This window comes from Chryseobacterium piscicola (genome assembly GCF_900156685.1).
GTDB lineage: Bacteria > Bacteroidota > Bacteroidia > Flavobacteriales > Weeksellaceae > Chryseobacterium > Chryseobacterium piscicola.
Genome location: NZ_FTOJ01000007.1, coordinates 115,344 through 173,014, shown reverse-complemented (window position 1 = coordinate 173,014; position 57,671 = coordinate 115,344). Strand labels below are relative to the sequence as shown.

Sequence of the window (57,671 nt, the reverse complement as noted above, 5' to 3'; positions counted from 1 at the left end):
AATACATTTAATGCGGAATGAATGAATGGAGAAACAGAAACGTTGTTTTCTCTTGTTGCCATAGAACGCATATAAACTCTTGGATCATTGATCGCATTCATACGAATTCTATCTCCCAACAAAGCTCCTCCGGTTTTCTTTTTTGAAGGGTCAATAGAGATGATCGCAATTTTTTTATCGGTATTGGAACGCAGGAAACGTCTTACCAATTCGTCTGTTAAAGAAGATTTTCCGGCTCCACCTGTGCCTGTGATACCGATAATCGGGATGTTTAAGTCTTTTGATTTTTCGTCAATGGCTTTTACCAATTCTGGTTTTTCTTCGGAGAAGTTTTCAACAGCAGAAATGATTTTAGCAATACTTGTAGAATTGTCGAAACTTATTGAATCTAAATCTTCTACAGTTATCTCTTTTCCTGTTGCGAAGTCTGATCTTTTTACCAAATCGTCGATCATTCCCTGAAGACCAAGTTCACGGCCGTCGTCTGGAGAATAGATTCTGTCTATTCCGTAAGACATAATATCTTCGATTTCTTCAGGCAGGATTACACCGCCACCGCCGCCAAAAATTTTGATTTGCGGAGAGTTTTTCTCTCTTAAAAGGTCATAGATATATTTAAAATATTCGTTGTGACCGCCTTGATAAGAAGTCAGTGCAATTGCATTGGCATCTTCCTGAATGGCTGTGTTTACAACTTCTTCAGCAGATTTGTCGTGACCAAGGTGGATGACTTCGCATCCTGTTCCCTGAATGACACGACGCATAATATTGATGGCCGCATCGTGCCCGTCGAATAACGAAGCTGCGGTTACAATTCTTACTTTGTTTGTAGGTGTATATTTTTGGGTTTCCATATTGATTGTAGAAAATTTCTAAGTTTCAAATATAACAATTTAATAAAAATTAGTTTAAAAACTATATTTATTTGATTTTCAGTTATTTGTTTGTGTTTTTCAAATTAAAGATTCACTTAAAGATTGATATTTGATTGATAACAGTTCAGATTGTTTGGTTTAAAATTTAATCTTTAAAAAAAACTTTAATTTTGCACTATTATATATTATATGAAAAAAGCATTATTATATTTTGCATTAGGAACAATAGTTAGTTTTGTAATTAATTATTTATTTGTAGACAGTTCTCATCCCGTTTTGCAGGTGTATTATGCTACTGCTTTCGGTTTTGCATGGGGTTTGGCATATTATCTTGATACATCAGAAATTACTTTAATTAAAAAAATGAGTTTCTCTTTTCTTGCTATGGTACTGTTGGTTGCAATTGGAACATTGTTGTTTAATCTTGAGTTGGCAATTCCGTCAATTTTAAAATTCTCTACAGTGTTTGTTGCCTACTATATGATAGCCAGTTTCAGAAAGAGCAAATCTTTGCGGAAGTAAAGTTTTGATTCTGAATACAAAAGATATTTTTTATACATTTTGAATATTATTTTTATGCTAAAGAAAATTTATGTACCTTTGCGCACCCTTACGGGGAAAATTATGTTTAATCTTTAACTAAAACGTGTGAATACATTAAGTTACAAAACTGTTTCAGCGAACAAAGCTACTGCAAATAAAGAATGGGTTGTAGTAGACGCTGAAGGACAGCCGTTAGGAAGACTAGCTTCTACGGTTGCAAAGATTTTGAGAGGTAAGCACAAAACAAACTTTACACCTCACGTAGATTGTGGTGATAATGTTATTGTTTTGAATGCTGGTAAAGTTACCCTTTCAGGAAATAAGTGGAACGATAAGACTTACATCTGGCATACAGGTTATCCTGGTGGTCAGAAGTCTATGACAGCTCTTGAACTTCAGAAGAAAGATTCTTTAAAAGTATTGGAAAAATCTGTAAAAGGTATGCTTCCAAAAAACAGATTAGGATCTGCATTGCTTAAAAACCTTTATTTATATGAAGGAACTGAGCATAAGCATGAAGCTCAACAGCCAAAAACAATTAATGTTAACGAATTTAAATAATTAATTATGTCTATAGTTCACAAAATCGGAAGAAGAAAAACTTCTGTAGCTAGAGTTTATGTAAAACCAGGTTCTGGTGTTATTACAGTAAACGGTAAAGAGGCTGCAACTTATTTCTCTACAGACGTGATGGTTTATAAACTAAACCAGCCGTTCATCCTTTCTGAAACTGTTGGTCAGTATGACGTTACCGTAAATGTTTTCGGTGGTGGTAATACAGGTCAGGCAGAAGCTATCAGATTAGGTATTTCAAGAGCTCTATGCGAAATCAATGCTGAATTCAGATTAGCTTTAAAGCCAGCTGGTTTACTTACAAGAGACGCAAGAATGGTGGAAAGAAAGAAACCAGGTCAGAAAAAAGCAAGAAAGAGATTCCAATTCTCAAAACGTTAAGAATTGCTATAAGCTTAAAGCAATATGCAATAAGCTTTTTGAAAAACTTATTAAATTTTTTTATCTGCTTGAAAGCTTAAAGCTTACTGCCTAAAGCCCAAAGCAAAAATTGCCCGTTACGTTTAGCATCCAAACGCTTCTCCCATCTAAAGAATGCGTTGATTGTTTAAAAAGCGGAAAGTAAACTAACAAAAAACAAAAACATGGCAAAAGCAAATGTAAAAGACCTTCTAGAGGCTGGCGTACACTTCGGTCACATGACCAGAAAGTGGAATCCAAATATGGCTCCGTACATTTTTATGGAGAAAAACGGTATTCACATTGTAGACTTACATAAAACAGCTGTTAAATTGGATGAAGCGTGCAGCGCTTTAGAAAAATTAACTTCTGCAGGTAAAAAAGTTCTTTTCGTAGCTACTAAGAAGCAAGCGAAAGAGGTGGTTGCTAAGCACGCTGCTGAACTTAATATGCCTTATATTACTGAAAGATGGCCGGGTGGTATGTTGACAAATTTTGTTACTATCAGAAAGGCGGTAAAGAAAATGAACCATATCGACAAAATGAAAAAAGACGGTACGTTCGAAACTTTATCTAAAAAAGAAAGATTACAGGTAGACAGACAAAGAGCTAACTTAGAGAAAAACTTAGGTTCTATCTCAGACATGGTGCGTCTTCCTTCTGCAATCTTCGTTGTAGATATCATGAGAGAACATATCGCTGTAACTGAAGCTAAGAAATTAGGTATTCCAGTTTTCGGTATTGTTGATACAAACTCTGACCCAAGAAAAGTAGACTTCGTTATCCCAGGAAACGATGATGCTTCTAAATCTATCGATATGATCTTGAGCGTAGTTTCAGAATCTATCAAAGAAGGTCAAACTCAGAGAAAAGCTGATAAAGAAAAATCTAAAGAAGAAGGTGAAGTAGTTTCTGCTGATAAAGATGCAGACTTCGACGCTGAATAATTGAAGATTATCTTTAAAATATTAAAACCGCAGATTTTTAATTTGCGGTTTTTTTTATTGGCTAAATTTCAATTTAAAATGTCTTTTTCAACAAAATCTGTTTTTTGAAAAAAATATTATACTCAGTTCGAAATCGTGATAGAATATGATGAACTCACAAGCTTGGTCTTCTGATACAACGCATTACAAACCATTCCAGAAAGATTGTATTTTTGATTTTTCGGAACCATAGTACTTCCTATCTTACCTGCCGGAATAGGAATTTTTTTGAAAAAATTTGGTCCACTTACCGTTAAAACCATATTACAGACCGATTTGTTTTCCACACTGATGGATGTATTAGGATTTCCATCCGCACCATTCAGTAGGTCTTCCAAAACTTTTGCAGTTTCAGGTTTGTAGGTCTTTATGAGTTGCTCAAATTCTGTTTCAGTCTGCTTTATGACAACAGGTGAGGTTGGTCTTGAAGGATTTGTCCTTACTGTTTTCTGTACAGAATGCCTTTTTTCACATCCTACCATTAAAACTAAAATAAATACCGTAAATATTTTCTTCATTGAATTGAATAAAGATTTAAAGCTAAAAAATAATCTATTTTACAACGTTTTTAATGCGAAATAATAATCTTTTTGGTCAGCTCATCAGAACTGCTTTTTACTCTCAGCATATAAGTTCCTTCAGGGATTGACGATACATTAATCTCCAAACGGTTTGAAACCACGTGTTCCGATTTTTGAATGATAATTCTTCCGCTCCTATCTAAAATCTGATAGCTTACATCGGTTTGCCTTCCTTTTTCAAAATCTACATACACAAACTGATTTGCAGGAATTGGATAAACTTTAACCCCGTTTTCGGATTTTATTTCATTGGTTGCCAGAGTTGCACAGACAGCATCTGCTTTTTGGGTATCTTTAATAATATTTACTTTTTGAGTCCCCGTTACATAATAATCCAGCTCTGAAGTTACCATTAAACTTGTGCTTGCACCCAGCCAGTCTTGCAGGAGTGATGCAAAGATTTGTCGGTAGTCGTATCTTCTTTGGTTTTGATTGTAATAATAGCTTGTTGTATTCGTGAAAATGGGATGGTCACCCAAAATTCCTGCCGCCGCGCCGTTTCCGATAACGAAAAATGGTGCAAGGTCACCGTGATCTGTTCCTGTACTCGCATTTTCTCTTACCTGTCTTCCAAATTCACTGAAGGTAACGGTCATTACTTTATCAGCAAATCCTAATTGCTGAATATCTGCCTGAAATGCCGCCACAGAGTTGGCGATATCACCTAAAAGATTGGCATGTGTTCCCAAATGTGTACTTCCGGCTTGTACTTGGCTTACATGAGTATCAAATCCACTGATGTTCACTTGGAAAATTTTTGTCTTACTTCCGCCCTGAATCATTCTTGCAACAGTTTTTAGCTGTTTGCCTAAAGAAGAATTTGGATAGGTTGTGGAAGAATTCACGCCTGTGTTGAAAACTGACATTACACGATTGTAGTAAGTGTCCATACTTGTTGCCACACCTCTTATGTAAGTTAAAAGATCTTGATATTCGGAATTTAATAAGTTTAAATTAGCAAACATTGAATTTTGAAAACCTGTAAGATTGTATTCAATGTTTTTCTCTGTTGTATGCTCATAAAACAAACAAGGATTAAGATTTCCCATCTGTATCGCCAGCGGATCCGGACTTAAAGTAGTGGGATTTCCGGCAAGACCAGGATACAATGCTCCCAGATATTTTCCAAAAATTCCGTCAAGAAGATCGGAACTTGTAGAACCGTCTTTTCCTGAAAACATCAAATTCTCTGATCTGAAATGAGAATAATTTGGATTTGGATAACCCACACCATTCATCAACAATAGTTTTCCGGAATCATAAAGGTCTTTAAAGCCTGTCATAGAAGGGTTTAAACCAACCAGTTTTCCTGAAGAAACCGTACTGTCTAAAGGAATATAGCTTCCTGTTCCTGTATTATTAATTTTAATACTCGGTCTTAAAGCAGCATAGGTACCGTATTGGCTTATCGGAATTACGGTATTTAAACCATCGTTGGCTCCGGCAAGTCTTAAGATGACCAAAACCCGGTCGTTTACTGCATCACAATTCAATTGTAAATCCAAAAACTGATTCATGAACCTTGAAGGCATTCCGTTAAGATAAAAAGGAGTTCCTACGCCTGCGAGAGAAACTAATTTTAAAAAATCTTTTCTGTTCATAATCTTAAATTATTTGGAATTCTGGGGATTTAATAATTGCTTTCACAAGTCTGTCGATTGGGATTTTTACGTTCGTTGCAATTCCCGTATTAATGTAATTATTCCATTCATTAAGCCAATTTATACTGCTTAGATTGTTCAAGAAAATAGTTTTGAAATAGATATATCGTTCGCCATCAGGTACTTCTACAAACATCATTTGCAGAAACTCTGTTACCAGAATGTCTGCATTCCCTGGGTTTGAAAAATAACCACTGTCTTTTACGAAAGCGGCATTGTTTAATTTAAAATTAAATCCATTATACGTAAGACCATTAATTAAATAGTCGATTGTATTGGTGTATCTTATCCTAAGCGATGATGTCGTAATCCAGTTTTTATCATAATTTGGGCTGCTTGAATATCCAGAATATCCATTAACCGATTGTGGACTGAAAATCGGCATTCCTGCATTGGTGGAATATGTATTTACCACATTCATCATACTGTGTATAGCAGATGGATTTGCAGAGTAAGATGGCATTTGTAGGTTTAATAATGAAAACATATGGAGATAAAGCTCAACAGGATTTCTTACCAAACTTCCGATGATTTTATCTCCAATGATGGCCTCTTCTTCGTCATAGAAATGTTTGCTTTTCAACAATGTTGTAAGTGTGGGTAAAATATTGTAATTATCTGCTTTCAAGGCAATTGCAAGGGGAGCTATAATTCCTGTTTCTATTTCTGGAGTAATCTCTCTTCCCACAAAATAGCGATATATTTTACGGCAGTAGGCTTTTGCTGTCTCATCCTGATTGAAAATCATATTAATGAAATTCTGAAGCTCATCTTTTATGGTTGTTTCATTAGTTCCTCCTGCTATGATTTGACCTCCAAAAGCTCCTGTAAAGGTTTTGCTTCCGGTGTCATGTTTATTCACTTTTACTTCACCTTTTGGGAGGTTGGTAATAGGATCTAGGGAGGTAAGCCTTGCTGTTTTGTCTAAATGGATAGTTGAGGTAAGGGAAAATCCGGTTAGTACTCTTGCAGCCTGCTGTACATCTGTTTCTGTATAATTGGTGTAATTTCCTGTGGCAATTTGTGGTCCTTTTAAAATCGTAAATAGTTCCAGAAATTCCCTTGCATAGTTTTGGTTCGGGCTTGTGTTTTGATTGACATTATTATTTAAATAAATCAACATTCTCGGATTTTGTGTTATTCTTACAGCCAAATCTTTTAAACTTCCATTAACGTGAAATCTCAGAAGTTCTTTATAATCATAATTTGTCCAGAAAGATGTGTCGTCATCTGTTACAAAGAGGAGGTGCAGAAAAAAAGCAATTTTATGTTGAGCTGAAGAGTCTCTCATTGCGCTGTATAACCACCAGTAAAGATCATTCCTCACACTGTTTACAGTAGCTTGAGTGTCTGTAATAATAGGATTTGAGGCCGTAGGAACAATGGTTTCGCCCACGTTATTTAAAGGAGATGGCGGATTTGGAGCCGTGAATGTGAACAACGTTGTTATCGCTTCCAGAGGAGTTTTTGTTGAAAATTCTACAATTTTTTCTTTTGTTACATTGTAGGTGGTACGTCTCAAAAGATGGTACGCATTAGAAAATCCTAAGATGTTGGTTTTGGGACTAAGGCTGGGCATGGTTGTGTGTATTTTTAGTCAAATGTATGATTTTATTAAATTTAAATTAAAAAAAATTTAATTATCATGTTTAAATGACAAAAAACAGGAGTGTAAACCCTTTTGTAATAAGCGTTCTGAAAGATTGAAAATTTTACTTATTTTTTTTCTTTGGTAAAACTTTTTTTGTAGTTTTCTTTTTGTCGTTTACTATAGGATTGATGTCTTTTGTGACCTCTTTATTTATTACATTTTCGGGATTACCGAGAATGATAACAATGCTTTTATTAAAGTTTTTCTCACTTTTATAAGATACATCACATAAACTGCCAGACAATGTATAGTTATCCTTTTCAAGCACTATAGAATTTTCACTTTTTGCAGGAACGGCGAGATTGTAGAATCTTTTACCAGAAATTTCTAAAATCATGTTGCAATCTGAATTGTTTTTTAGCAACAATATAGCTTCATTACTATTAATATCTTGATTGAAAATGGCGTTGAGAAGTTTCGTGGTTTTTTCCTTATGTCTCTCGGGTGTTTCTGCTAAGAGTTTTTTAAACAGCGCTTCAGATTCAGCTGGGTTTTTCCGGAAAGCAGATTTTGAAGGCATTTCGAGAATGATGGGCCTTGCTGCCATTGGTTTTGCATCTTTCCTTCCTTTAGTCCATTCTGCATTTTTCAAAGCAATAACGCGTTGCTTCAGAATCTTTTTTTTAGGATCTTCGGGATGAGCTTTTGAAATATATTCTTCAATCTCACTAATATTTGTACTGTTAAGAATGTTTGCCGCATGCTCGTTTGCAGTACAAGAAAAAATAAGGAGACTGAAGAAAAGTAGGGGGAATAAGTTTTTCTTCATCAGTTTTGTGTGTTTTATTTTATTCTAAATTTTATGTAGGTAATTGTTTTGCCTTTTGCAGAAAACAATTCCTCATAATAGGTTTTAATGTCTCTTAAATGAGGTGTATTTGGATCAAACTCTGCAGCTCCGTATATATCGTGATGTGCACTGATGATCTCGTGGCCTGCACCTTGAAGGTACCCTAAGGTATAGCCATGCAAAAACTCCGAATCTGTTTTCAGGTGGATAATTCCTCCAGGCTTCAAGAATTTTTTGTAACGCTCTAGGAAATCTGGGTGGGTGAGTCTATGTTTGGTACGTCGGTATTTTATCTGTGGGTCTGGGAAGGTAATCCAAATTTCATCCACTTCATTTTCTGCAAAATAATGATCTACCAACTCAATTTGACTTCTTAGGAAACCAACGTTCCCCATTCCGTTATCTACGGCTTCTTTGGCACCAAACCAAAATCTCGCTCCTTTAATATCAATTCCAATGAAATTTTTGTCGGTAAAAGTTTTAGCCAAGCCTACAGTATATTCTCCTTTTCCACAACCTAGCTCTAGTACAATAGGATTTTCATTTTTAAAGAAATCTTTATTCCAGTTTCCTTTTAAGGGAAAGCTGTTCAGAGCCTCTTCTCTCGTTGGTTGTACTACATTTGGAAGTATCTTGTTTTCTGCAAATCTTGCTAACTTATTTTTGCCCATATTCATTTTCAAAGGTGCAAAAGTACAAAAAAAGACATAGCAAGAGTCTCTTTTGGTTGATATTAAGAATTTAAAATATTTATTTTGAACTTCCCAAAGCTACCATGATTGGTTTTTGAATTGTTTTTTGTGATGCATATTGAGCTCCACAAACGATACTTGTGAAGAGATAGTTTCCTTTTGCAACCACTACAGAATTATCGTCGTGAGCAGGAACAGCAAGTCTGTATTTTGTAGTTCCTATGCCCTCAATTCTTACAATAATGTTGCAGTCTGATTTATTTTCTATCATTACAATAGCATCCTTTGAATTCGGATCATTATCAAATAATGAGTTTAAGATTTTTACAGTTTTATCTTTATGCTCAGTAGAGCTTACTCCCATTAGCATATTAAATTCATCTGCTTCAGTATCTGCAATTACTGGGGATTTTGCATTGGTTGGGGTAGCATTTACGTAAACGTTTTGGCGGTTGCTTTTGGTGTAATTTACGGGTACTTTATTGGTAGCCAAAATTGCACGATATTTTGCAATCTGTTTATCTTTAATCTTTTGGTTGAATTCGTCAAAACTTATTTTTGTGGAAGGTTTTCTTTTGAGTATTGCCAAGTCTTCCTGAATTTCTTTTACACGCTTATCGTTTGGGTCTGCAGCACTTCTTATGTATTCTTTCATCATATCCATTAACCGTGGTTTTAAGATCACTCTTTTGGGGTCATCTGGATGTGCATCACGCAGAAATGCATTGATTTCGTATATGCTTTTACTTTTCAGAATATTGCTGTAGTCTTTTCCTTTTTTTTGGGCCGAAAATCCTGCAAAGGATAATGTTAAAAGAAAAATTATAATTTTTTTCATGTATTGTATGATTTATTTCTTCAAATTTTTGTCAAAAATAATTGTTTTAAAAGTAGCAGGTTTGTGATAATTTAGGACGTTTCTAATCTTAAATTTTTTATCAATATTCTGTTACATTGGTTTTTAGTTTTGATTTAAAGTTTCATCAGTTTTAGTTGTTTTGATTTCTAAAATTTAAGAATGTTAAAATTTAGATTATGTCTTTTTTTTAATTTTTAACGATATCTTGTAAATTAGAGTTTTTAAGTCTTCTCTGATAGATTGGTAGATACTTTTCGACGGGCATTTTTACGGCATCAAAATTTCCAGTTTGCACATAAACTTCTATGTTTTCTGAAGTATAAACAAATTGCAGGAAATTATCAATCAAGCTTTCTGGGATTTTAAGTCTTGTAAAATAATCTGTACCCAATACATTCTTAATTTGCGATATCGAAGAATTCATTCTTTCATACGCCACATACCGCTGTTTTTTCTTTCTCTCTCCGGAAAGAACATCAAAAATACTTTCTATGCTAAAGGTAAGTCCGCCATCTCTGAAACCAGCTACCGGAAGTACAGGAGAAGAGCCGTCGCCTTTTGGCTCAGGAAGACCAATGACCTTTTTCAGTGCATAAGCTTTGTCTTCTTTTCGAATAGAGTTCACATCAAATCTAAGATTTCCTGTTGGGCGAAATCGGTTGATAACCACTTCTTGTATATCGTAATATGCAATAACAAGCTCAACAAGATTGTTTCCTGAGAGCATATTTTGAGTAATTTTTATGTCTTTTCTTTCGGTAACAATACTTGTGAATCTTATGATGTCTCCTTGGTCTGCATCGAGCTGAAAATTACCATTGTAATTGGCAAGAACAGTTTTCATTGTCTTGAGATTGGTAACATACACTTGGTTAAGATACATTTGAGAATTGTCTCTCAGGAATACTTGGCCAGAATAGAGTTGTGCATTGATTTGAGCGATAAAACCCAAAAACAAAAGAGTAATAAGCTTCTTCATATGATGTTGCAAAATTACACAACATTATATTTGTTTTTTGTTTTTTAAATTGCAAAAACGGGTTAAAGTTATATTAAACTTCTTCTCAATTTGTTAATTATTGTTATTAAAAAAGATTTACTTGTCCCAAAGGCTATTGTTGCGATTTTTTACAAGAAGCCAGCTTGTATATTTTACATTGATTATTTTATTTTCAGTCCAAGAAATAAAATACCAATAGGTAGCTGTAGAAACGTGTCTTCCTTTCATCATGCCATCCCAAGTAAATTTATTTTGGGGTGTACCACGAAATTGCTCTGCACCATACCTGTCAAAAATTCTAAATTCGAGATTATCTTTAGTCATCAATGCAGAATAATCTATCACATCATTCAACCCGTCATCATTTGGAGTAATTGTATTGATGAGATTGATGATAACAAAAGGTTGTTTTATAATTTCACATTTTTTAGAATCTCTTACATAGATAATGTTGTTGCCTGTAGGTACGTTATTGAAAATGTTTGAGGCTTGCCAATTGAAACCATCTAAAGAATATTCATAAGCTGGAGTTCCGCCGCTTACGCCTATCGTAACAGTAGTTCCGTTGATATCTATAGAAGAGAAAATTGGGCTTGGAGCTTCTGTTACGGTTACAAACTGTCTGTATGTACAGCCATCAAAAGTAAGGTCTACCCAATAATTTCCAGCAGGCACATTGCTTATGGTTTGTGTGGTTGCTCCTGTACTCCAATTGTAAGAAGTGAAGCCGGTGCCCGCATCTAATGTAGTGGTAGTTTTCGGACAGATAAATTGATTGATTAAAACATCAGATTTTTTCGGAATTTTAATAGTAATGGTTAAATTGGCTACAGCAGGGCAAAGTCCAATCTTTTCAAATCTTAGGTAGAACGTTTGTGTACCTGTAAGATTAATTGGATTGTTTAGTGCATTCACTTTATTATTAGCATTCGCTTGGCTTCCGTGAAACGTTACAGTTACTCCAGGATCTGTAGTAAATTGGGAGACAAAATTGTTTAGATTCACTATTTTTACACCGTCTGTATCGTCATCACAAAAACTCGTTATGAGAGAAGTAGTAGAAAGAGGAACTTTATTACCAAATGAAAATACAATACTTTTTACAGCATAAGGGCATCCATCAGGAGAATCTACTCTTACATAAATTGTCGTCGTCGTTGTATAGCTCCAGTTATTTGGAAGTGTATTATTATTGCCCATGTTGGCGTCGCTAATACTGGCGTAATACCTTACATTGTTAACGAAATAACCAGAATTTATTAGAACAAAAGGAGTAATGTTGGCAAGAACAACATCGATTACTCCATCTAGATTGTCATCACAAAATATGCCTGCATATTGAGTAAATTCAATCTCCGGAAATAGGTTGAGTGTAATTTGTGCTATTCCTTTACAACCCGTTGTATTTTTAATTAAAGCGTAAACAATTGTGCCATTGTTGGCTGTATAAGCAGTAGTTCCGGTAATCTGAGCAGATAAGTTTTCATTTTGCGCATCAGCAAAATTGGTAAAATAGTTAATCGTTATATTACTGCTGGTGCTTATATTGGCTTGCGTAAGATTATAAGTGCCTTGTCCATTTATTTTACACGCATTTAAAGTAGCATTCGTAAAAGCAAAAGCTGGTATGTTGATGCTAACAGTAACCGTTTCGCAATCCGGAAAGTTGGCGTCATTTCCGCAGAAAGTATAAGAAAAAGTGTCAATTCCTGCAGTTCCTGGTGAAGTAACTGTATATGTAATTACTCCTGTTGTGGCATTTACGGTTGCTGTACCTAATGTTGGTGCACTTGTGATAGTTACTGTAGAAGGAACAGGGGTTTGTGTAGAGTTGGAAAATGCAGGTGTAAATGTTTTTGTTGAACAAATGTCATGGCTTTCGCTAGTCAGTTTAGTACAATTCTGTATTGCTATTGGCAAAGAAACGAGAGGTGCACAGCTTCCCATAGTTACCGAAACAGTGTAGTTTCCTGATTGTATAGGAGTATAGGAAGTTCCTGTTGCACCAGGTATTATAGCTCCATTTCTATACCATTGGTAAGTATCATAGATGATAGGGTCTACGGTAAGCACAACGCCTGGGATACAAGTTCCTGTTTTTAGAATGACAGGTTGTGTGGGAAAACCCGCGAAAAAACCACCATAACCTACCGCATCACTTCCTGCAGTGATTCCTGCTGTAATTGCTTTTGTAGATACAACAGTAATGTTGCCTGTTACATTGGGTATTCCATAGGTGACCCAATTGCTAGTTCCGGTCATCGTAAATGGGCCTGTTCCTGCTGGCGGTTGAAGTCCATTTACAGTTACCACCGCATCTCTTTCTGTCACTAAGTTTAATTTTGTAGGAATATTTAGAATGCCTGAAGGATTTACATTGGTATGAACAAAGTTTTCATTGATGAAACCTAGTTCATTAATTTGCTTTGGAAGATAGCAGTTCAACGCCGGAATAAAATTTAGACCTCCAGTGGCAACCTCATCTGTTGTTGAGGAGTTTCCTGCCAACATTTGATAAACGTAGGCGTTTTTGGTTGTTTTTAAATATAAATTATAATGCCCCGAACCCTGCAAGATATATTTTGTACTTGGAACTACAAAATACTGCCCTATATTGAGAGTTGCTAGTGGCAAACCTTCAGCATTTACATAAATTTGAGTATTATTTTCCGTGGCTATTACCAATGCTCCTTCCATATTTGAGCCAATGCTTCCGTTTCCTTTTACAAGAGCAAACTCACTTCCTAAACGGTTTACAGGAACAGACTGATCCATTAAAATGTCTGAACTTAAAGGAATATTTCCTGCGTATTGACCGTTGAAATTTCCGTTGGTAACGTTCACTGGCTTGTTGGCTTGTATTTTGGCACCGATAAAACCGTCCCAATTTCCTGCAATAGTTCCGTTTCCGTCGAGTATATAAGATTGGCCTTTATTTAAAGTAAAACTTAGTGTAGGATTGGTAAGTCCGGTAGTGCCATTAGAAAACTGAACAGTATTTTTGTAACCAGAAATAGTAACGGTTGTGTTGTCTTCTGTTGCCAAGACGCTGGTCATAAAATTGAGAATACCGTTGCTTACACTGATTGGTGCATTGGCGGCATGAAATGTTAATCCAGTAGAAGGTATTCCTTTTGATGTAATAATTTCGCCATGATTAAAAACAGAAAATCTTAAATTGGCATAAAAAGGAAAATCCGCTTTTAGATACAACCCTTTTGTGGTAGTGGTGAAAAGATCGGTTTGAAGTGTGGTAATGATATAATCTCTTAAAACATCAAATTTTTGAGGATTGTTTTTACTAATGTTTATGGTTCCAATTACGGTGTTGTTACTGTATATTGTTACTTGAAATGGTGTAGTTCTATTAGTAGAAAGGTACAATGTCTGGTAAGGATTGGGATTTCCGGTACGATCAACCATAGGAGCAAACCAATGTTCGCGGTCGAGCTGTGCAAGCGAAACGGAATATATAAAGATTAAAAGAAAAAAAGATAAAATTTTCTTCATCGGTACTATGGTTTCTACAAATTTAATAATTAATTTACATTAAATCCTTAAATAAAATAAAAAACCACAGCCATAATGACTGTGGTTTTGAATTATTGATGATAATAATAATTATTCTCTGTTTTTAACTAAAATCCAACCGCTATATTTTATTGGAGTTTTTTGAGCGTTTGGCTCATTCCAATTGATATGGTACCAATAGGTTCCTGTAACTACTTTTTTCTCAAAGAACTTACCGTCCCATTTATAGTCATTAAACTTATCTCCTTTGAAGATCTTGTTGCCATATCTATCATAAATTACAAAAGTAAGATTGTCTTTGTATTTCAGCTCGCTGTAATCAATTACATCATTTATGTTGTCTCCATTTGGTGTAATTGCATTGATGAGGTTTGGAACTGTAATTTCCACTGAAACTGGTGTACAGTTATAAGCATCTTTTACATAGAATGTATGTTGTCCTCTAGAAAGTCCTGTGAATACATTAGAGTCTTGCCATATTGTAACTCCGTCAACTGCATATTTGTAAGGAGCTGTTCCTCCGCTTACCATTACCGTTGCCGTATTATTAGAAATTTCAATTGAAGTAATGGTAGGAGTTATTGCTTTTTTAATACTAACAAATTGCTTTACAGAACATCCATTATCTTTTAACATTACCCAATAATCTCCAACGGGTAATCCTGTTACGGCTTGCGTAGTTGCACCTGTGCTCCATAAGTAAGATTGGTAACCAGGGCCGGCGTCTAAGCCTGTTCTGGCATCAATACAAATGAATTTATCTACCAATAAAGGTGATCTCTTTGGTGGGGTAACCTTTAAAGTAATCTTGGCAATTGCATAACAACCCAAATCACTGTAAACTCTTACGTAAACAATAGCATTTGCAGAAATGTAATGGTCTAAAGCGGTTACAATTTCATTAGTTCCATTGCTTGCATCTACAAATGTAGGGTAGAATTTTTTGGTTATTGGTGTTTGATTGCTTACTACAGCACTAGGAAGATTGAAGTCTCCTTGTGTTTCATTGTTTTCTATAAAACATACTGTTAAAGTAGCATCATTTACTACAGGAGCAGGATAGAAATCTAATGTGATTTTTGCAGTACCAATACAACCTTCATTTGTAGTAACTCTTACATAAACGAATCCTGCACCAGAGAAATAGTTCGTAGGATTTGTAATTTCGTTTGTGCCAGCAGTAAGGTCTGCCAGCGTGGGATAAAATTTCTTAACGACTGGGCTGTAACTGGTAACATTAGCAGTTGTTAAATCAAAAAATCCGTTTCCTGAGTATTGACAAGTTTTAATTGTTCTATCTGTTAATATAAATGGTACGACATTTAGATTTAATGTAATTTTTTCACAATCAACAAACTCTGGTGCATTACCACAGAATTGATAGGTGAATGTATCTGCTCCCAAATATCCTGTTGTAGGAATATATGTAATTGTTCCGTTACTTGGGTTAATCGTTACAATGCCGTGCGAAGGCTGAGTGATAATAGTAACAGTACTTGGAACAGGCGTTTGCGTAGACGAAGTAAATGCAGGGATGATTACTTTGGATGCACAAACGTTAATTGATTGTGTGGTATTTTGAAGACATGTAAATACTTTATATACAGCAGTGGTAAGTGGTGTACATGTTCCCATTGTAACTTTTACAGTGTAATTTCCTGCAACAAGTGGGGTATATGTATTTGAAACGGCACCAGGAATGGCAACATTATTTAAAAACCATTGATATGTATCGTATCCATCATTTACTTCTAATATAATTCCAGGGATACAGTCACCTGTTTGCTTTGCAATAGCAGGAACAGAATTAAACCCCGCGAAGTAACCACCATATCCAGCTGTACTATATCCACCGTTAATACCGGCTGTAACTGCTTTGTTTGAAATTACCGTAAGATTGCCTGAAACATTAGGAACGGCATACGTCACCCAATTGGCGTTACCAGTTAGCGGAAAAGGCCCTTCTGCTGCACTAGGGGAAGCTCCATTTACAGTTACTATAGCACCCGCTTCGGTAATAATATTTAATTTTAAAGTAACTGTAGAAGAAATATTTGGCATTTGGTTTACGAAACCAATTTCATCAATTTTTCTAGGCAAAAAACAGTTGAGCGGTGGTATATAATTAAAACCACAAGTAGCATTACTGTCGTCAACGGCCACCAGTTGGTATAGGTAGACGTTTTTTGAAGTAGAAACCAGCATATTGTAATGTCCACTTGTTCCCTGCTGTTGATAGGCGGTACCAGCAATTCTGTACCACTGTCCTTGGTTGATTGTGGCTGTAGCTACGGTAGAGCCATTTAAAAATATTTGAGTATTATCTTCTGTAGCAATTACAATACCTCCTTCCAAATCTGCAGTCGTAGATTTTGTTCTTACCATCGCAAAAGTACTACCAAGTCTTTCTACAGGTACAGATTGGTCTAGAATAGCATCAGATCCTGATGGTGCATTTCCAAAATTCCCATTGCTGTTACCGTTGGTTAAAGTAATTGGCTTGTCTGATGTTATCTTGGCTCCCATAAATGGAGCAGTAACCGAAGCATTTCCTGCAAAAATAAAAGATTGCCCTTTGTTTAAGGTAAAAGTGTGGGTATTCGTAGTTGGCGTACCACCATAGAAATTTACTGTTCCTGGCCAAGTAGCTGTAACAGTTGTACTGTTTTCTGTGGCCAATACACCAGCTGTAAAATTGTAACCGGATGATGTGCCGTTGTAAGGTGTACTTGCAACATAAAACTCTTTACCAATTCCTGCTTTTCCTTTGCTTGTAACAATTTCTCCGTGTGCACTTTGTGCCAGTCTCAATGTACAATAGAATGGGTTGGCTCCTTTCAGATATAATCCTTTTGAAACTGTTGTAAATGCTTCTCCAGTAGTATTTGCAGAAATAAGATCAGCATCTACATCAAAGGTTTTTGGATCGTTTTTGCTAATGCTAACAGTTCCAATGGCAATGTTGTTACTATAAATAGTGACTACAAATGGGGTTAAAGCATCTGTAGATAAATATAGTTTATTGATATAGGCACTCGATGAATTGTAATAGGGTGCAATCCAATGATCTGTATCTCTTTGTGCAAAGAAGTTGCTGAACGTCAGAAACACTAAAGTAAAACTTAGTAGAAATCTTTTCATAGTGGTTGGAATTAGGATTTCTACAAAAGTAATACAAAATATTAAGATATTCTTAAAAAATATTAACAAAAATTTAAAGATTACTCTCGATTTTTAATTAATAACCACCCAGAATAGGAAACTGGTAATTTTGTGTCTGGCTCAGTCCATTTGATGATATACCAATAGGTTCCTGTAGAAAGGTTTCGGTTTCCTACTTTCCCATCCCACTTGTAATTGTTACTTGTGGATCTGTAAACGGGTGTTCCATATCTGTCCACAACTTCAATACTTACGTTTTGTTTAATATTTAAATCAGTATAATCTAACACATCATTATGACCATCTCCGTTTGGAGTAATTGCATTGAGAAGGTTGATAATTAAAAAATCTTTTACAACAGGTTCACAACCGTCTGCACTTTTTACATACGCCTTGTATGGGCCTCTCGTAAGACCTGTGAAAATATTGCTTGCTTGATAATCAAATCCATTGATTGAGTATAGGTATGGCGGTGTTCCTCCGTTTACATTAATTGTTGCTGTGCCTGCAGTAACTACAATACTTGTAATTGTTGGTAGAGTAGCATCAGTGACTATCACATTTTGTCTATAAACGCATCCGTTAAAACTTAAGTCTACATAATAATTTCCGGCACCTACATTAATGCTCTGTGTGGTAGCTCCTGTATTCCAAAGATAAGAAGTAAATCCCGTTCCTGCATCTAAAATCGTTCTTTGCCCCGGACAAACTATTTGATCTTTTAGTAAAGTAGATTTTTTACCAGACTTTAGAGATATGCTTATTTGTGCTACGTTAGGGCATGCAGTAGCACTTGTGAAGCGAACAAAAAAAGTAGATATGCCTGTTATATTTTGAACTCCACTTATGGGATTGGTTCCGCTTTGTGCATTGGCTAAACTAAGGTGAAATGTAAGTGAAACTGCAGGGTTTGGGGTAAATAAATTTTTATAATCATTTAAATTTATAGATTCTGATCCGCTTAAGTCACTGTCGCAAACTTGCGTTATAACATTTGTTGTAAGCAAAGTGATTTTGCCTCCAATTGTAAAATTAATTTGTCCGAATGCGGGTGTGCATCCATTAGCAGATTCTACTCTTACATATACTGTCGTGTTGGCTGTATAAGTCCAGTTATTAGCAAGGTTATTATTTCCTCCTGCAGTTGCCGCTGCCGCCGTTAAATAATATTTAATAATAAAACTTCCAGAGTTGGTAACGATCTGAGGCGAAATGGTAGAGAAGTCAACATTTACAACTCCATCTAAATTATCATCACAAAGTGCCCCATTAAAATTTGTAGTATTGATATTGGGTAATGGGTTAACAACCAAAGTTATTTGGGCAACTTTTGAGCAGCCGAATGCTGAGGTTACGTTAGCATAAACTGTACCCCCAAGCGAAGGGTAGGTTGCCGGGGTGGTAATTGGTGTGGTAAGTGTTGCATCAGCAAAGAAGGTTACAGTTGTGCCGGCGGTTGTTGTAATATTTGCGTTATTCAAATTAAATATTGCTGTTCCATTTGTAGTAGCACAAGCAGTCAAAGAAGCATTACTTGTAGTGATTTGATCAAGAGTTACAGTAAGTTTTGCAACAATTGGGCACTCACTTGTACTTTGAAATCTCACATAGAAAATCTGTGATGGGGCAATCGTTTGACTTGCGTTTATGGCATTTACGTTGTTTTGAGCATTGGCTAATGTGTTATAGAAAGCCAAAGAAACAGCAGGGTCTGTGCTAAAATTATTTTTGAAATTATTTAAATTAACGGTTTCTGTTCCGTCCCAATTGGTATCACAAATCAATGTGCTGTAATCCTGGGTTAACAACGGGATTTTTGCACCTATCGTAAAGTTAATCTGGCCAAAAGCTGGCGGGCACCCATTGGTTGATTCTACTCTTACATAAACGGTGGTGTTTGTAGTGTAGGTCCAGTTGGTAGGTAGGTTGGTGTTGTTTCCTGCCGTAGCATCAAGTTGTGTGAGATAATACTTAACAATAAAATTGGCAGAGTTCGTTACAATTTGTGGCGAAACTGTAGTGAAATTTACAGGAATGATACCGTCTAGATTATCATCACAAAAATTAGCATTAAAATTTGTGGTATTGATGTTAGGGGATGTGTTTACAGTTAATATAATCTGTGCAACTTTTGAACATCCGTACTGTGATGTTACATTAGCGTAGACAGTAGAGGGTAAAGAAAGATATGACGTTGCGTTGGAAATTAAAGTATTCAACCCAGGATCTGTATAGTAAGTAGTAGTGGTTCCGAGATCCGTTGTGATAACAGCGGTTGTTAAATTAAAAGTTCCTGTGCCGTTCGCATTAGAACAAGAAGATAAAGTTGTATTTGTTACTTGTACAACATCGATGTTAATGATTACTTTAAAGTATTCAATATCAGCAGGATTTCCGTTGCCTTGAACTGAGTAAATAAAAAGGTCGCTTGCATCAGCTGTTAACCCAGCATTCGGGGTGTAAGTTATTTGACCTGTTGCGGCGTTTACCGATGCAGTACCTGTAGTGGGAACTTGTACAATAGTAACGCTAGAAGGAATAATGCTTTGTGTAGATACAGTAAACGCAGGGTTAATCTGCTTAGTCTTGCAGCTGCCAATGGTAAAAGTTGCAGTAGGTATTGGCGGGCAAATTGTGTACGAATAAACCGCAGTTAACTTTGTTTCACAGTTGTTTTTTGTGATTTGGCATGTGTAATTGCCTGCTCCGTACAATTCTGGATTAATAGAGTATGAGGTAGCGCCAGAAATTGCTATACCATTTAGAAACCATTGGTACAAATCGTAGCTGTTATCAACCTGTAGAATAATTCCTAAAAAACAGTCTCCAGTTTTGGTAATTGCAGGAACTGATGAAAATCCTGCGAAATATCCACCGTATCCAACTGCGCCACTTCCGGCAGCTATACCAGCCGTAACGGATTTTGTAGAATTTACTGTGATATTTCCTGTTACATTAGGTATAGAATAAGTTACCCAATTGGTGTTTCCTGGAATTGGGTACGGTCCCGTTGCGGCTGCCACTGCGCTCCCGTTAATGGTTACAGTTGCTCCTGTTTGGGTAATTATATTGAGTTTTGTATTGTAGGTTCCGTTACCAATTTTGTTGATTTGAGCTATTTCGTCAATTTTATTCGGCATAAAGCAGCTGAGTGGAGGGATGAAATTAAGACCTCCTGTTGCATATTCAGATCCGGAGCTCGCACCAGCAAGAAGTTGATACAAATAAATGTTTTTGTTAGCCGTAATTCCCATATTAGAAACGCCATTCCCTTGATTAGTGTAGGAAGTAGAGGGAACCATATAATACTGTCCTGCGTTGAGGTTGACGCCAGAAGCAATACCATTAATCGTAAATGTTGTGTTGTTTTCAGTGGCAATAATGAGAGCGGTTTCCATTCCGGATCCTATTGTTCCATTTCCTTTTACTACGGCAAAATCTTTTCCTAATTTATCAACAGCAACTGCCTGATCCATCAAGATGTCGTTGTTTGAAAAGTTGTTGTTGGTGTAAATTCCGTTAAAGTTTCCATTGGTTACCGATATAGGCTTGTTGGATTCTATTTTAGCACCTACAAGACCCGTAAGGTTTTCTTGTGCATCTGTGCTTATGGCTTCTACAATATAAGACTGTCCTTTATTCAGAATGGCTGTTTTGGATGTGCTGCTGCTACCGTCACTGAAAAGTACATTAGGATTGTACCCTGATATTACTACTGTTGTGTTATCTTCTGTTGCGGTAACACCTATCATTGCATTCACAAAAGACTGTGTTCCGGTAATAGGGACAATCGCTGCATAAAATTTTGTACCTAGCCCAGCTAATCCTTTTGATGTTATAATTTCCGCATGATTGGTTACCGAAAAGCGAAAATTTGCAAAAAATTTCTTACTTCCTTTTACAAATAAACCCATTGAATTGGGAGTAAAAAGGTCAGCGTTATTGCTGGTAAACATATAAGATTCGGGTATTGCTACCTCTGCAGGATTGTTTTTGCTTACCTGTACTGTAGAAATAACAGTATTGTTGTTGTAAATCTGTACAGAAAATGGTGTTGTTTCATTAGTGGATAGATATAAGAAACTTTGTAGATTTCCTGTTCCAGCTCTAGCAACCATTGGAGCAAACCAATGGTCTGTATCAAGCTGAGCGTTAACAGATAAGCATAGAAATGTAAAAATACCAAGTAGAAATTTTTTCATAAAGAAAATTATAAGGAATGCAAAATTACATATTAATAATCAAATTTATATATTTTTTATATATTTTCAATGTATTGAGATATAGTTCACTAGGTTTTAGAAAAACTTTCATATTTTAACGAATATGATAAAATAATAAATCCCGATGAGAATTCACCGGGATAGATATTTTAAAGCTTAAAAAAGTTACTATAAGCTAACTCTGATAAATCCTGTTACTTTAAGATCAGAATTTACAGATTTCACGTAATCAGCAACAGAAATAGAACTGTCTTTGATGAAATCTTGGTGTACCAAAGTATTGTCTTTGTAAAATCTCTGCATTTTACCTTTCAAGATATTGTCGATAATATTAGCAGGCTTACCTTCTTCAGTAAGTTTGTGTCTTTCTATTTCCAATTCTTTGTCGATAGTTTCTTGAGAAACAGAAGTTTCATCAAGTGCAATAGGGTTCATAGCAGCCGCTTGCATAGAAACAGATTTAGCAGCTTCGTCAGATCCTTCTACCTTTGCAGAAAGTGCAGTGATAGCAGCAATTTTGTTACCAGCGTGGATGTAAGCTCCCAAGAAAGGTCCTGTAATTCTTTCGAAAACACCGATTTCTATTTTCTCTCCGATAACTCCAGTTTGCTCGATTAATTTCTCACCAACAGTCATTCCGTGGAAAGCTGTAGCCAATAATTCTTCTTTAGTAGCAGCGAAAATAGCCATTTCAGCAATTTCGTAAGCCAATACGATGAACGCTTCGTTTTTAGCAACAAAGTCAGTCTCGCAGTTTAAAGAAATAATAACACCTAAAGTATTATCTTCGTTTACTCTTGCAATTACAGCTCCTTCAGAAGAATCTCTGTCTGCTCTGTTTGCTGCAACTTTCTGTCCTTTTTTTCTAAGGATATCAACCGCTTTTTCGAAATCTCCTTCAGCTTCTACTAAAGCTTTCTTGCAGTCCATCATTCCTGCACCGGTTTGGTTTCTCAATTTTGCTACGTCTGCAGCTACTGGTGTATAAGACATAATATCTATTATTTTTTATTTAAATTTATAATTGACTATATTCGTTTAAATTTTGTGGCGCAAAGATAATGTTTTAATGATAAACTAAAAAATGACTTTTTGCGTTATAGTATTTATTTGATAATTTTTTAATAATTTTTTGATGAAGAAAATATTTATAATTCTTTTTGTCTGTATTTTTAGTTTGGGTTTTTCTCAAAAAAAGAAAAAATCAAAATCTAAGGCTGTTTCAGAAAAAGAAGTTCTCATTATATACACAGAACAAGATGCTGAAAGCTCAAAAGAAGCAAGAATAATAGCAGGTTTTTTAAAGCAAAATCCTGGGCATGCCAAAACAGATTTTTTTAAACGAAAATTAATTGAAATCATCATGGCAGACAACTCTCCGGAAGCCAAGCCTACCATTACCCCCATGAGTAGAGATAAAGTGGAGAAACTTACTGGCAATAAAAATACAAATAGCCAATCCGTAGCTTCCAATTCTGAGCCGAAAAAGGTTTCAAATTACGCCAGTGTCGGCAGCAAAAAGGTGGGGCCTACTGCAGAGCATAAAAGAACGGCAGATTATCTTTCGCATATTTTCAATCACGATGATGCTGATCCTAATGCCTATATCAATATTAAAAACAAATCAAAATGTAATCTGATTGTAAAAATTACTGGTAAAAAATATTATAATCTGAATGTTCCGGCGAACGGGCAAAATTATGTTATGGTAGAGAAGGGAGAATATGTTTTAACCACAATGGTTTGTGATGCGAAATATTCTTCACTAAAAAAGATCTCGAAAGATATTGAGTTGCAATTGAGCGTAAGCGAATAGAATATCGCCAAAAGCAAACAAATAGCGGTTGAGAAATATTTCTTAACCGCTTTTTGTTTGTCTCTGTTTTAGAATCAAAAAAAATCTTTGATGTTTGTTTCTAAAGTTTGTGAAATTGCAAGTAGATCATAAATGATATACTATTTCAGGACTAGACAAACTCATAAAAAAAAGGTAGCTGAAAATTTCTCAGCTACCTTTTTTTATCCCTTAAACTGCCCCATCGCAATAAACTTATCTTGTCTATGAGTTTCTAACTCTTTGCCTGTAAATTTAGAGAATGCTTTAATATTCTGTAAAATTGAAGCTTTTAAATTGAGATAGGTTGTCTCTGGGTCATAATGAGCACCACCAAGTGGTTCTTCAATAATTCCGTCGATAAATTTTTCTCTCAATGCATCATTTGGAGTAAGGTTTAGAGCATTGGCTGCATCTTCCTTATGATCCCAGTTTCTCCAAAGAATAGAAGAGCAACTTTCTGGTGCAATTACCGTGTACCAAGTGTTTTCTAGCATATACACTTTGTTTCCTACGCCAATTCCTAATGCACCACCACTCGCTCCTTCACCAATGATGTAGGTAAAAATTGGAGTTTTAAGCATGGTCATTTCAAAAATGTTTCTTGCAATCGCTTCACCTTGTCCTCTTTCTTCGGCTTCCAAACCAGGATATGCTCCCGGAGTATCAACCAAAGTAACTACAGGAATTTTGAATTTTTCTGCAAGCTTCATTAGTCTCAAGGCTTTTCTGTATCCTTCAGGATTCGGCATTCCGAATCTTCTGTGTTGTCTTTCTTTGGTGGTTCTTCCTTTTTGGGTACCAAGAATCATAATTCTCTGGCCGTCTAGTGTTGCTAATCCACCAATTAGTGCAGGGTCATCAGCAAAATTTCTATCGCCATGAAGCTCCAGAAAACTGCCTTTGTCTACCATACCGTTGATGTAATCTAAGGTGTATGGGCGATTCGGATGACGCGATAGCTGTACTCTCTGCCAAGGAGTAAGATTTCCATAAATCTCTTTCTTTGTATCTCTGATCTTGTCTTCGATTTGGCTGCATGCTAATTTTACATCAACACCACTTTCTTCTCCTACCAACGAACAGGTTTGATACTGATCCATTAGCTCTTTTATAGGAAGTTCGAAACTTAAATATTCCATTCTTGAAGTAAATTAATCTTTCAAATGTATGAAAAATTATGAAATTTTATTTAAAATTATTTATTGCATTGCTTATTCTTGCGATACTTTCTTCTTTTCCAACGAGTTCCAAAATATCTGGAACGTCTGGTCCTTTCAATTCTCCTACCAAAGCTAAACGCAATGGCATCATTACTTTTCCCATTCCAATGCCTTTGTTTTCTGCGAAATCGTGTAAGCTTTGTTTGATGTTTTCTGAAGTGAATAGTTCAACTTTGCTCAGCATGGCAGAAAATTCTGTCAAAAGATTGGAAGTTTCTTCGTTCCAAGCTTTTTTTGATGCTTTTTCATCGTAAGAAATTGGTGCTTCGAAAAAGAATTTCCCGTTGTCGTAAATATCTTTCGGGAATGTGGCTCTTTCTTTCATTAAATGAATCACCTTTACTAGTTTTTCGTCTTCAATATTTAAATTTAAATCTGAATTTTTTAGAATATTTAATAATTCTTTGTCAGATTTTAATTGAATATATTGATGATTAAACCACTCAGATTTTTCTTTACTGAATCTTGCTCCGGCCTTATGAACCTTATTTAAATCAAATTCTTTCGCCATTTCATCCAAAGATAAAATTTCTTTATCATCCGCAGGAGACCAGCCTAATAGCGCCACCATATTGATGAAAGCTTCGGGTAAATAACCGCTTTCTCTATAGCCCTTGGAAATATTTCCGGTTGCAGGATCGGTGAAATTTAACGGAAATACAGGGAATCCGAATTTGTCACCGTCTCTTTTGCTTAATTTTCCTTTTCCTTCTGGTTTTAAAATCAAAGAAAGGTGGGCAAATTGAGGTGCTTCCCAACCCATTGCTTCATATAATAAAATATGTAAACCTAAAGAAGGTAGCCACTCTTCACCACGAATCACATGTGTGATTTCCATTTCGTGGTCATCTATGATGTTGGCAAAATGGTACGTTGGCATTCCGTCATTTTTCACTAAAACTTTATCGTCTAAAGCATCTGTGTTTACTGCAGAATTCCCTCTGATGATATCTACCAAGCCTAAAGTTCGATCCACTGGCATTTTAAATCTTACTACATAAGGTGTTTTTTCATCCAGTAATTTTTGAACTTCCTCTGCAGAAAGAGCAAGGCTGTTTTTTAAACGATTTCTGGTTTTATTGTCATAAGAAAAAACATCTCCTTTGGCCTCATATTCAGCACGGATGGCGTCTAGTTCTTCTGCAGTATCAAAAGCAATATAAGCGTAATCTGTTTTTAAAATTTGCTCCGTATATCTGTCGTAAATGTCTCTTCTTTCAGATTGTCTGTATGGGGCAAATTTCCCACCTTTTTTAGGGCTTTCATCGGGGATGATTCCGCACCATTCCAAGGCTTCCTCAATGTATTCTTCGGCTCCTTCTACGTATCTTGCAGTATCGGTGTCTTCTATTCTCAATACAAATTCTCCGCCCTGATTTTTAGCAAAAAGATAATCATACAACGCAGTTCTTACACCTCCCAAATGCAACGGCCCTGTAGGACTTGGAGCAAAACGGACTCTTACTTTATTCATTTCTTAGAAATTAAGGTGCAAATTTACTCAAAATTAAACGTTTTTAGAATGTTTTTACAAGTTCGTTATTGGCTTTTTTTTGGCGTAATCTATATATTTGTAAAAAAGAAGCACAAATAAAATGCGAGAAATAGGCTGAAGACTTTGGTGAGGATGATATTGTGATGTTGGGTGAAGAGTCTTATTAAGTTGGTAAGCAATTTATTTTTTGGAAATTAAAAGTTTGAAAAATAAAATAATAGGATTAGAATGTTTAGTTTTATATTTTTCTTTTTTCCATTCTATTTTTAATCTTTCTATTTCATCTGAAGACTTAGCTTCAGAAATAAGAATTTCGTATTTGAAGTGGAGTAGTTTAAGTTTGTATTTTTTATAAAGAAGTTTGTCTTTTTTAATGTATGGAAGGTATTTGTCTGTCACTTTTTCATAGGAGTCTTTCATGATTTTCCAGTTTCTGGATAAACTTGTAGAAAGTATCCTATAGTAAAACAGTTTTTTGTCTAGAAAACCTATTTTATAACCTTTTGAAGTAAGACGGAGATTCATATCCCAATCTTCGGTATTAATATCTTCATCAAAAGGGTAATCTACCAGAAGTTGTCTTTTGACAAATGTACCTACATTTACAGATATGTTTTCAGCAACATTGAGGTGAAAGAAATTGTTGATGTTATCTATTAAATTTTTTTTATCTTTTTCAGGATAGGCATTTGTTGTCTTTTTTTCATTCTCATAGTATTTGAAACCGTCAGTCAGTACAAAATCTACTTTTTCTTCTTGTATAAAATCTACTTTTTCTGCTAAATTATTAGGGGTATACCAATCATCACCAGATAATATAGAAATATAATCACCTGAAGAATAAGATACTAAAATATTCAAGTTTTTTGCAACACCAAAATTTTCTGTGTTTCTTATCAGTTTGTATTTTTTATCAAATTTTGCTAAAGTTTTTTCTGCAATTTCGTAGGTTTTATCTTTCGAAGCATTATCCAAAAAAATAATCTCGTAATTTGCATAAGTCTGAGACATAGCAGACAGACAAGCTTGTTCTATGAATTTTTCGTGATTCATAGTGATTATAACAATGCTTACAAAAGGCTGTTCTGCCATTATTAAAATTTATTGATCTTTTCTATAATATAATCTATTGCAGAGTCTTCTAAAACTGGACTTATCGGTAAGCTCAAAATTTCAGTATGAATTTTTTCTGTTACAGGTAAAGATAAGTGAGAGAATTCTGTGTAGCATTCTTGTTTATGTGGTGGAATCGGGTAATGTATTAATGTCTGAATCCCGTTTTCTTGCAGATAATTTTGTAAAAGTTCTCTATTATTACATCTTATGGTATAAAGGTGCCATACGTGCTCATTTCCATTTTCTGGAATTTCAGGTAATATAATTTTACTGTTGGTTATTTTTTTAGAATATTTATTTGCAATTTCTCGTCTTCTCTCATTTTCTGAATCAATATATTTTAATTTTATATCCAATACTGCTGCTTGTATTTCGTCTAAACGAGAATTTAAACCTTTGTACTCATTGATGTATTTTTTGCTAGAACCATAATTTGCAATCGACCTTATTGTATTTGCAAGTTCAGAATCATTAGTAGAAACGGCGCCTCCATCACCCAAAGCACCAAGATTTTTACCAGGATAAAAGCTGAAACCCGCTGCATCGCCAAGATTTCCGGTTTTAATGCCATTGTAATCTGCTCCTATTGCCTGTGCATTATCTTCTATGATTTTTAGATTATGTTTTTCTGCAATACCTCTAAGCTCATCACTGAAGATTACTCTTCCATAGAGGTGTACAATCATAATACCTTTTGTTTTGGAGTTGATCTTTTTTTCTATCTGTTCAACAGAAATATTATAGGTATTAATATCAGGCTCTACGAAAACTGGTACCAAATTATTGTCTGTAATGGCTAGAACTGAGGCGATATAAGTATTGGCAGGAACTATGATTTCGTCACCTTTATTCATAATGCCTAATTCTATGTAAGCTCGTAATATAAGCCTTAAAGCATCGAGACCATTTGCTGTTCCAATAATATGACTTGCACCAATGTATTTTGAAAGGTTTTTTTCGAAATTTTTAACTTCTTCACCCAAAAGATACCAGCCACTTTGGAACGTTTTTACCAATGCCGCTTCAATTTCTTTTTGATGCTGTAAATTTATTTTTTGGATGTCTAAAAATTTAATTTCCATTTGATGAATTTTAGTGTTACTTAGTTTTTCTTATTTATAGATATAAAAATTTGAAGTAGAATCTATTATTACCCGTTTTGCCTTTACGATGTCTGTAAATTTACTACCATAGAAGCTGGATGAGTCATCCTCAAAAGATTTTTTTTCTAAGATAAAATATAGATTTTTCTTTTGCAGCAAAGATAAATCTTTTTTGTAATTTACATATTCCACATTCATTTCCCAAGGCATCCTGTTTTTTGTTTTTTCAAACATAAATGATGCTGCGGGAAACCCGGGTAAGAAGATTACATCTTTATATTTTTTAGTAATTTCTTTACTTTCATTCAAAAAAATAATATTTTTTGTGTTGGTATAAATTCCTGAGTAGATTGGTGTATTTACTATTTTTGAAAACGTACTTTCTGTGAAATTTTTTTCCATATAAGGATTAATGATTCTGAGAGTAAACAAAAGTAGGGAAATAAGTATAGGAATATATTTTTTATCAAAAAGTGTATTGCTATCTGTATTGATCAAAAGAAAAGGAAGAGCTAGCAAAATATTATTTGCTCCCCACGAGATAGAAGACGACCAGGCAATCATTACAGCAAAAAGACCTATAGAGATACTGTATTTTTCTTGCGTGTTTTTTGTTCTGAAAAATTGTATGATTTGATAAAACATGCAGAGTGGTAACAAGCCATTAATAGAGCTCAGTATTGTATAATTGCTTGCATCCCTTTTTGCTATAATATCATATAGCCAATGGTAAAACGGTATCGAAAAAGAAAGTAGAAGTATGAAAAGTAAAGTTACCTCAAAAAAGGCAGTTGTTTTTCTAGTGAACCATAAAACGGATGAAATTATAAGACTGATGAAGAAAGGAAAAAAATACTTGTAAGAGTTCAAATACATTTTTATACCTACCAGATACAGCATGTTTTGATTTTTTCCTTCTGTTCCGCTTTCGTAATACGAGATTCCTTCTGGGATTTTATAATATAAAATGAGGCATAAACTAATTAATGTCAATATCCCCAATTTTATATTGCATTTTAAATTTATCTGATTTTTAAAGAAAACAGAAAAAGCCAGTACTAAGATGGGGAGTAAAAAAAATGATTGTTTGGTAGAAGCAGCAAATAAAGAAAATAAAAATGCGAGCAAAATATTTTTTTTATGTAAATAGTATAGTGAAAAACTTAGCAGAAAAACACCATCAATAGTATGCCAAGGCATTATGGGAAATATATTGATATTGAGCATTGCCAGTAACGGAATACTTAAAAACATCCTCCTGTCCCAAGAGTCACATTTAAAGAAAACTCTTGAAATATTATAAGCGATTATAAAAAATTGCAGAAGAACAAAAATTCTGCACAAAATAAAAAAATGATTCTGAATACCGTAAAAAGGTTTTAAGATAAGAGCCCAAAATACAGGTGTTCCAAAAGGTCTTACGTAATCGAAGTCTTTATAAATTACTTGCCCATCATTTATCTTTTTTGATAAAGATAAAATATATCCGGAATCTAAAACATCAAATCCTACAAAAATAGAGAATCCTACAAAAACTATAAAAATACTATAAAAGATAATGCTTAAAAATCCATTTTTCACTTTTCAAACTTTTTAGCAGGGTTTCCAAACCAAGTTTCATTGGCAGGAACGTTTTTAGTCACCACGCTTCCCGCGCCTATTACAGCATTTGCGCCTAAAGTAATTCCTGGTAATATGGTAGCATTTGCGCCAATAGAAACCCCTTTTTCTACCAGTGTTTCCAGAAGTATAAAATCTGTATTTTTCGATACAGGATTTTTGTCATTAGTAAATGTAACGTTGGGTCCTATAAAAACTTCATCTTCAATAGTAATACCGTCCCATATTTGAACTCCTGGCTTTATTGTGACATTATTGCCAATTTTCACTTTATTTTCTATAAAAACATTATAATTTATATTGCAGTTTTCGCCAATTACTGCGTCAGATAAAATCACACAATACTGCCAAATCATGGTGTTTTCACCAATTTTTTTGCTTAAAACCTCTGCTGTAGGATGTATTTTTATCATAATTGTAATAGTTTTTCTAAATGTTTTTCGAATATTTCAGAATCTAATATGAAATCTTCATGAAAATCATCAGTTATTTGTGGGTAGATGAAAAAATTCAAATCAAAATTAACCATTTTTGCTATAGTAGAAAATACGGAAAAATCTCCCCATACTGAGCTTAGCCAAGCCAGGCCTTTAGCACCATCTTTAGCAAAAAGCAGGTTGGTCCAGGCAGCACCACTGGGGCCTATAATATAATCAGCGTTATTAATGATGAATATTTGTTCATGAATGTTAAGGTCTTCAAAAAAAACTTCTGTAAAGCCATATTTCTGAGAAACGCCTAAGATTTCCTGCTCATTGTATTTTCTAAACTGAGATTTTCGTGAAATGAAAATCTTTTTTACCACCTCAATTTTCACTTGTTGATAATCAAAGTTTTCAAAACATTTTTGTCTTAAATATGCCAGAGATTTTTTTGAAAATCTTGAAAATCCAGCTTCGTACCGTGAGCCGGTGGCCACATTTGGGATAGTGTAGCTGGGGCTTGTAATGTGCCAAAGCGTTTTAAAATGATAATAACTAGCACTATTTAAAAAAACAATTTTGCAGTCTTTTGTGAAGAAAGATAATAAGTCTTTCATATTCTGATTATTATCTACACAAGAATCTACAACAATAATTTTGTTCTTATAATCTGGAATAGTTTTAAAGAATTCAGTTTTAGATAAAATTTCAATAAAAAAGTGATAGTAATTGAACGTGAAAATGCCACCTAAAAATATTGCTTCAGTATCAAAATGCTTTATTTTGTGATTTTGTACTTTAGCTAATGTTACCCCATGTTGTATGAGATTTTTTGTATTGTACAAATAATGTATTCTGCTGTCATCATGCCATTTTTCATAATAGATTTTATCTTTTTTAAGATTTAGAAAATAGGTAGAATCTGGTATGCAGTACACGTCTTGTAGTGCGAAAATTTCAACGCTATTGATGGTTTTTTCTATTGATGCTTGAGGTTGATCAAAAGTTTTGGGCAAAAAAATTTCAATAGTATTTGCTTCTTCAACTACAAATTTCTCTTTATAATTCTGAAAAGGTATAGAATCTAATGGTAAAAAATCAGTTACAAGTCTTTTTGCTTTTCTGAAAAAAGATTTAATGTAATATTTTTTTCTGAGCTTTAAAAGTTGTTTTTCTAAATTTTCAATTTGCTCATTTACGTCCATGTCCTAAAAATTCAGAATAATCTCTAATGTAATCTTTTTCATCGTATTCGTTACTTGCAATACAAATCTGTACGGCATTGTGGCTGTATTTCATGTTTCTCCAGCACATCTTCGGGATAAAAAGGCCCATGTTTGGTCTTTCAAGTATGAAAGTGTTTTTTTCTCCAGATAACAATTCTGTAGTAACCTCTATTCGTCCAGAAACTGCAATTAGAATTTGATGCAGGTCAAAATGAGAATGACCTCCTCTTTCAACTTCTTCTGGAGTAAAATACGTCCAATATATTCGTTTAGGTACAAACGGCAGGTTTTCTTTTTCAGCAACTGAAATATAGCCTAGTTCCGGACCTCCGATTTTTGGAAATTCTACTATAAAAGGGGAAGAGTAATCTTTCATTTAATTTTTTTGTAATAATATAATGTTTTAGCAATCAGTTTATTAATTGTAAAATTTTGTTTAACTGTCTCTCTGGCATTTGTTGCGATTGTATTTTTCAAAGCAAAGCTTTCAAAAAGAAGATCAATTTTTTTATAAAAGTTGTCTCCATAAGCAATCATTCCGTTTTCTGAGTCTTTTATGATTTCTGTAAAAGAATCTATTTCCGAGCAGATAACTGGCTTTTGCAATGCCATAACTTCTAACAAAGATAAACTAAAATTTTCTCCCTTAGAAGGAAAACATACCACATCAGCTTTGCTCAGTAACTCTACCATTTCATGATTATTTTTGCTCCCATGAAAAACTATTGAATTTCTTACATATAACTCGCTGATGATTTGGGGTATATGTTTTTCATAGCCGTTGGGATTGCCTACAAAATGAAGAGTGCTTTTAGGGTATTTTTTTTTGATTTTTACAAAATGCTCAATAATCGTATCTGCACCTTTTTCATAAGATACATTTCCGAAATAAAAGATAGATTGAGGAATAATTTCAGAATTCAAAATAGGCTTGTAGAAATTCTCATCAATGCCGTTATAGATGAGTTCTGCATCATTTATACCAAATAATTCTTTGTTGATTCTTCTGTTGTATTCGGATATTGCTATAACGTTTTTAGCTTTTTGCATGGCTACTTGCTCACAAAAAATTCTGCCTTTATGTACTTTCTTATATCCGAAATATCTTTCAAGTACAGACCAAGAACCATGACAACGGATAACAGAAGTTAGGTTTTCTGGTATAGAAAGAGCCAATCCGTCAAAATCATGTGTTTCTGCAATATCAAAATCGTGATGATTTTTATTTATATAATTTTGAATTTTATTTTTAATGAGCTTCTTTTCAAAAAGATAAATTTTAAAGTGTAGGTTTTCAAGAAATGCTATTTTTCCTGTTAAAGAGCGTATGATTTCAAGGAATGGATTTCCTTTAAAAATATCTTTGATAGAATGTATTGTTACGCCATTTTCTATAAGATCAAATTTTTTTTTTGAAATTAAAAATACATGAGGTGATATACCGTTTTTAGCAAATTCTTCACAAAGGTTTTTATAAAATACACCAGTTCCTCCAACCTTTAAGTTTTGAGAGCATTTATATTCTTTTGTTACAATAAGGAGTTTCTTTATACTGCTCATTTATTAAAATTAAAAACGGTTTCTACCCAATTATCCAACGTGTATTTATAGTAAATTTCCTCAGGAATTTTTTGATAAACAGATTCAAAAAATGATTTTTCTATATTACTAAAATCACTATTTAAAATCAAAATATTTTCAGGATTATAAAAATCGTAATTTTTAATATCTGCATTGTCTGTAATGAATTTTTTCTCCAATGCCATCGCCTCGAAAACCCGAAAACTAAGACCAGATTGATGATTTCGCTGAAAATCTAAAATAGCTTTTGAGTTTTCGTAATATCGTAAAACTTCAGATTGCGAAATATTAGTTCTGCGAAATTGTAGACTTTTCACTAGTTTTTTGTCAAAAATCTGTTGAAGTTGCTTCTTCCAGCTTTTTTTTCCTGCAATGATGGCTTTGAATTTAATTTTTAAATCGCTTGTCTTTATGTTGAGTTTTACAAGTCTTAAAATTCTTGTTTTATCATAAGAAGTGATATAGAAAAGATCAAATTCTGGGCTTTGTTGTTCTGCAGAGATGTGTTTTAGGTAATTGTAATTGTTGATTTTTTTGAAGCCAAATTTTTTTACATCTTCATCATCAAACGAAAACACCGTATCAAAAAAGTGAAGAATATGATGTGCTGGGTTTCTAAGCATACTATCATACAAGTAAGCGATATTTCTGTCTGTATATTTTCGGATTATTTTATGTGTTTTCTCTTCTATAGCTTCAGGATTGATGACTAGAATCTGGTCTTGTTTACCTATTTTTTGGAGCGAGTCTATTATGAATTTTTGTCTGTTCTCATGTTTTAAGTTTTTACCAAAGAAAACTTTACTTATTGTATTTTTTATTCTCGCACCAAAATTTTTATGAGTAAAAGCTCCAATATTTATATGGGTGGCTTCAATACCTTTTTCTTTTAGTTTGTTTACGATATGTTCATCATAATGCCAAAAATCAAAACTGATTAAACAAATTTTCATGTGCAGCTGCTTATTTTTTTTAAATGCCACATGCAAAAGCAGAATATTTATTGATATTCGTATTTACAAAATATAGCGATTTCATATAACAAAAGTAAAGATTTTAAAGTTTAAATTTCTACTTTTGGGGTAAAGCTCCCTTTTTTAATGAAAAAGAACATCCTTATCGATGTCGAAAGACTAAAATATCCCAAATCTGGAATTGCAAATGTATGTATATCTCTAATTAAAGGTTTAGGAAATAGTTTGAATGAATTTCAGTACACTTTATATGGTCCGAAAAAAAAATTACCTTTCTTGAACGGAAACTTTAATATTGTTGCATGGAAGTTTTGGCAGAAAAAAATTAAAATTCATACTTCAAAGTATGCTTTGATTCATGTAACGCATCAGCTCTCAGATTATTTTCATGCTAAAAATAAAGTTCAGAAAAAGGTTGTCACCCTGCACGATTTGAACTTTCTTCATGATGGGAGTTCGGCAAAAAAAATGATGAAATCTAAGAAATTAGTTCAAAAAAACATAGGTAATGCAGATGCTATTGTTTGCATTTCAGAATTTGTGAAAGATAATTTTATTAAAAATAAACATTTATTTACGCTGAAAAAAGATGTAGAGATAGAGGTGATTTACAATGGTTTAATATTCCCTGAAAAAGAAAATCTGAGTTTCGAAAAAAGATATGATTTTTTGGATAAAAATTTCATACTTACCATTGGGGTTCTATTTCCGAAAAAAAACCAGCACGTTTTGCTTGAAATGCTTTTGCATAACGACAGAGATTTGGTCTTGATTACCTCGGCGGCAAAGTCTGAGTATAAAGAAAAATTTTTAGAAAAAATTAAAACTCTTAGATTAGAAAAAAGAGTACATATTCTAGAAAATGTAAGTAATGACGAGAAAAATTTTCTTTTAAAAAATTGCGAATCTTATTGTCATCCTTCATTAGCAGAAGGTTTCGGGATTCCTCCAGTGGAGGCAATGTATTTTGGGAAGCCGGTTTTTCTTAGCCGTTTTACAAGTCTGCCAGAAATTGGTGGTTCTCTCGCTTTTTATTTTGATGATTTTGATCCCGAAAAAATGAATGCTATTTATTTAAAAGGAATTCATCAGTACAAAAATGATCCAGAATTGCCCCAAAAGCTTCATCAGCATGCATTGAAATTCAGTTATAAAAAAATGTCAGCATCTTATGAATATCTCTATAAGAAACTTTTATCCTAAAGTTTTATTTTGCCATAACGGAGTTTCATCTTAAAAGTTGTAAAACTATCACTTCCTTTCATGTTTATTCTTTTTACTTCGAATTTGTTTTTCCAAGGGAACGAAGTGAGGTTGTTGCCAATTCGTAAGGCTGCAGAGATGTTGAGCTTTTCTAGAAGTGCAAAAAATCTTTTTTTCTGCAATCCTTTTTTAGGGAATTTACCATAAGGATAAACCAAAATGTTTGAATACTCTATTTGATGATATTCTAGTGACTTCATGTTTTCTTTGATGTCATTTTCCGCATCCTCAATACTCATTTCTGAATAGTTTTTGTGGCTGTGGCTATGTAAACAAATTTCTACATATTTCGAAGGTAAAGATTTTATCTCTTCAAAACTCATATAAAGACCCGGCTTGTTTTCAAGATCTTTTTCTATGAGCTCTGTCGGCACACAGATCGCCGCTTTAAGTTGATATTTTATAAGTAGAGGGATGAGATATATGAAATTATTGTAGTAACCATCATCAAACGTGATGATTATCTTGTTTTTAACGTCTTTCTTTTCTTCAAGTTCTCCAAAGAAAACGGTTTCAAAATTTTCTTTAATATAAATCAGTTGCTTTTCAAGCTTTTCTACCGAAATAGTAAGATCATTATCTATCTTATCTTTTTCGGTCATTACCTGATGATACATTAAAATCCTAAGATCAGTAGGGTGTGAGATTCCCAAACTCCCTTTTATGAAATTTAGCAACATTATTTTTTTACGTTATGTAATTCGTATAATTTTTGATATTTCAGAAAAGTATAAAAACCGGCAGTTTTTGCAGCGTAATAGCCTACCAATCCATCAAGAAAACCTAAACGAATAAAATAGGATTTGATAAACTGGTAAATAGGACTGAAAATAATTTTTAAAACACTGTATTTTTTGCCTCTATTGTACATTTTCTCTGCCATCATCGTAGTGTATTTATTAGACTTTTCTATATGATGATGTATGTCTTTATAAGTGTAATGATTTATATTGCCTTCTAAAAGCCCAATTTTTTCCGTGGTTAAAAAATATTCGTGAACGATGTCTTCCGAATACCTTCCAGCATCTTTACGAAATAATCTTTCTCTTTTTATGTTTCCCCATCCGCCATATTTCAAGGATTTCCCCAGAAAAATATTATTAAATGCAATGTTAAAAACCGATAAATTTAATTTTTCCTGACTTATAATTTTCACAATTGAGCTTTTTGCAATCTCATCCGGAATTTCATCTGCATCTAAAAATAAAATCCACTCGCCGGAGCATTGATCTATTGCGAAATTTTTTTGTTTACCAAAACCTTCAAAAGTATGCTGTATCAATTTTACTTTTGAAAAATTCTTACAGATTTCAACTGTTTTGTCTGTAGAAAAACTATCTACAATCACAATTTCATCAGCGATATGATAAATAGAACTGAGCGTTTTTTCGATAATTCTGTCTTCGTTGAAAGTAATAATTGCAACTGAAAGTTTCATTTTTAACCCACTAATTTTAGCAAAAATACAGTTTATTTTAAAACTAAATATAAAACAAAAAATAACACTCGAGTAGAGTGTTATTTATGTTCATTTTATCAATTAAAATTCTAAAATTGTCTTCTCAATAATCCTCACACAATCCAGCAATTGCTCTTCTGTAATAACCAACGGTGGCGCCAATCTGATGATGTTTCCGTGAGTTGGTTTTGCTAAAAGACCATTTTCTTTTAGTTTTAAACAAAGATTCCAAGCGGTTGAGCTTTCTGGGGTGTCGTTTATTAAAATGGCATTTAGTAAACCTTTTCCTCTTACTTTGGTAATCAAATCAGATTTTTGAATCACTTTTTCAATTTCAGATCTGAATAATTTCCCTAGCTCTTCAGCTCTTTCAGATAAATTTTCGTCTGCCACAACATCTAAAGCTGCAATGGCAACAGCGCAGGCAATAGGGTTTCCTCCAAAAGTAGAACCGTGTTGACCAGGTTTGATGACATTCATAATTTCGTCATTCGCTAAAACTGCAGAAACAGGATACATTCCTCCTGAAAGTGCTTTTCCTAAGATCAAAATATCGGGTTGTACATCTTCATGGTGGCAAGCAATTAACCTTCCCGTTCTAGCAATTCCGGTTTGAACTTCATCAGCAATGAAAAGAACGTTGTATTTTTTACATAATTCTGAAGCGTTTTTAAGGAAATTATCATCCGGAACGTAAACTCCCGCTTCTCCCTGAATAGGCTCTACTAAAAATGCTGCAATATTTTGCGCATCATTTTTTAAAACTTCTTCTAAGGCCGCAAGGTCATTGTAAGGAATTTTCACAAATCCTGGAGTGAAAGGCCCGTAGTTTTTATTGGCATCAGGATCATTTGAGAAAGAAACAATTGTAGTGGTTCTTCCGTGAAAGTTATTTTCGCAAACCACAATTTTTGCTTCATTTTCTGAAATACCTTTTACTTCATAGCTCCATTTTCTTGCTAATTTCACCGCCGTTTCTACAGCTTCCGCTCCAGAATTCATCGGTAAGACTTTGTCAAAACCGAAAAGAGTAGTGATTTTTTTCTCGTATTCTCCCAAACTTGAGTTGTAGAATGCTCTTGAAGTTAGAGCCAGTTTTTTAGCCTGATTAACCAAAGCTTCTACAATTTTTGGGTGAGAATGTCCTTGATTAACAGCTGAGTAAGCCGAAAGGAAATCGTAATATTTTTTTCCTTCAACGTCCCAAACAAAAACGCCTTCACCTTTGTCTAAAACCACAGGAAGCGGATGGTAATTGTGTGCGCCATGTTTTTCTTCGAGCTCAATGAAGTATTGTGAATTTTTTGATTGTTCTGCTGTTGACATATTCTTTTTGCTTTTTTACAAATTTAAGGATTATAAATAACTTGCAACAATAATTAATTTCTGTTTAAAATGAAGATTCGGAACTGTTGTGCAGAATTAATGAAAAATGTGGAAAAAAGTTATTACAGTGAGACTCGGGTTTGGATTTTATATCTTTTTTTAGATAGTTTAAAACTTGTAATATAACGTCAAAGATCATGGAATTTGTAATTTCTGCTCATCATTGTATATTTTTATAAAGATAAAAAATAAAACAATTTTAGAAATTGATTTTTTTTAAAAAAAAGCCACACGAATGGATTCGTACGGCAGCGTAGGTAGCAGCGGAGGCGGCGGTTTTGTAGTGAAAAATGATTTTAAGATAATGATGGTTTTATAATCAATTTTAGTGAAAGATATTTAAAAAATAGGTTTTTCTAGATTTCCAAAAAAGTCTGTAGAATACGAGCAATTAAGATAAATATTACAGTTTGGCATTCGTTCTTTGAGGCTGAAGGCTTTTTCTTCCAGATTGTCTTCTATTTCTTCTGAGGAAACAAATACTTCCCTGAGATTTTTGTTATTTAGGGTTTGAAACAAATCCGTCAAAGTGATTTCTGTACCAGTAAGATTCAGGTTTTCTAAATCTTTCATTTGATTAAAATAAATTATACAGGATTTTGTGAGAAAGCGGTTTTTTCTTAGAAATAGATTTTTCAATCCTTTAAAACGGGTCATGTATTCTATAGATTGATCTGTGATTTGAGAATCTTTAAGATAAATTTCATTGATGATTTCAACCCTTAAACTCAAGAAATAAAAAAAATCATCATCATAATCTGAGTCTGCTGATTTTAAAATTTCCCAATGAATAGGGATTTTCTCTGCTTTTTCAATCCTGAAATTTAGTAACCAGAATTTTTTTTCTTCTTTGGAGAGTTTCATTTGATACTTTATTTAATTAATCAAAGAATGATGGCTATTCACAAAACAAAAAATTTCACAATTTTGAAAATTGCAAGATTTACAATCTGTTTAAAAATGCTAATCTTAATCCTCAAACCCCGCTGCCGCACGAATCCTTTGGTGTGGTCGTTCTTAGAAATCAAACATTCTAAAAACGACAACGTTGTCTAGCAAACCTTTTTCATCAGCATAATCTACAGCACTGCTGTACCTGTAGTCTTCTGCACGAAAAACCAAACCTGCTTCCACAGGATTTTGATGTACATAATTAATTTTTTGGAAAATAACTTTGTTACTCCATAGTTCAATGGGTTTATTATCATGTCTCCAAAATTGATATTGGCTCACATTCGAGGTTTTTGAACCTTCTTTAAGAAAGTAATCCAGCAGAAATTCTTTTCTGCTTTCTCTATTATTTTCTTTGATCGCTTGTACAATTGCTTTGCTTGTAAATCTTTTTAAATCGCCAATAAGAAGTTCTGGTTTCTGCCCATCTATACTTCTGAAAACCAAATGCACATGGCTTGACATAATGCACCAAGCATGAATTCCCAAACCTTTATTCTTTTGGCAGAACCTTACACTTTCCAGAAATAGGTCTTTGTATTCATTTCGAATAAATACATCTAGCCAACCTACTACCGCAAAACTTATAAAATATAAACCTTCAGGATTATGGAATTTGTAGTTTCTACTCCTCATTGTATGTTTTTATAAAGATAAAAAATAAAACAATTTTAGAAATTGATTTTTTAAAAGAAAAAGCCACACGAAGGGATTCGTGCGGGAGCGGAGGTTTTAAAACAAAAAACCACACGAAAGGATTCGTGCGGGAGCTGGGGAGCCTTCTGACGTTACACAGATTTAATAAAAAAACCGCCTCAACACTGAGGCGGTTTAGATTTATATCAAATAATCTTAGTGATTATCATATTTTCTGTCCATTACAAAATCTTCCATGAATTTTGTAGTGTAGTTTCCGGAAAGATATCTTTCGTCTTCCATCAACTGTCTGTGGAAAGGAATTGTAGTTTTCACACCTTCTACGTAGAATTCTTCCAAAGCACGCTTCATTTTTGCAATCGCTTCTTCACGGGTTTGTGCCGTAGTAATCAATTTAGCAATCATTGAATCGTAGTTTGAAGGAATGGTGTAACCAGAATACACGTGAGTGTCTACTCTAATTCCGTGTCCGCCAGGAATGTTTAATCCTGTGATTTTCCCTGGTGATGGTCTGAAATCTGCGTAAGGATCTTCCGCATTGATTCTGCATTCAATTGAGTGCAACTTCGGGAAGTGGTTGATTCCTGAAATAGGAGTTCCTGCTGCCAAAAGAATCTGCTCTCTGATTAAGTCATAATCTATAACCTGCTCAGTAATTGGGTGCTCTACCTGAATTCTCGTATTCATTTCCATAAAATAGAAATTTCTGTGCTTGTCTACAAGGAATTCAATAGTACCTACACCTTCATAACCGATAAATTCTGCCGCTTTCACTGCTGCCTCACCCATTTTCTCACGCAGTTCGTCTGTCATGAATGGGGAAGGGGTTTCTTCAGTTAATTTCTGGTTTCTTCTCTGTACAGAGCAATCTCTTTCAGAAAGGTGGCAAGCTTTACCAAATTGGTCACCAGCAACCTGAATTTCGATGTGTCTTGGCTCTTCAATTAGTTTTTCCATGTACATACCTCCGTTTCCGAATGCTGCCACAGCTTCTTGAATTGCAGATTCCCAATGTTCTTTAAGGTCTTCTGCTTTCCAAACAGCTCTCATTCCTTTTCCACCACCACCTGCGGTTGCTTTAATCATTACAGGATAGCCAGTTTCTTCAGCAGTTTTTACGGCGTGCTCGTAAGATTCAATTAAACCTTCAGAACCTGGCACACAAGGTACGTTTGCTGCTTTCATGGTTGCTTTAGCATTTGCTTTGTCTCCCATTCTCTCGATTTGCTCAGGACTTGCCCCAATAAATTTGATGCCGTTTTTCTGGCAGATTCTTGAGAAGTTAGCGTTTTCAGATAAGAAACCATATCCTGGGTGAATTGCGTCTGCATTGGTAATCTCTGCAGCAGCAATAATACTAGGGATTTTAAGGTAAGAGTCTTTACTCATTGCAGGGCCAATACAAACAGCCTCGTCAGCAAATCTTACGTGAAGACTGTCTTTGTCTGCAGTAGAATATACCGCAACAGTTTTGATTCCCATTTCTTTACAAGTACGTAGGATACGCATTGCAATTTCGCCACGATTGGCAATTAATATTTTTTTGAACATCTCTCTGAAATTTTAAATTTTAAATTTTGAATTTTAAATTATTTTAAATGAAACAATTTTCATCTAAAATTTATAATCTTTAATTTAAAATACTTTAAGACGGATCTACTAAGAATAATGGTTGGTCATATTCTACCGGAGTAGCATCGTCAACTAAAATTTTTACGATTTTACCACTTACCTCAGACTCAATTTGGTTGAATAACTTCATTGCTTCTATTACACAAACTACTTTCCCAACAGAAACTTCGTCTCCTACATTGGCAAAAACATCTTTATCTGGAGATGGTTTTCTGTAGAAAGTTCCGATCATTGGAGATTTTATCGTCACAAACTTACTGTTATTGTCAGATGCTGTTTCAGTAATTTCCGGAGTTGGAGTTACTGCAACAGGCGCGTGGCCTGGAGCATGCTGAGGAGCTTGTTGATACATTGCTGGCTGAGCAACATAGCTTACTTCATTACCTCCAAGTGGTGTTTTAATGGTAATTTCGAAATCTTTAGTCTTATATTTTACTTCTGAAACTTCAGCTTTAGATACAAACTTAATAAGATTTTGTATGTCTTTAATGTCCATAAAAATTGATATTTGATTTGGGTCAAAGATACCAAAAAAACATAAAAAACAACAAAAAACCGCTAAATTTTATCAAAATTGAGCGGTTTTTGTATTAAAACGAGTGTTTTCGGGTGAAATCGACTCTTAGTTTTCTTCAGTAGTAGCTACTTCTTTTTCTAATACTACTTTTCCTCTGTAGTATAGTTTTCCTTCATGCCAGTGAGCTCTGTGGTAAAGGTGAAGCTCTCCTGTTGCTGCATCTTTAGCCAATTGAGGAACTACAGCTTTGTAATGAGTTCTTCTCTTATCTCTTCTTGTAGACGACTGTCTTCTCTTTGGATGTGCCATTTTGTAATAACTTTTTTAATTGATGAGCGATGAGACTCGTCATCTCATCATTAAATTATTTAATTTTTATTCTTTAAATTTTTCAGTGCGTCCCATCTTGGGTCGCTATTGTGTTCTTTCTCTGTTTCTATTTCTTTTGGACTGAATTTTTCAAGTATTTCCAAATCTTCATCACTTATATTAGGTGATACCTTTTTCATGGGTATTGATAGTGATACGGTTTCATATATTAATTGTGATATATTAAAAGCGTGATCGTTTGTAGGAATTGTGATTACATCTTCTTCGCTGTCATCATATTCTTCTCCAAATTTTACCAAAATACCAATTTGGTTTTTGATATTATAAGAGAAATTTTCGTTCGTGATGTCACAAACCAATTCTACAATACCTTCTGAATTTATCTCAAATTCTAAAAAAGTTGTGTGTTTGTCTAGTAACACATTTACTTCAATCTTAGGATTCGAAAACTCTTGTTCAGTGTCAAATAATTGAAAGAACTCCTTATCTATATCAAATTTGAACTCGTGCCTGCCGGTTTTCAATCCCGAAAAGTGTACGTCGTAATTTCTTAGCTTGTCCATAAAATGAGTGTGCAAAAATATGCATTTTTTTTAATACTACAAATAAAATGCATAACAAATTAATTTTTATTCGTTTATCAATTTATATTTCGTTACCTATAGGTAAATCTTCATCAATTCCACCGTCTGATGGCATTCTTTTAGGTTTCAGGCGGTTTTCCATTAAATCTTTATAATCAGCACGACGTTGAAATATTTTTATAGCTGTAAATATTGCTTCACTAAAACTCCGCTCATCAGCTATGTTTTTTCCTGCAATATCATAAGCTACCCCATGATCCGGAGAAGTTCTAATGAAAGGTAATCCTGCAGTATAATTTACGCCTTCTTCGTATGCGATTGTTTTGAACGGTGCCAATCCCTGGTCATGATACATTGCCAAAACAGCATCATAATTTTTGTATTTTTCAGGTTGGAAGAAACTGTCTGCCGGAAAAGGACCGAAGGCTAATATTCCGTTATCATAAAGTTCTTTTATGGTAGGAGAAATGATTTCTATTTCCTCATTACCTATAACTCCACCATCGCCTGAATGTGGATTGAGACCTAAAACCGCTATTTTTGGTCTTGTAACAGCGAAATCTTCTATTAAAGTTTGGTTTAAAACTCGAATTTGGTTCTTTATTTTTTCTTTGGATATGTTTTCAGCTACCTGAGAAATAGGAATGTGATGTGTAGATACTGCTACTTTCAACCCTTCTGTTACCAAAAACATCAAACCTTTTTTGTTGAATTTTTCTTCAAAATAACCTGTGTGGCCTGCGTGTTTGAAACCCATTTTCGTCATTTCGTCTTTATTGATTGGTGCAGTTACCAAAACATCAATTTCTCCTTTCATTAAAGCTTCTGTGGCTGCTTCAAGGGAGTCAATTGCCATTTTTGTAGATTCCTCACTGGGTTTTCCCAATTCTACATTAGAATTTTCTTTCACAAGATTTACCATATTTAGTTTTCCGGCTTGAGCTTGTGATGCTTCTGTGATATAGTTGAAATTTAAATTTAATTTAAAAATGTTCTTTTGATAAGTAAAAAGCTTGCCAGAACCAAATATTACAGGGGTAAAAAAATCTGTAATTGTTTTATCTTGAAGAGATTTCATGATGATTTCTGGGCCAATGCCGTTGAAGTCACCAATTGAAATTCCTACTCTTACTTTATGGTTTTTTGGGGTCATTTTGATTATCTTTGAAGATTATAATTTTACAAATTTAGCAAAAAATAATATGTTCACAGGAATTATTGAAGCAGTAGGCGTAGTAGAGAAAATTGAAACGAATGGAAGTAATATAGATTTTACTTTATCTTGTCCATTTACCAAAGAGCTGAAAATTGATCAAAGTCTTTCTCATAATGGGTGTTGTCTCACAGTAGTGAAAACTGATGGGGATAAATATGTTGTTACAGCTATTAATGAAACTTTGGAAAAAACAAATTTAGGAAAGTGGCAAGAAGGTACTGTAGTTAATCTGGAGCGTTGTACTGTGATGAATGGGAGGCTAGATGGGCACATTGTACAAGGGCATGTAGATAAAACGGGTGAGATTATCAATATAGAAAATAAAGATGGCAGTTATTTTGTTACTGTAAGATATAATTCAGAAGGTAACTTTGTTACGGTGCCTCAAGGATCAATCACTGTAAACGGAATTAGTTTAACAGTTGCTAAAAGTGATGATCTAGAGTTTTCGGTAGCCATAATCCCATACACATGGGAATTTACCAATATGAATTCATTGAAAAAAGGGGATATGGTGAACCTTGAATTTGATATAATAGGTAAATATATAGCTAAACTTCTACAAAATAATGCCATTAAATAAGTACAAGGGTTACAGTCTCAGAAATCGATTTTTCTTTGGTTTTTTGTTTGTTTGTCTTTTAAGTGTCGCTGCATCTTCATTGGTGCCTTACTTTGTTTTACGAAATAATTCTCTCAAGCAGAGTCGAACAGATATGCAGAAAAAAACAAATTCTGTAATGGCTTATTTTGACTATGCACTCAGTTTAGAAAATGTAAATACAGAAGACCTTGAAAGAGTGTTGGGCAATAAAATTTTTGAAATTGCAGACATCAACCAGCATGACATCATCATTTATGATTTGAAAGGTAATTACCTTCTCTCAAATCGTGATGGAAGCCCTGTGAATCATAAAAAAATTCCCCTTGCTATTGTTAATAAAATACTTTCAGACAAAGCAAGGTATGATGTGCGTGGTTACGACGCAGGTAAAGATGCTGTTTTTACTTCTTCATATTTACTACTAACTAACAATAATCTTCAGCCTGTAGGGATTATGTATATCCCACTATATCACAACGAGTCTGCATATTTAGATGTTTTGCACCAGTTTCTGATTTATATGGTTATAATAGATTTAATTTTGATTGTTTTTAGTATCTGGATCAGTTGGGTAATGTCTAATAATTTGGCTAAAAATATTACGAAATTTTCTGATATGATTACGCGCATTACGTTATTTGAAAACGATATGCATCCCATTAAATATTACAAAAATGATGAGCTTAATGCACTGGCAAAAGCTTATAATAGAATGATTCTTCAGATTCAGGATCAGAAAGAGAGATTGAGATTTAAAGCCTCTGAAGAAGCTTGGCGCGAAATGGCAAAACAAGTTGCTCATGAGGTGAAGAATCCTCTAACGCCAATGAAATTAACAATTCAAAATTTTGAAAGAAAATTTGATCCTCAAGATTTGAATGTTACAGATAAGGTAAAACAACTCAGTAAAACCATTGTAGATCAAATTGATGTTATTGCTGCTGTAGCATCAGCCTTTTCTGAATTTGCGAAGCTTCCTGAAAAAAACAATGAAGTGATTAATCTGAATTCTGAGATTAATGATATACTCGGAGTTTTCAATGATGATTTAATTTACTTGCATGCTAATAAAAACGATATCATGATTAATATGGATAGAATTTATCTGTCCAGAATCATTACCAATCTTGTTACCAACGCTAAACAAGCTAAAAGTGATGAACGAGAAATGATGATTAATATTGATATAGAACAATACCAACGGCGTGTAGTTATTTCTGTTCAGGATAACGGAGTTGGGATTAACCAGGTAATGTTCGAGAAAATATTCGAACCCAATTTCACCTCCAAAAATAGCGGAATGGGGCTAGGTCTTGCGATGGTAAGAAAAATGATTGAAGATTACAAAGGAGAAATCAACGTAAAATCTGAAGTCGGAAAAGGGGCTACATTTATCATTACTTTACCTACAAATCTTTAGTGAAATCTTTTAGTTTTAAAAATTTTGATATTCATCAGTCGGAAAACGTATTTCGTGTAGGGACTGATGGTGTTTTGCTGGGTTCTTTGGCAAATGTAGATAAGGCTTCCAGAGTGTTGGAAGTTGGTACAGGAACCGGTTTGATTTCCTTAATGCTGGCTCAAAGAAACGGTTCTGCAACGTTTTTGGGTATCGATATTAATTGTGACGCGGTACATCTTACTCAAATTAATTTTATGAAATCACCTTTTCATTCAAGATTAGAAAATAGGCAGCAAGACTTCAAAACATTTCAAACCGATGAAAAATTTGATTTGATAGTATCAAATCCACCGTATTTTGAAGAATCTGATTCTGGAAAAGACAAAATCGCAAGACAAACTATTGAGCTAGATTTTAGGCAGTTAATTTTAAAAACAGCTCAACTTCTTTCTGGTAAAGGTGTTTTTTCGGTTATTATTCCGGTAGAGGCGGGTGATTATTTTATAGAAATTTGTACAGAAAACAAATTATTCCTTAACCGAAGAATCAATATAAAAGGAATAGAAAATTCTAAAATAAAGAGATTGATTCTTGAATTTTCTTTAGAAGAAAAAGATCTCCGAGAATTGGAATTTGTAATAGAAAAAAGTCCGAGACAATACTCGGACCAATATCTTGAACTCACAAAAGAGTTTCATGTTTTTAAAAATAAGTGAGTTTTACTCAAATAATTCTGCGGTATCTAGTACAGAAACCTTTCCGTCTTCACATCTGATTGCTTCTCCAGGAAAGTTTTGAATCATGTGATAATCGTGCGTAGCCATTACCACAGCGGCATGGTTGTCTTCTGCAACTTTTTTTAGTAGAGTCATAATTTCGTTAGAGGTTTCAGGATCTAAATTTCCTGTAGGCTCATCGGCTAAAATCAAATCAGGATGGTTCAAAAGAGCTCTGGCAATGGCAACACGCTGTTGTTCTCCACCCGATAGTTCATGGGGCATTTTATGTTTTTTACTCTTCATATTTACGCTGCTCAAAACTTCGTTGATGCGCTCATCCATTTTATGCTTGTCGCTCCAGCCAGTAGCTTGCAGTACAAATTTCAGATTTTTTTCAACTGTTCTATCAGATAAAAGTTGAAAATCTTGAAAAACAATCCCTAATTTTCTTCTTAGATTGGGGACTTCAGAAGACTTTAGTTTTGCAAGATCAAATCCTACGACAGAGCCGTGGCCACTCACTAATGGAATGTGACCATAAAGTGTCTTTAGTAAAGAGCTTTTTCCAGAACCTGTCTTGCCGATAAGGTAGCAGAATCTTCCTTTTTTGATGTTTAGATTTACATCAGATAAAACAGTGAAGTTTTTCTGGGCAATTTTAGCATGTTCCAGATTGATGATATTTTCTCCCGTGATATTGGTATGTGGCATGTTTCAGTTTTAAGATTATTAAAAATAATAAAAAGAAATTTTACTTTGAAGAATTTTAGTAAATTTTAACAACAAAAAATGCCTGAAAAGATAATTTTCAAGCATAGATTGTATATGATAATAAAGAATTATCTCTTAGCGCGCGCAGCACTTACAGTTAAACTCTTTCTGCCTTTTGCTCTTCTTGCAGCCAAAACTCTTCTACCGTTTGGCGTAGACATTCTTTCTCTGAAACCGTGTTTGTTTCTTTTCTTTCTTTCTGATGGCTGGAATGTTCTTTTACTCATTACTATATGTTTAAATCGTAATTATCTATTAATTTTCAGGTTGCAAAGATATGTAAAATTTTATATTTTACAAACTAAACAATGTTTTTTTTAAAATATTTTCAGATTCCTTTTTCTGACTTTTATTTCCTGCAAATTTAGGTAAAAAAAATTTCTTTCATCAGACGTTTCCGAAAAAGATATATCTTTGGAGACTCAAAAAACAAAAAATATTTCGATGTTTACACCTACAGAGCTTTTAGAAATCAAAAATCTTTTAATCCCTGAGAACAAAATTGTTATTCTTACGCATTACAATCCGGATGGCGACGCCATTGGTTCTAGTTTGGGTTTAAAGCATTATCTTGCTGCAAAAGGTATTTCTGCTGAGGTGGTAGTGCCAAATGATTTTCCTAAATTTCTTAAGTGGATGCCAGAAGCAAAGAAAAATATTGTTGCAGAATACAAAAGGAAAGTTGCCGCAGATTTGGTTTTTGAGGCTGATGTTATTTTTTGTCTAGATTTTAATTCTCCTTCAAGAATTGGAATTCTAGGTGATTGGCTTACTAAAGCGACTGCAAAGAAAATCTTAATAGATCATCATCAGCAGCCAGAGAATTTTGATTTTGTTTATTCAGATACCGTTATTCCTGCAACTTGCCAGATGATTTACCATTTTATCGAGGCGATGGGAGATGAAAATCTGGTTAATAAAGATGTGGCAGACTGTCTTTATACTGGTATAATGACTGATACTGGTGGTTTTAGATTCCGTTCTACCAGTGCTACTACCCATAGAATTGTTGCAAATTTAATAGAGAAAGGAGCAGATCCTGCATTGATAACTTCAAATACTTGGGATACAAATACAATAACACGTCTTCAACTTTTAGCCCTGATTTTAGGTAGGATAGAGGTGGTAAATGAAACTGTAGCGGTACTTTATCTTACAAGAAATGAATTGAAAGAATATGGCTTTCAGAAAGGTGATACCGAAGGGTTTGTAAATTACGGACTCAGTATTCTTGGAGTAAAGATGGCTGCGTTTTTTATGGAAGATTTGTATGAGGATTTTATCAAAATTTCTTTTAGAAGTAAAGATGCGATTGATGTTAATCAGTTTTCAAGAAAATATTTCAGCGGTGGTGGCCATATCAATGCAGCGGGAGGGAAGTCAAATGATAATCTGCAGGAGACTATAGAGGTTTTCAAAAAGAGAGTAGTAGAAGAAGAGTTTTAAAATCAACCAGTTTTTTATTTTTGTAAATTAAAATTGAGCCTAGTGAAATTGATGGTGATGCTGCTTTTGTGTGGCTTCAATTGCCATTGTTTGATTTAGGTTAATTTTTTTTGAAGAATGGTTTTTATGATGATATTCATAAATACGAATCTCAACCTCAATCTTATCCTAAATTTTTTTATACCCTTTATTTTCAAGCTCATTACAAGTATATTCGTACACCTCCTTAAACATAATATCAAGAGATTTTTTATTGAATAAACTGAATTTTGTCATTTTTGGAGGATCAAGAAAAATATTGCAGGAATTCACTTTAGCATAGACCGATTTGGCGATTGCAAGGTGCAAAATTCTGTCAAATTCTTTAAGTAAACTCATTTTCTCCAAACTGTCATAGCTTATTGAATTGACGTGGGAGGCGATTAAAAAATCACATTTATCAATAATTGGTTCAATAGGTAAATTATCTAAGACTCCACCGTCAACATATATTTTGTCACCTATTTTTACAGGAGGCAAAACAAAAGGCACACTAGATGAAGCCAGAAGTGGCAAAAAAAGGTTACCTTCAGAGAAGAAATCTACAATTCCGTGTGTAAGTTCTGTTGTAGCAACATAGATGGGAATTTTCAGGATTTTAAAATCATCTTTTGGGAAATAATCGGTGAAAAGTTTTAAAATAAAATTTGAACTAAAAATTCCGTTTTTGGAAAGTCTTAAAAAGGATCTTGAGAAAAATGTGGTCTGTTTTACAATCTCCATCATTTCATCTGGCGATTTACCGAAAGAATAAAATGCTGCAATAATAGAACCTGCACTTGTTCCGGAGATAATATCAGGTTTTAGATTGTATTCTTCGAGTGCTTTGAGAACGGCTATGTGGGCTATCCCGCGCATTCCGCCACCAGACAATGTAAGACCAATGATTGGTTTTTTATGATTTGAAGACATTACTCCCATGAATAAATTTATGCTTAACTAATATACGAGATTTTTACGGTTCGTCACATTCTGAATCGGTTTTTATGAATAGAGATTCAAATTCCTTGTTCATTTTTTCATCATGTAAAGGTCTTTCAATATCTTGGTTGGCGCAGTTACCCCATCCAAATGTTATCAAATCTATTGTAGCAAAATCTTTCCAATCTGAAGATTGAGAATTACTTTCAAAATCATTCATTATTTTCTCAGGATTGCCATTTTTCTTGCTCATTTCCTCTCGAAGCTTCCTCCATGTACTAAGTAATTCTTCGTCTGAACCATTTAAAGCTCTAGCAAAATTCTTACAGTTTTTTGTGAAAGAATTATTCAATAGTACAGCTGGGTTGGTGTAGCTTTCGATCTGAATTTTTTGCTTTTTATAATTCTGTTTTAGTTCCTTCAAATAGGCGTTTTTAATGTCTTGCCAGTAAAGAGTGTTGACTATGGTGAGATTTTCAAGAATCTTTTTGCTTTTAGAGAAATCTGCATCCAATTTTTTTAGAATTAAATCTTTTTCACTGCGCACTTTATAGAGATCTGCTAGTTTGAAAACTGAAGGTGTACTCATTGCTATACTCCCACTCTGAAACCATAGTTTGTAAGTGTCTTTAATTTCTTCGCGAGAATATTTATTTGAATCGAAATAACCTTTATTACTACAAAGTTCAGTTTCAAAATCAAATCTTTCTTTTTTGATTAATTTAGTTTCTACAGAATCTTTTTTATTAATTGTGATTGAATTTGTCTCTCTTCTCAAGTTTTTTTTGTTTGAAATAGAATTTGTTGGGATTTCTTTTTTGCAACTGCTTAGCAATAGAATTAACAAAAAAAAGAGCGGTTTCAATCTCATAAAACTAAGTTTTTCGGTAGGTGATGCAATAATTCTGTGTTGATGATTTCTGCACATATTTGAGGCTTTTCCCAATGTCCGTTGTGGCCGCAATCTAGCACATAAGATTTTACATTGGTTCTATCCGGAAGGTTCTTGAGTATTGCATCTGTTTTTACTGCGTTGTCGTGTTTCCCAGCAATTATTAGGATTTTAATATCTAGATTGTCGAGAATATGTTTTTTGTCTGTTCTTGCCACCATTCCCTTTACAGAAGCCAAGGCTCCAAGATTATTTGTAGAAAGTGCAATTTCTAAAGCTGTTTCTATTTTTCCCTCCAAAACATCTCTTTCATTTGGGTTGAAAAGATTAGGGATTCCGGCTCGTGCATAATGTGGGAAAGCTTCTTTTATGATTCTGTAACTTTTCGTACGTTGTTGTTTTTTTTCAGTATCATCTTCAAGAAAAGTTGAAAAAAAGAGTGTAAGTGTTTTTAGTTTTTCAGGATATTTCTCAGCAAAAGCCAAAGAAACATAACCTCCCATGGAATGGCCAAGCAAATGAATTGTATTTAAATTTCCATTTTCCAATACTTTATTCACTTCTTCTGCCATCATTTCCATAGTATGAACCTCTGCTAGAATGTCTGATTTCCCATGACCAGGAAGATCAATTTTTACAATAGAAAATTGATTTGAGAGAGATGTTTCCAAATCATTCCAAATGGTATTGTTTTCCATAAATCCATGGAGAAGTACCAAGGTTTCTTTTCCGTTTCCTGTTTTTTCGAAATGAAGCATAAGTGTTTATTTTTCTAGTGTTTACCATCAAAAGATGAACCGTTTTTATATTTTATTATTGTTTTTAAATTCATTTTATTCCGAAGAATAATAAAAAAACTGCAAAGTATAATTATTTGCAGTTTATTTTATTTTAAAAAAAATAGGGTGAAAATTTTATTTATTATTCTTGTAAAAACTCACACCACATTCTAGGAATTTTTTGAAGTCTTCTTTCTCCATAAATCCAGAAACCGGCGTATTAATTACCTTTCCGTCTGGTGTTAAAAGTACATAATGAGGCTGCGAATTGTTATTGAAATTAATGGTTTGAAATAAACTCCATCTGTCGCCAATTGTTTTTACCTTTTTTACCTGCCCTTCACTTATTTCAATTTTTGTTTTTTGGTCTTCTGGAAGTTCTTCTTTGTCGTCTACATAAAGAGAAGCAATAATCACGTCATTTTGTAGAATTGGTAAAATATCTGGTTCGCTCCATACAAATTCTTCCATTTTACGGCAGTTTTCGCAACCGTAGCCGGTGAAATCTATTAAAATAGGTTTGTTTTCTTTTTTGGCTAATTCAATCGCATTGAAGAAATCGTGCTCAGGATGCATTCCCAAAATCCCGTCTTTCTCGTCATGAAAATAACTAACATTCAAAGGAGGTAAAATTCCACTTAAAAGCTGAAGCTTTGGTCGCTCTGAAGGAATAAGCCCTTGAACCAAATAAATAATAAACCCAACTCCTAAAACTCCAAGAATTTTTCTTGTTAAAGAAATTTTTGGTTTTTTATCATCGTGCGGAAATCTTATCAATCCAAATAAATAGATTACCAATCCAATTGCAACAATAATCCAGATGGCGATAAATAATTCTCTTTTAATCAAAAATGTTTTAGAAACAAGATCCGCTTTTGACAAGAATTTTAAAGCTAAAGCCAATTCTATAAAACCTAAAACCACTTTCACGGTATTCATCCAACCGCCTGATTTTGGGAGGCTTTGCAAAGCTTGCGGGAACAGTGCAAGTAGTCCGAAGACAATCGCCCAAGCAAGACCAAAACCTGCCAATGCAAAAGTAAGAACCGTAGGAATATCCACCGAGCTATCGCTTAAAATACTCCCTAAAATACCTCCCAAAATAGGACCCGTACAAGAGAAAGAAACGATAACCAAGGTAAGAGCCATGAAGAAAATACCTACCATTCCGCCAACTTCTTCGGCTTTAGAAGATTTATTGGCAATAGAACTAGGTAAAGTGATGTCGTAATACCCAAAGAAACTTCCAGCGAAAAATAGGAATACTATAAAAAACAAAATATTCAACCATACATTGGTGGAGATTTCATTGAAAATATTTCCTGCGATACCATCTATTAAATGGAAAGGGATGCTTAATGATACAAAAATAAGAAAGATGAAAAACCCATAAACGAATGCATCTCTTTTTCCTTTTGCAGGATTTTTATTTCCTTTTGTAAAGAAAGAAACCGTTAACGGGATCATTGGGAAAACGCAAGGCGTAAGTAAAGCTATCAAGCCGCCAACGAAGCCTAATATTAAGATTTTCCAGTAGTTGGTTTCTAGTTTATTCCCTATTCCGCAATCTGTAAGAGGTTTTGCAATGTTGATAGAGGGAATTTTGAGTTGCTTAGGATCTAGTTTTGGCGTTGCAACAACTGTAGTTTTGGTCGCAGCAGTTTCTTCTAAAGTATCAACAATAGGCGTTAACGAATCTTTTTCAGCAGTTTTATCATCAGCAATTACTTCCGTTGCCCCTTTTGGCGTTATTTTTTGATTAAATTCTAAAGTGTTGGGTGCTAGACAAACTCTGTCGTCACATGTTTGGTACATGATTTCGGCTACAACGTCTGCTGGTTTTGTGCCGTCTTTAAGTTTGAATTTTTGCTTAAAACCTGCGGCATCAGAATAGTAGACAATTGTTCCACCAAAAGCTTCAGAAAACTCTGTGTGTTTTTTTCCGGTTTCTACAAATTTGCCAATCAGCTCAATGTTTTTCCCGGTAACTTTATACTCAGTAGGGATTCCCGTATCTTCCGGGATGTCTCTTGAGTAAATGTGCCATCCGCTTTCAATGGTTCCGTTCAATACAGCTTCATACTGATTGTTCCCAAGGTCGTTAATGGAAAATTTGAATTTTACAGGGTTTTTGATCTGCGCGTTGATTGCTGTAGATAAAAATAACAGCGTTAATAAAAACCAACTTCTGAATTTCATTTTACTTAAATTTTTACTTCAAGAATTTTTATTTAAAAATTAAAATTTAATTAACTTTCTAAAAATTATTTTCTTGATTGTTTACTTTATTATAGATTGTGAGTACCTTTTCAGTACTCTTGTTTGCAGCAAAACGCCTGTCTTGACGAAGAGGAAAAATTCCCAAAACCGAATTATTGGCATCGCAAATGATCCAGATTTTTTGCCTCGCTAAAATAGACAATTTTTCGTCCCTAAAAAACTTAGAAACCTTCTTTTTCCCCGAAAATCCTGATGGGAAAAATTCGTCACCATCTTCCTGCTTTCTTAGTTTAATTGGAAATTTCAATTTTTCAACATCAAAATTCCAAATGAGATCCGTTTCGAAATTTCGAAAGTTATCAATTATATCTTCGAGATTGATAGTGAATTGGTTTTTAGAAAAATCAAAATTTTCAATAATTATTATTTCTTTCGACTTAATATTTTCATTATCAGATTTTTTACGAATAATTAAGTCGTTTCTATTAATGATAATTTGATGGTTTTCAGAAAAAAAAGATTTTCCATTTTCCGCTGAAAATATTTTTGTGATTTCCTCAGGTTTATTAAAACCATATTTTTTTAAAATCTCAAATTTCACAAAATCAGATTCTGTAGCCAATTTTTCTTTTGACAAAATAATGTGGTAGGAATTTGAGGTTGAAATTTGATTTTCAATTTCCGCTATTTTTTCCTCAACAAAATTTTTGGCTTGGCTTAAGTAATCAATACTTTTTTTAAAATTCTGAAGAAATTGATAATTGGTTTCCAGTAATTTTGGAGTGATTTCGTTCCGGATTCTATTTCTCAGATAATCATTTTTTTTATTAGATAAATCTTCCCGAAATACAATGTCGTTGTCTTTAGCAAAATTATAAATTTCTTGTTTGGTGAAATCTAAAAGGGGGCGTAGAATTTTATTTTCTGTAAACGGAATCCCGCTCAAGCCTTTTATTCCAGACGCTTTTGAAAGATTAATAATAAAGGTTTCAAGTTGATCGTTCAAGTGATGAGCCGTTACCAGAAAATCAATTTTTTTTTCGTGCTGAATTTTTCTAAAGAAATTATATCTTAAATTTCTTGCCCAAAGTTGTACAGAATTTTCAGGCTTTTTATCTTTTTCTGAAACTTCATATAAGTGAAATTTAATATTGAAATTTTCGCAAAAATCTTCCACAATTTTCTGATCCAATTCCGAATCTTCTCCACGAAGTTTGTAATTGACATGGGCAACCTGAAATTCAATCCCAAGATCCTGTAATTTAGTAAATATAAATGCCAATACCATAGAATCTACTCCGCCACTTACTGCTAAAAGATATTTCTGGCCTTTAGAGTTAGTATTTAATTTTTGAAGCTTAGATTGTACCGATTTTAGGCTCAGCATTTGCATGTAGTTTTTACCAAACAAAGATAGCGTTTACTATTTAATTGTTTTTTTTTACCTTTGACGTTATCTTAAAAAAAAGATTGTTTATGAAAATTTTAAAAATCTTAGCAGTTTCTACCGTAGTTTTGGGGATGACATCATGTGTCAGCAAAAAGCAGTACGAAGCTTTAAGCTCAAATTACAAGCAATGTATAGAAAACATTGGTGAAAGACAAAGAGAAATTCAAGACTTGAAATCTCAAAATGCAAGTTTATCTAGCGAAAATAATTTATTGAAAAGCCAGCACGATGCTCTGAAATCGTCTCTGGATGCATGTCTTTCAAACTCAGGAAAAAGCTCAGCTAATATTGATAAATTGGTGGGGGAAATCAACTCTTCCAACTCATACATCAAACAGCTCATCGCTTCAAATTCTAAAAATGATAGTTTAAATTTAGCTTTATCAAACAAATTGAAGAGATCTTTGGATAATGTGACAGATCAGGATGTTCAGATAAAAGTATTAAAAGGTGTTGTAATGATATCATTATCAGACAAAATGCTGTATAAAACTGGTGATTACAACATATTGCCTGCAGCACAAGATGTTTTAGGTAAGGTAGCTAAAGTAATTAATGATTACGATAAATATTCTGTATTGATTGAAGGTAATACAGATAATGTATCATTAAATTCTGCAAGTTTGCCGAGAGACAATTGGGATCTTTCTGCTTTAAGAGGAGCTTCGGTTGCAAAAATTTTACAAACCCAATTTGGTGTAGACCCTTCAAGAATTACAGCAGGTGGTAGATCAGAATACAATCCTAAAGCAACCAATATGAGTGTTTCTGGTAGATCTGAAAACAGAAGAACAGAAATTATCATCATGCCAAAACTGGATGAATTTATGAAGCTTATGGATATTGCTCCTAAGAAATAATTTCCCTTTTATATAAAAACAAAAAGATCTCGATTTTCATCGGGATCTTTTCGATTTAGTTAAACAACATTTTCTCGTTCTATCAATTTGAAAACGTATTTTAAAATTGAATGAAGGTTCTCTTGCAAGCTAATTTTATTTTTTTTCATCACCTTAAATACAGTATTTTTACCTATATCGTCGATGTTTCAAAGGTAAAAGAGTTTTTAGAAATGTGCAATCCGTATTTTTACGGTATTTTTATAACTAAATTTTTTGTATGAGATTTATAAAGAGTTTTTTAGATTTAATACATTTGAAAAAAAAAATAAGATGAGTTATTTTGAAGAGGTAGATATTACGATGGATAGATATTTGGAAGATCATGCATCTCTAGAGCCTGAATTAATGAAAAAATTGAGAAGAGAAACTTATCAAAAAACTACCCAACCGCACATGATTTCCGGTTATCAGCAGGGAAGGCTTTTAAGTATCATCTCAAAAATGATAAGTCCGAAAAAGATTTTAGAAATAGGAACTTTTACGGGGTATGCAACTTTGTGTCTTGCAGAAGGACTCTCCTCTGATGGGAAAATTACAACTTTAGATATCAACGAAGACTTGGCTTATCTTCCCAAAAAATATTTCAATGAAAGTGAATTTGCTTCCCAAATTGATTTTAAAATTCTAGACGCTAAAGAATTTTTAAAAGATACAGAGGAGGTTTTTGATCTCATATTCATAGATGCTGATAAAGAAAATTATGTGGAATATTTCCAGTTGATTAAACCTAAGACAAAATCTGGCTCTGTAGTTTTATTTGATAATGTTTTGTGGTACGGGAAAGTTTTAGATGAGAACCCTAAACAAAAATCTACTCAAATCATCAAAGAACTCAATGATTTGGCAGCAAGAGACGAAGATTTTGATAATCTTATTTTACCTTTGCGGGACGGAGTGAATTTTCTTCGCAGAAAATAAATTTTAAACCCTCAATCTTAACCTAAATATTATGAATAAAGGAATTTGTACAGTAACTGTAGCTCCGGTACGGGCAGAAAACTCAGACAAAGCAGAGATTGTGACAGAAATTTTGTTTGGTGAAAGTGCAGATATTCTGGAAGTAAATAAAAACTGGACAAAGATAAAAATGCACTACGACGGCTATGAAGGCTGGATGGATACCAAACAAATAAGACAAATTTCTGATGAAGATTTTGCCAAAAGAAAAACCACTGTCGTTACCGAAGATTTCTCTTCTGTCTTGATGAGAGATGGAAAGACATTGTTGTCTATAGGTTCTGAAGTTGAATTTCCCGTAGTGGCCTCTCAAAGAAGTCATGATTTGAGAGAAAGCATAATGCTCACAGCAAAAGAATTCATCAATGTTCCTTATCTGTGGGGTGGTAAGAGCTTTTTTGCGGTTGATTGCTCTGGCTTTACTCAGTTGGTTTATAAAGTTCATAATATAAAA

General features: G+C 33.9%; 52 protein-coding genes (2 of these 52 cut by a window edge). 13 read left to right on the top strand and 39 right to left on the bottom strand.

The genetic code is table 11. From position 1 onward, the window contains the following. Positions 1–854, bottom strand: partial view of a methylmalonyl-CoA mutase family protein gene (locus BW939_RS11720; RefSeq protein ID WP_076452202.1) — the start only. It extends 2,494 nt beyond the left edge of the window; only the first 854 of its 3,348 coding nucleotides appear in the window; the start codon lies at positions 852–854; its stop codon lies off the left edge, out of view. 210 nt (positions 855–1,064) lie between these two features. Here BW939_RS11720 and BW939_RS11715 point away from each other — a divergent pair, with 210 nt between their 5' ends. The 4 genes from BW939_RS11715 to rpsB all read left to right on the top strand — a co-directional run bounded on the left by BW939_RS11715 (position 1,065) and on the right by rpsB (position 3,337). Further along, on the top strand, positions 1,065–1,397 hold the full coding sequence (locus BW939_RS11715) for a hypothetical protein (protein WP_076452201.1): 333 nt from the start codon (positions 1,065–1,067) through the stop codon (positions 1,395–1,397). Between the two features lie 126 nt (positions 1,398–1,523). Further along, complete coding sequence (gene rplM / locus BW939_RS11710; RefSeq protein ID WP_047397369.1) at positions 1,524–1,979, top strand: 50S ribosomal protein L13; 456 nt, start codon at positions 1,524–1,526, stop codon at positions 1,977–1,979. 6 nt (positions 1,980–1,985) lie between these two features. Next, a complete protein-coding gene (gene rpsI, locus BW939_RS11705; RefSeq protein WP_066674806.1) occupies positions 1,986–2,372 on the top strand; it encodes a 30S ribosomal protein S9 in 387 nt (128 codons plus the stop codon). A gap of 203 nt (positions 2,373–2,575) precedes the next feature. Next, positions 2,576–3,337, top strand: a complete 762-nt coding sequence (rpsB, locus tag BW939_RS11700) for a 30S ribosomal protein S2 (RefSeq protein ID WP_076452200.1) — start codon at positions 2,576–2,578, stop codon at positions 3,335–3,337. 122 nt (positions 3,338–3,459) lie between these two features. Here the strand turns inward: rpsB and BW939_RS11695 are convergent, their stop codons facing one another. The 11 genes from BW939_RS11695 to tsf all read right to left on the bottom strand — a co-directional run bounded on the left by BW939_RS11695 (position 3,460) and on the right by tsf (position 22,519). After that, entirely contained in the window at positions 3,460–3,894 is a 435-nt protein-coding gene (locus BW939_RS11695) for a DUF6759 domain-containing protein (RefSeq protein ID WP_076452199.1), read from the bottom strand. Between the two features lie 50 nt (positions 3,895–3,944). Next, the gene (locus BW939_RS11690; RefSeq protein WP_076452198.1) at positions 3,945–5,558 is read right to left on the bottom strand and encodes a DUF1501 domain-containing protein; all 1,614 of its coding nucleotides are present in this window, start codon (positions 5,556–5,558) and stop codon (positions 3,945–3,947) included. Between the two features lie 4 nt (positions 5,559–5,562). Beyond that, positions 5,563–7,197, bottom strand: coding sequence for a DUF1800 family protein (locus BW939_RS11685; protein WP_076452197.1), 1,635 nt, complete (start codon positions 7,195–7,197; stop codon positions 5,563–5,565). A gap of 133 nt (positions 7,198–7,330) precedes the next feature. After that, positions 7,331–8,038: a DUF6759 domain-containing protein gene (locus BW939_RS11680; protein ID WP_185115897.1), complete on the bottom strand. Its 708-nt coding sequence runs from the start codon at positions 8,036–8,038 to the stop codon at positions 7,331–7,333. A 14-nt stretch (positions 8,039–8,052) separates the two neighbouring features. Continuing rightward, positions 8,053–8,730 carry a tRNA (guanosine(46)-N7)-methyltransferase TrmB gene (gene trmB, locus BW939_RS11675; protein WP_076452195.1) on the bottom strand — a complete coding sequence of 226 codons (678 nt, stop codon included), beginning with the start codon at positions 8,728–8,730 and terminating at the stop codon, positions 8,053–8,055. Between the two features lie 79 nt (positions 8,731–8,809). Then, on the bottom strand, positions 8,810–9,589 hold the full coding sequence (locus BW939_RS11670) for a DUF6759 domain-containing protein (RefSeq protein ID WP_076452194.1): 780 nt from the start codon (positions 9,587–9,589) through the stop codon (positions 8,810–8,812). Between the two features lie 208 nt (positions 9,590–9,797). After that, positions 9,798–10,589 carry a hypothetical protein gene (locus BW939_RS11665; RefSeq protein ID WP_076452193.1) on the bottom strand — a complete coding sequence of 264 codons (792 nt, stop codon included), beginning with the start codon at positions 10,587–10,589 and terminating at the stop codon, positions 9,798–9,800. Between the two features lie 117 nt (positions 10,590–10,706). After that, positions 10,707–14,120: a T9SS type B sorting domain-containing protein gene (locus BW939_RS11660; RefSeq protein ID WP_076452192.1), complete on the bottom strand. Its 3,414-nt coding sequence runs from the start codon at positions 14,118–14,120 to the stop codon at positions 10,707–10,709. Between the two features lie 111 nt (positions 14,121–14,231). Continuing rightward, positions 14,232–17,282, bottom strand: a complete 3,051-nt coding sequence (locus BW939_RS11655) for a T9SS type B sorting domain-containing protein (RefSeq protein WP_076452191.1) — start codon at positions 17,280–17,282, stop codon at positions 14,232–14,234. An 80-nt stretch (positions 17,283–17,362) separates the two neighbouring features. Next, positions 17,363–21,505, bottom strand: a complete 4,143-nt coding sequence (locus BW939_RS11650) for a T9SS type B sorting domain-containing protein (protein WP_076452190.1) — start codon at positions 21,503–21,505, stop codon at positions 17,363–17,365. A gap of 189 nt (positions 21,506–21,694) precedes the next feature. Beyond that, positions 21,695–22,519: a translation elongation factor Ts gene (gene tsf, locus BW939_RS11645; protein ID WP_076452189.1), complete on the bottom strand. Its 825-nt coding sequence runs from the start codon at positions 22,517–22,519 to the stop codon at positions 21,695–21,697. Positions 22,520–22,661: 142 nt separating this feature from the next. Between tsf and BW939_RS11640 the strand changes: the two genes are divergently transcribed. Continuing rightward, positions 22,662–23,342 (top strand): DUF6759 domain-containing protein, encoded by a 681-nt coding sequence (locus tag BW939_RS11640; RefSeq protein WP_076452188.1) that lies wholly within the window; start codon positions 22,662–22,664, stop codon positions 23,340–23,342. Positions 23,343–23,545: 203 nt separating this feature from the next. On the opposite strand, the gene BW939_RS11635 is transcribed toward BW939_RS11640, so the two are convergent. The 10 genes from BW939_RS11635 to BW939_RS11590 form a co-directional block, all read right to left on the bottom strand. Beyond that, positions 23,546–24,502, bottom strand: coding sequence for an acetyl-CoA carboxylase carboxyltransferase subunit alpha (locus BW939_RS11635; protein ID WP_076452187.1), 957 nt, complete (start codon positions 24,500–24,502; stop codon positions 23,546–23,548). A gap of 46 nt (positions 24,503–24,548) precedes the next feature. Continuing rightward, positions 24,549–26,057: a glutamate--tRNA ligase gene (gene gltX, locus BW939_RS11630; protein WP_076452186.1), complete on the bottom strand. Its 1,509-nt coding sequence runs from the start codon at positions 26,055–26,057 to the stop codon at positions 24,549–24,551. 201 nt (positions 26,058–26,258) lie between these two features. Then, positions 26,259–27,170, bottom strand: coding sequence for a glycosyltransferase family 2 protein (locus BW939_RS11625; protein ID WP_076452185.1), 912 nt, complete (start codon positions 27,168–27,170; stop codon positions 26,259–26,261). A 2-nt stretch (positions 27,171–27,172) separates the two neighbouring features. Beyond that, positions 27,173–28,276 (bottom strand): DegT/DnrJ/EryC1/StrS family aminotransferase, encoded by a 1,104-nt coding sequence (locus tag BW939_RS11620; RefSeq protein WP_076452184.1) that lies wholly within the window; start codon positions 28,274–28,276, stop codon positions 27,173–27,175. Positions 28,277–28,306: 30 nt separating this feature from the next. After that, complete coding sequence (locus BW939_RS11615; RefSeq protein WP_076452183.1) at positions 28,307–29,878, bottom strand: hypothetical protein; 1,572 nt, start codon at positions 29,876–29,878, stop codon at positions 28,307–28,309. Then, positions 29,875–30,330 carry an N-acetyltransferase gene (locus tag BW939_RS11610; protein WP_076452182.1) on the bottom strand — a complete coding sequence of 152 codons (456 nt, stop codon included), beginning with the start codon at positions 30,328–30,330 and terminating at the stop codon, positions 29,875–29,877. The genes BW939_RS11615 and BW939_RS11610 overlap by 4 nt, the downstream gene beginning before the upstream one ends. Further along, on the bottom strand, positions 30,327–31,544 hold the full coding sequence (locus tag BW939_RS11605; RefSeq protein WP_076452181.1) for a glycosyltransferase family 61 protein: 1,218 nt from the start codon (positions 31,542–31,544) through the stop codon (positions 30,327–30,329). Before BW939_RS11605 ends, BW939_RS11610 begins: the two co-directional genes overlap by 4 nt. After that, positions 31,531–31,941, bottom strand: a complete 411-nt coding sequence (locus BW939_RS11600) for a sugar 3,4-ketoisomerase (protein ID WP_076452180.1) — start codon at positions 31,939–31,941, stop codon at positions 31,531–31,533. Before BW939_RS11600 ends, BW939_RS11605 begins: the two co-directional genes overlap by 14 nt. Then, on the bottom strand, positions 31,938–33,125 hold the full coding sequence (locus BW939_RS11595) for a glycosyltransferase family 4 protein (protein ID WP_076452179.1): 1,188 nt from the start codon (positions 33,123–33,125) through the stop codon (positions 31,938–31,940). Before BW939_RS11595 ends, BW939_RS11600 begins: the two co-directional genes overlap by 4 nt. Next, positions 33,122–34,099 carry a WaaS/CpsH family glycosyltransferase gene (locus BW939_RS11590; RefSeq protein ID WP_076452178.1) on the bottom strand — a complete coding sequence of 326 codons (978 nt, stop codon included), beginning with the start codon at positions 34,097–34,099 and terminating at the stop codon, positions 33,122–33,124. The genes BW939_RS11595 and BW939_RS11590 overlap by 4 nt, the downstream gene beginning before the upstream one ends. Before the next feature lie 147 nt (positions 34,100–34,246). On the opposite strand from BW939_RS11590, the gene BW939_RS11585 reads away from it, so the two are divergent. Beyond that, positions 34,247–35,323, top strand: coding sequence for a glycosyltransferase family 4 protein (locus BW939_RS11585; protein WP_076452177.1), 1,077 nt, complete (start codon positions 34,247–34,249; stop codon positions 35,321–35,323). On the opposite strand, the gene BW939_RS11580 is transcribed toward BW939_RS11585, so the two are convergent. From BW939_RS11580 to pdxA, 10 genes are all read right to left on the bottom strand, one after another. Then, entirely contained in the window at positions 35,320–36,063 is a 744-nt protein-coding gene (locus BW939_RS11580) for a polysaccharide deacetylase family protein (RefSeq protein WP_084566649.1), read from the bottom strand. The genes BW939_RS11585 and BW939_RS11580 overlap by 4 nt on opposite strands. Further along, complete coding sequence (locus BW939_RS11575; protein ID WP_076452175.1) at positions 36,063–36,821, bottom strand: glycosyltransferase family 2 protein; 759 nt, start codon at positions 36,819–36,821, stop codon at positions 36,063–36,065. Before BW939_RS11575 ends, BW939_RS11580 begins: the two co-directional genes overlap by 1 nt. Before the next feature lie 102 nt (positions 36,822–36,923). Next, positions 36,924–38,168, bottom strand: a complete 1,245-nt coding sequence (rocD, locus tag BW939_RS11570; protein ID WP_076452174.1) for an ornithine--oxo-acid transaminase — start codon at positions 38,166–38,168, stop codon at positions 36,924–36,926. Positions 38,169–38,567: 399 nt separating this feature from the next. Next, entirely contained in the window at positions 38,568–39,092 is a 525-nt protein-coding gene (locus BW939_RS11565; RefSeq protein WP_076452173.1) for a hypothetical protein, read from the bottom strand. A 153-nt stretch (positions 39,093–39,245) separates the two neighbouring features. Beyond that, the gene (locus BW939_RS11560) at positions 39,246–39,815 is read right to left on the bottom strand and encodes an REP-associated tyrosine transposase (RefSeq protein ID WP_076452172.1); all 570 of its coding nucleotides are present in this window, start codon (positions 39,813–39,815) and stop codon (positions 39,246–39,248) included. Positions 39,816–40,031: 216 nt separating this feature from the next. Next, positions 40,032–41,387: an acetyl-CoA carboxylase biotin carboxylase subunit gene (gene accC / locus BW939_RS11555; RefSeq protein WP_076452171.1), complete on the bottom strand. Its 1,356-nt coding sequence runs from the start codon at positions 41,385–41,387 to the stop codon at positions 40,032–40,034. 94 nt (positions 41,388–41,481) lie between these two features. Further along, on the bottom strand, positions 41,482–41,964 hold the full coding sequence (gene accB, locus BW939_RS11550) for an acetyl-CoA carboxylase biotin carboxyl carrier protein (RefSeq protein WP_076452170.1): 483 nt from the start codon (positions 41,962–41,964) through the stop codon (positions 41,482–41,484). Between the two features lie 126 nt (positions 41,965–42,090). Continuing rightward, complete coding sequence (rpmF, locus tag BW939_RS11545; RefSeq protein WP_039365059.1) at positions 42,091–42,294, bottom strand: 50S ribosomal protein L32; 204 nt, start codon at positions 42,292–42,294, stop codon at positions 42,091–42,093. A gap of 59 nt (positions 42,295–42,353) precedes the next feature. After that, complete coding sequence (locus BW939_RS11540; RefSeq protein ID WP_076452169.1) at positions 42,354–42,878, bottom strand: YceD family protein; 525 nt, start codon at positions 42,876–42,878, stop codon at positions 42,354–42,356. Positions 42,879–42,960: 82 nt separating this feature from the next. After that, positions 42,961–44,052, bottom strand: coding sequence for a 4-hydroxythreonine-4-phosphate dehydrogenase PdxA (gene pdxA, locus BW939_RS11535; protein WP_076452168.1), 1,092 nt, complete (start codon positions 44,050–44,052; stop codon positions 42,961–42,963). A 49-nt stretch (positions 44,053–44,101) separates the two neighbouring features. Here pdxA and BW939_RS11530 point away from each other — a divergent pair, with 49 nt between their 5' ends. The 3 genes from BW939_RS11530 (at position 44,102) to BW939_RS11520 (ending at position 46,837) form a co-directional block, all read left to right on the top strand. After that, on the top strand, positions 44,102–44,698 hold the full coding sequence (locus BW939_RS11530) for a riboflavin synthase (RefSeq protein WP_076452167.1): 597 nt from the start codon (positions 44,102–44,104) through the stop codon (positions 44,696–44,698). A 133-nt stretch (positions 44,699–44,831) separates the two neighbouring features. Further along, positions 44,832–46,139 carry a sensor histidine kinase gene (locus BW939_RS11525; protein WP_228417206.1) on the top strand — a complete coding sequence of 436 codons (1,308 nt, stop codon included), beginning with the start codon at positions 44,832–44,834 and terminating at the stop codon, positions 46,137–46,139. After that, complete coding sequence (locus BW939_RS11520; RefSeq protein WP_076452165.1) at positions 46,139–46,837, top strand: tRNA1(Val) (adenine(37)-N6)-methyltransferase; 699 nt, start codon at positions 46,139–46,141, stop codon at positions 46,835–46,837. Before BW939_RS11525 ends, BW939_RS11520 begins: the two co-directional genes overlap by 1 nt. Before the next feature lie 3 nt (positions 46,838–46,840). On the opposite strand, the gene BW939_RS11515 is transcribed toward BW939_RS11520, so the two are convergent. Both BW939_RS11515 and rpmH read right to left on the bottom strand, forming a co-directional pair. Then, positions 46,841–47,551 (bottom strand): cell division ATP-binding protein FtsE, encoded by a 711-nt coding sequence (locus BW939_RS11515; protein WP_076452164.1) that lies wholly within the window; start codon positions 47,549–47,551, stop codon positions 46,841–46,843. A 128-nt stretch (positions 47,552–47,679) separates the two neighbouring features. Then, positions 47,680–47,838: a 50S ribosomal protein L34 gene (gene rpmH, locus BW939_RS11510; RefSeq protein ID WP_034701860.1), complete on the bottom strand. Its 159-nt coding sequence runs from the start codon at positions 47,836–47,838 to the stop codon at positions 47,680–47,682. Between the two features lie 217 nt (positions 47,839–48,055). On the opposite strand from rpmH, the gene BW939_RS11505 reads away from it, so the two are divergent. Then, complete coding sequence (locus tag BW939_RS11505; protein WP_076452163.1) at positions 48,056–49,057, top strand: DHH family phosphoesterase; 1,002 nt, start codon at positions 48,056–48,058, stop codon at positions 49,055–49,057. A gap of 168 nt (positions 49,058–49,225) precedes the next feature. Here BW939_RS11505 and BW939_RS11500 read toward each other — a convergent pair whose 3' ends face one another. From BW939_RS11500 to tilS, 5 genes are all read right to left on the bottom strand, one after another. Next, complete coding sequence (locus tag BW939_RS11500) at positions 49,226–50,008, bottom strand: patatin-like phospholipase family protein (protein WP_228417204.1); 783 nt, start codon at positions 50,006–50,008, stop codon at positions 49,226–49,228. Between the two features lie 43 nt (positions 50,009–50,051). Further along, positions 50,052–50,795 carry a hypothetical protein gene (locus BW939_RS11495; RefSeq protein ID WP_123891572.1) on the bottom strand — a complete coding sequence of 248 codons (744 nt, stop codon included), beginning with the start codon at positions 50,793–50,795 and terminating at the stop codon, positions 50,052–50,054. Positions 50,796–50,884: 89 nt separating this feature from the next. Continuing rightward, a complete protein-coding gene (locus BW939_RS11490; protein WP_076452160.1) occupies positions 50,885–51,667 on the bottom strand; it encodes an alpha/beta fold hydrolase in 783 nt (260 codons plus the stop codon). A gap of 156 nt (positions 51,668–51,823) precedes the next feature. After that, complete coding sequence (locus BW939_RS11485) at positions 51,824–53,887, bottom strand: protein-disulfide reductase DsbD family protein (protein WP_076452159.1); 2,064 nt, start codon at positions 53,885–53,887, stop codon at positions 51,824–51,826. Positions 53,888–53,945: 58 nt separating this feature from the next. After that, positions 53,946–55,295, bottom strand: a complete 1,350-nt coding sequence (tilS, locus tag BW939_RS11480; RefSeq protein WP_076452227.1) for a tRNA lysidine(34) synthetase TilS — start codon at positions 55,293–55,295, stop codon at positions 53,946–53,948. A gap of 89 nt (positions 55,296–55,384) precedes the next feature. Between tilS and BW939_RS11475 the strand changes: the two genes are divergently transcribed. The 3 genes from BW939_RS11475 to BW939_RS11465 form a co-directional block, all read left to right on the top strand. Further along, positions 55,385–56,218, top strand: a complete 834-nt coding sequence (locus BW939_RS11475; RefSeq protein WP_076452158.1) for an OmpA family protein — start codon at positions 55,385–55,387, stop codon at positions 56,216–56,218. A 312-nt stretch (positions 56,219–56,530) separates the two neighbouring features. Beyond that, on the top strand, positions 56,531–57,178 hold the full coding sequence (locus tag BW939_RS11470) for an O-methyltransferase (RefSeq protein ID WP_076452226.1): 648 nt from the start codon (positions 56,531–56,533) through the stop codon (positions 57,176–57,178). Positions 57,179–57,209: 31 nt separating this feature from the next. Then, positions 57,210–57,671 carry the 5' portion of a C40 family peptidase gene (locus BW939_RS11465; protein ID WP_076452157.1) on the top strand. The gene runs 255 nt beyond the window's last position, so 462 of the gene's 717 nt are visible here — the first part of the coding sequence; its start codon is at positions 57,210–57,212; its stop codon lies beyond the right edge, outside the window.

What these genes read in the sequence shown, in the direction of transcription:
- gltX (WP_076452186.1), bottom strand. Translation starts at nt 26,057, where the DNA reads ATGAATAAAGTAAGAGTCCGTTTTGCTCCAAGTCCTACAGGGCCGTTG.
- BW939_RS11670 (WP_076452194.1), bottom strand. Translation starts at nt 9,589, where the DNA reads ATGAAAAAAATTATAATTTTTCTTTTAACATTATCCTTTGCAGGATTT.
- BW939_RS11470 (WP_076452226.1), top strand. Translation starts at nt 56,531, where the DNA reads ATGAGTTATTTTGAAGAGGTAGATATTACGATGGATAGATATTTGGAA.
- BW939_RS11620 (WP_076452184.1), bottom strand. Translation starts at nt 28,276, where the DNA reads ATGGAAATTAAATTTTTAGACATCCAAAAAATAAATTTACAGCATCAA.
- BW939_RS11665 (WP_076452193.1), bottom strand. Translation starts at nt 10,589, where the DNA reads ATGAAGAAGCTTATTACTCTTTTGTTTTTGGGTTTTATCGCTCAAATC.
- BW939_RS11660 (WP_076452192.1), bottom strand. Translation starts at nt 14,120, where the DNA reads ATGAAGAAAATTTTATCTTTTTTTCTTTTAATCTTTATATATTCCGTT.
- pdxA (WP_076452168.1), bottom strand. Translation starts at nt 44,052, where the DNA reads ATGACCCCAAAAAACCATAAAGTAAGAGTAGGAATTTCAATTGGTGAC.
- BW939_RS11580 (WP_084566649.1), bottom strand. Translation starts at nt 36,063, where the DNA reads ATGTTGCTAAATTTCATAAAAGGGAGTTTGGGAATCTCACACCCTACT.
- BW939_RS11490 (WP_076452160.1), bottom strand. Translation starts at nt 51,667, where the DNA reads ATGCTTCATTTCGAAAAAACAGGAAACGGAAAAGAAACCTTGGTACTT.
- BW939_RS11655 (WP_076452191.1), bottom strand. Translation starts at nt 17,282, where the DNA reads ATGAAAAGATTTCTACTAAGTTTTACTTTAGTGTTTCTGACGTTCAGC.
- BW939_RS11475 (WP_076452158.1), top strand. Translation starts at nt 55,385, where the DNA reads ATGAAAATTTTAAAAATCTTAGCAGTTTCTACCGTAGTTTTGGGGATG.
- BW939_RS11590 (WP_076452178.1), bottom strand. Translation starts at nt 34,099, where the DNA reads ATGAAAATTTGTTTAATCAGTTTTGATTTTTGGCATTATGATGAACAT.
- BW939_RS11695 (WP_076452199.1), bottom strand. Translation starts at nt 3,894, where the DNA reads ATGAAGAAAATATTTACGGTATTTATTTTAGTTTTAATGGTAGGATGT.
- tilS (WP_076452227.1), bottom strand. Translation starts at nt 55,295, where the DNA reads ATGCTGAGCCTAAAATCGGTACAATCTAAGCTTCAAAAATTAAATACT.
- BW939_RS11625 (WP_076452185.1), bottom strand. Translation starts at nt 27,170, where the DNA reads ATGGCAGAACAGCCTTTTGTAAGCATTGTTATAATCACTATGAATCAC.
- BW939_RS11530 (WP_076452167.1), top strand. Translation starts at nt 44,102, where the DNA reads ATGTTCACAGGAATTATTGAAGCAGTAGGCGTAGTAGAGAAAATTGAA.
- accB (WP_076452170.1), bottom strand. Translation starts at nt 41,964, where the DNA reads ATGGACATTAAAGACATACAAAATCTTATTAAGTTTGTATCTAAAGCT.
- rpsI (WP_066674806.1), top strand. Translation starts at nt 1,986, where the DNA reads ATGTCTATAGTTCACAAAATCGGAAGAAGAAAAACTTCTGTAGCTAGA.
- BW939_RS11560 (WP_076452172.1), bottom strand. Translation starts at nt 39,815, where the DNA reads ATGAGGAGTAGAAACTACAAATTCCATAATCCTGAAGGTTTATATTTT.
- BW939_RS11485 (WP_076452159.1), bottom strand. Translation starts at nt 53,887, where the DNA reads ATGAAATTCAGAAGTTGGTTTTTATTAACGCTGTTATTTTTATCTACA.
- BW939_RS11525 (WP_228417206.1), top strand. Translation starts at nt 44,832, where the DNA reads ATGCAGAAAAAAACAAATTCTGTAATGGCTTATTTTGACTATGCACTC.
- rocD (WP_076452174.1), bottom strand. Translation starts at nt 38,168, where the DNA reads ATGTCAACAGCAGAACAATCAAAAAATTCACAATACTTCATTGAGCTC.
- BW939_RS11500 (WP_228417204.1), bottom strand. Translation starts at nt 50,008, where the DNA reads ATGTCTTCAAATCATAAAAAACCAATCATTGGTCTTACATTGTCTGGT.
- BW939_RS11605 (WP_076452181.1), bottom strand. Translation starts at nt 31,544, where the DNA reads ATGGACGTAAATGAGCAAATTGAAAATTTAGAAAAACAACTTTTAAAG.
- tsf (WP_076452189.1), bottom strand. Translation starts at nt 22,519, where the DNA reads ATGTCTTATACACCAGTAGCTGCAGACGTAGCAAAATTGAGAAACCAA.
- rpmH (WP_034701860.1), bottom strand. Translation starts at nt 47,838, where the DNA reads ATGAGTAAAAGAACATTCCAGCCATCAGAAAGAAAGAAAAGAAACAAA.
- BW939_RS11715 (WP_076452201.1), top strand. Translation starts at nt 1,065, where the DNA reads ATGAAAAAAGCATTATTATATTTTGCATTAGGAACAATAGTTAGTTTT.
- BW939_RS11585 (WP_076452177.1), top strand. Translation starts at nt 34,247, where the DNA reads ATGAAAAAGAACATCCTTATCGATGTCGAAAGACTAAAATATCCCAAA.
- BW939_RS11635 (WP_076452187.1), bottom strand. Translation starts at nt 24,502, where the DNA reads ATGGAATATTTAAGTTTCGAACTTCCTATAAAAGAGCTAATGGATCAG.
- BW939_RS11540 (WP_076452169.1), bottom strand. Translation starts at nt 42,878, where the DNA reads ATGGACAAGCTAAGAAATTACGACGTACACTTTTCGGGATTGAAAACC.
- BW939_RS11515 (WP_076452164.1), bottom strand. Translation starts at nt 47,551, where the DNA reads ATGCCACATACCAATATCACGGGAGAAAATATCATCAATCTGGAACAT.
- rpsB (WP_076452200.1), top strand. Translation starts at nt 2,576, where the DNA reads ATGGCAAAAGCAAATGTAAAAGACCTTCTAGAGGCTGGCGTACACTTC.
- BW939_RS11595 (WP_076452179.1), bottom strand. Translation starts at nt 33,125, where the DNA reads ATGAGCAGTATAAAGAAACTCCTTATTGTAACAAAAGAATATAAATGC.
- BW939_RS11640 (WP_076452188.1), top strand. Translation starts at nt 22,662, where the DNA reads ATGAAGAAAATATTTATAATTCTTTTTGTCTGTATTTTTAGTTTGGGT.
- BW939_RS11680 (WP_185115897.1), bottom strand. Translation starts at nt 8,038, where the DNA reads ATGAAGAAAAACTTATTCCCCCTACTTTTCTTCAGTCTCCTTATTTTT.
- BW939_RS11690 (WP_076452198.1), bottom strand. Translation starts at nt 5,558, where the DNA reads ATGAACAGAAAAGATTTTTTAAAATTAGTTTCTCTCGCAGGCGTAGGA.
- BW939_RS11650 (WP_076452190.1), bottom strand. Translation starts at nt 21,505, where the DNA reads ATGAAAAAATTTCTACTTGGTATTTTTACATTTCTATGCTTATCTGTT.
- rpmF (WP_039365059.1), bottom strand. Translation starts at nt 42,294, where the DNA reads ATGGCACATCCAAAGAGAAGACAGTCGTCTACAAGAAGAGATAAGAGA.
- BW939_RS11565 (WP_076452173.1), bottom strand. Translation starts at nt 39,092, where the DNA reads ATGAAACTCTCCAAAGAAGAAAAAAAATTCTGGTTACTAAATTTCAGG.
- BW939_RS11600 (WP_076452180.1), bottom strand. Translation starts at nt 31,941, where the DNA reads ATGAAAGATTACTCTTCCCCTTTTATAGTAGAATTTCCAAAAATCGGA.
- BW939_RS11575 (WP_076452175.1), bottom strand. Translation starts at nt 36,821, where the DNA reads ATGAAACTTTCAGTTGCAATTATTACTTTCAACGAAGACAGAATTATC.
- BW939_RS11610 (WP_076452182.1), bottom strand. Translation starts at nt 30,330, where the DNA reads ATGATAAAAATACATCCTACAGCAGAGGTTTTAAGCAAAAAAATTGGT.
- accC (WP_076452171.1), bottom strand. Translation starts at nt 41,387, where the DNA reads ATGTTCAAAAAAATATTAATTGCCAATCGTGGCGAAATTGCAATGCGT.
- BW939_RS11685 (WP_076452197.1), bottom strand. Translation starts at nt 7,197, where the DNA reads ATGCCCAGCCTTAGTCCCAAAACCAACATCTTAGGATTTTCTAATGCG.
- BW939_RS11505 (WP_076452163.1), top strand. Translation starts at nt 48,056, where the DNA reads ATGTTTACACCTACAGAGCTTTTAGAAATCAAAAATCTTTTAATCCCT.
- trmB (WP_076452195.1), bottom strand. Translation starts at nt 8,730, where the DNA reads ATGGGCAAAAATAAGTTAGCAAGATTTGCAGAAAACAAGATACTTCCA.